Origin of the sequence: Paenibacillus sp. FSL R5-192 (assembly GCF_000517845.1) — a bacterium.
Lineage (GTDB): Bacteria > Bacillota > Bacilli > Paenibacillales > Paenibacillaceae > Paenibacillus > Paenibacillus amylolyticus.
Window position 1 is genome coordinate 57,672 of record NZ_ASPR01000015.1, and the last position, 57,671, is coordinate 115,342.

Annotated in this window: 51 protein-coding genes (2 of these 51 cut by a window edge); 33 read left to right on the forward strand and 18 right to left on the reverse strand. The window is 42.5% G+C overall.

Annotated features, from left to right (window positions below; translation table 11 throughout):
- Positions 1 to 1,061: the 3' portion of a thiol reductant ABC exporter subunit CydD gene (gene cydD, locus C161_RS15195; protein ID WP_036671185.1), read on the forward strand. It extends 763 nt beyond the left edge of the window; 1,061 of the gene's 1,824 nt are visible here — the last part of the coding sequence; its start codon lies off the left edge, out of view; its stop codon occupies positions 1,059 to 1,061.
- Positions 1,058 to 2,785, forward strand: coding sequence for a thiol reductant ABC exporter subunit CydC (gene cydC, locus C161_RS15200; RefSeq protein ID WP_036671186.1), 1,728 nt, complete (start codon positions 1,058 to 1,060; stop codon positions 2,783 to 2,785). The genes cydD and cydC overlap by 4 nt, the downstream gene beginning before the upstream one ends.
- Before the next feature lie 144 nt (positions 2,786 to 2,929).
- On the opposite strand, the gene C161_RS15205 is transcribed toward cydC, so the two are convergent.
- Positions 2,930 to 3,205 carry a hypothetical protein gene (locus C161_RS15205; RefSeq protein WP_036671188.1) on the reverse strand — a complete coding sequence of 92 codons (276 nt, stop codon included), beginning with the start codon at positions 3,203 to 3,205 and terminating at the stop codon, positions 2,930 to 2,932.
- Positions 3,206 to 3,392: 187 nt separating this feature from the next.
- On the opposite strand from C161_RS15205, the gene C161_RS15210 reads away from it, so the two are divergent.
- Together C161_RS15210 and C161_RS15215 are read left to right on the forward strand one after the other, a co-directional pair.
- Entirely contained in the window at positions 3,393 to 5,009 is a 1,617-nt protein-coding gene (locus C161_RS15210) for a helix-turn-helix domain-containing protein (RefSeq protein WP_036671189.1), read from the forward strand.
- Positions 5,010 to 5,037: 28 nt separating this feature from the next.
- On the forward strand, positions 5,038 to 6,783 hold the full coding sequence (locus tag C161_RS15215) for a cache domain-containing sensor histidine kinase (protein ID WP_036671190.1): 1,746 nt from the start codon (positions 5,038 to 5,040) through the stop codon (positions 6,781 to 6,783).
- A 104-nt stretch (positions 6,784 to 6,887) separates the two neighbouring features.
- Here the strand turns inward: C161_RS15215 and C161_RS15220 are convergent, their stop codons facing one another.
- The 4 genes from C161_RS15220 to C161_RS15235 all read right to left on the reverse strand — a co-directional run bounded on the left by C161_RS15220 (position 6,888) and on the right by C161_RS15235 (position 11,579).
- Complete coding sequence (locus tag C161_RS15220; RefSeq protein WP_036671192.1) at positions 6,888 to 7,778, reverse strand: carbohydrate ABC transporter permease; 891 nt, start codon at positions 7,776 to 7,778, stop codon at positions 6,888 to 6,890.
- Positions 7,779 to 7,796: 18 nt separating this feature from the next.
- The gene (locus tag C161_RS15225) at positions 7,797 to 8,687 is read right to left on the reverse strand and encodes an ABC transporter permease (RefSeq protein WP_036615758.1); all 891 of its coding nucleotides are present in this window, start codon (positions 8,685 to 8,687) and stop codon (positions 7,797 to 7,799) included.
- A gap of 90 nt (positions 8,688 to 8,777) precedes the next feature.
- A complete protein-coding gene (locus C161_RS15230; protein ID WP_036671195.1) occupies positions 8,778 to 10,382 on the reverse strand; it encodes an extracellular solute-binding protein in 1,605 nt (534 codons plus the stop codon).
- Positions 10,383 to 10,568: 186 nt separating this feature from the next.
- Positions 10,569 to 11,579, reverse strand: coding sequence for an alpha/beta fold hydrolase (locus C161_RS15235; RefSeq protein WP_036671197.1), 1,011 nt, complete (start codon positions 11,577 to 11,579; stop codon positions 10,569 to 10,571).
- A gap of 124 nt (positions 11,580 to 11,703) precedes the next feature.
- Between C161_RS15235 and C161_RS15240 the strand changes: the two genes are divergently transcribed.
- Together C161_RS15240 and C161_RS15245 are read left to right on the forward strand one after the other, a co-directional pair.
- Complete coding sequence (locus C161_RS15240) at positions 11,704 to 12,588, forward strand: LysR family transcriptional regulator (RefSeq protein ID WP_036671199.1); 885 nt, start codon at positions 11,704 to 11,706, stop codon at positions 12,586 to 12,588.
- Positions 12,589 to 12,699: 111 nt separating this feature from the next.
- Positions 12,700 to 13,164: an NUDIX domain-containing protein gene (locus tag C161_RS15245; protein WP_036671529.1), complete on the forward strand. Its 465-nt coding sequence runs from the start codon at positions 12,700 to 12,702 to the stop codon at positions 13,162 to 13,164.
- A gap of 162 nt (positions 13,165 to 13,326) precedes the next feature.
- Here the strand turns inward: C161_RS15245 and C161_RS15250 are convergent, their stop codons facing one another.
- Positions 13,327 to 13,674 (reverse strand): winged helix-turn-helix transcriptional regulator, encoded by a 348-nt coding sequence (locus tag C161_RS15250; RefSeq protein WP_036671201.1) that lies wholly within the window; start codon positions 13,672 to 13,674, stop codon positions 13,327 to 13,329.
- A gap of 134 nt (positions 13,675 to 13,808) precedes the next feature.
- On the opposite strand from C161_RS15250, the gene C161_RS15255 reads away from it, so the two are divergent.
- Both C161_RS15255 and C161_RS15260 read left to right on the forward strand, forming a co-directional pair.
- Positions 13,809 to 14,723 carry a DsbA family protein gene (locus tag C161_RS15255; RefSeq protein WP_036671202.1) on the forward strand — a complete coding sequence of 305 codons (915 nt, stop codon included), beginning with the start codon at positions 13,809 to 13,811 and terminating at the stop codon, positions 14,721 to 14,723.
- A gap of 117 nt (positions 14,724 to 14,840) precedes the next feature.
- Complete coding sequence (locus C161_RS15260) at positions 14,841 to 15,413, forward strand: hypothetical protein (protein ID WP_036671203.1); 573 nt, start codon at positions 14,841 to 14,843, stop codon at positions 15,411 to 15,413.
- A 631-nt stretch (positions 15,414 to 16,044) separates the two neighbouring features.
- Here C161_RS15260 and arfA read toward each other — a convergent pair.
- Positions 16,045 to 17,538, reverse strand: a complete 1,494-nt coding sequence (gene arfA / locus C161_RS15265; RefSeq protein ID WP_036671530.1) for an arabinosylfuranosidase ArfA — start codon at positions 17,536 to 17,538, stop codon at positions 16,045 to 16,047.
- Positions 17,539 to 17,762: 224 nt separating this feature from the next.
- On the opposite strand from arfA, the gene C161_RS15270 reads away from it, so the two are divergent.
- Complete coding sequence (locus C161_RS15270; RefSeq protein WP_036671204.1) at positions 17,763 to 18,680, forward strand: ArsR/SmtB family transcription factor; 918 nt, start codon at positions 17,763 to 17,765, stop codon at positions 18,678 to 18,680.
- Between the two features lie 131 nt (positions 18,681 to 18,811).
- On the forward strand, positions 18,812 to 19,936 hold the full coding sequence (locus C161_RS15275) for a phosphotransferase enzyme family protein (protein WP_235193824.1): 1,125 nt from the start codon (positions 18,812 to 18,814) through the stop codon (positions 19,934 to 19,936).
- 98 nt (positions 19,937 to 20,034) lie between these two features.
- Here the strand turns inward: C161_RS15275 and C161_RS15280 are convergent, their stop codons facing one another.
- Positions 20,035 to 20,886 (reverse strand): AraC family transcriptional regulator, encoded by an 852-nt coding sequence (locus tag C161_RS15280; RefSeq protein ID WP_036671205.1) that lies wholly within the window; start codon positions 20,884 to 20,886, stop codon positions 20,035 to 20,037.
- Positions 20,887 to 21,062: 176 nt separating this feature from the next.
- Here C161_RS15280 and C161_RS15285 point away from each other — a divergent pair, with 176 nt between their 5' ends.
- Positions 21,063 to 22,469, forward strand: coding sequence for a family 4 glycosyl hydrolase (locus tag C161_RS15285; protein ID WP_036671209.1), 1,407 nt, complete (start codon positions 21,063 to 21,065; stop codon positions 22,467 to 22,469).
- Between the two features lie 88 nt (positions 22,470 to 22,557).
- Here C161_RS15285 and C161_RS15290 read toward each other — a convergent pair whose 3' ends face one another.
- On the reverse strand, positions 22,558 to 23,445 hold the full coding sequence (locus tag C161_RS15290) for a LysR family transcriptional regulator (RefSeq protein ID WP_036671211.1): 888 nt from the start codon (positions 23,443 to 23,445) through the stop codon (positions 22,558 to 22,560).
- Between the two features lie 346 nt (positions 23,446 to 23,791).
- Between C161_RS15290 and C161_RS15295 the strand changes: the two genes are divergently transcribed.
- The 3 genes from C161_RS15295 (at position 23,792) to C161_RS15305 (ending at position 26,429) form a co-directional block, all read left to right on the forward strand.
- Positions 23,792 to 24,538, forward strand: coding sequence for an acetoacetate decarboxylase (locus C161_RS15295; protein ID WP_083677352.1), 747 nt, complete (start codon positions 23,792 to 23,794; stop codon positions 24,536 to 24,538).
- A 14-nt stretch (positions 24,539 to 24,552) separates the two neighbouring features.
- On the forward strand, positions 24,553 to 25,584 hold the full coding sequence (locus C161_RS15300; RefSeq protein WP_036671215.1) for a ketopantoate reductase family protein: 1,032 nt from the start codon (positions 24,553 to 24,555) through the stop codon (positions 25,582 to 25,584).
- 194 nt (positions 25,585 to 25,778) lie between these two features.
- Positions 25,779 to 26,429, forward strand: coding sequence for a hypothetical protein (locus C161_RS15305; protein WP_036671218.1), 651 nt, complete (start codon positions 25,779 to 25,781; stop codon positions 26,427 to 26,429).
- 42 nt (positions 26,430 to 26,471) lie between these two features.
- Here C161_RS15305 and C161_RS15310 read toward each other — a convergent pair whose 3' ends face one another.
- Complete coding sequence (locus C161_RS15310; protein WP_051449760.1) at positions 26,472 to 28,190, reverse strand: AraC family transcriptional regulator; 1,719 nt, start codon at positions 28,188 to 28,190, stop codon at positions 26,472 to 26,474.
- Between the two features lie 173 nt (positions 28,191 to 28,363).
- Entirely contained in the window at positions 28,364 to 29,317 is a 954-nt protein-coding gene (locus C161_RS15315; protein ID WP_327196795.1) for an ABC transporter substrate-binding protein, read from the reverse strand.
- Between the two features lie 429 nt (positions 29,318 to 29,746).
- Between C161_RS15315 and codB the strand changes: the two genes are divergently transcribed.
- Positions 29,747 to 31,024 (forward strand): cytosine permease, encoded by a 1,278-nt coding sequence (codB, locus tag C161_RS15320; RefSeq protein WP_036671222.1) that lies wholly within the window; start codon positions 29,747 to 29,749, stop codon positions 31,022 to 31,024.
- Positions 30,993 to 32,261: a cytosine deaminase gene (locus C161_RS15325; protein ID WP_036671224.1), complete on the forward strand. Its 1,269-nt coding sequence runs from the start codon at positions 30,993 to 30,995 to the stop codon at positions 32,259 to 32,261. Before codB ends, C161_RS15325 begins: the two co-directional genes overlap by 32 nt.
- 83 nt (positions 32,262 to 32,344) lie before the next feature.
- Here the strand turns inward: C161_RS15325 and C161_RS15330 are convergent, their stop codons facing one another.
- Positions 32,345 to 33,469, reverse strand: coding sequence for a GerAB/ArcD/ProY family transporter (locus tag C161_RS15330; RefSeq protein WP_036671226.1), 1,125 nt, complete (start codon positions 33,467 to 33,469; stop codon positions 32,345 to 32,347).
- Positions 33,470 to 33,599: 130 nt separating this feature from the next.
- Here C161_RS15330 and C161_RS15335 point away from each other — a divergent pair, with 130 nt between their 5' ends.
- From C161_RS15335 to C161_RS33485, 3 genes are all read left to right on the forward strand, one after another.
- Positions 33,600 to 34,562, forward strand: a complete 963-nt coding sequence (locus tag C161_RS15335) for a helix-turn-helix transcriptional regulator (RefSeq protein WP_036671227.1) — start codon at positions 33,600 to 33,602, stop codon at positions 34,560 to 34,562.
- Between the two features lie 85 nt (positions 34,563 to 34,647).
- Positions 34,648 to 35,175 (forward strand): VOC family protein, encoded by a 528-nt coding sequence (locus C161_RS15340; RefSeq protein WP_036671230.1) that lies wholly within the window; start codon positions 34,648 to 34,650, stop codon positions 35,173 to 35,175.
- Positions 35,176 to 35,380: 205 nt separating this feature from the next.
- A complete protein-coding gene (locus C161_RS33485; protein ID WP_425435239.1) occupies positions 35,381 to 35,548 on the forward strand; it encodes a hypothetical protein in 168 nt (55 codons plus the stop codon).
- Here the strand turns inward: C161_RS33485 and C161_RS31560 are convergent.
- A complete protein-coding gene (locus C161_RS31560; RefSeq protein ID WP_051449761.1) occupies positions 35,486 to 36,169 on the reverse strand; it encodes a GNAT family N-acetyltransferase in 684 nt (227 codons plus the stop codon). The genes C161_RS33485 and C161_RS31560 overlap by 63 nt on opposite strands.
- Positions 36,170 to 36,342: 173 nt before the next feature.
- On the opposite strand from C161_RS31560, the gene C161_RS15350 reads away from it, so the two are divergent.
- The 4 genes from C161_RS15350 to C161_RS33320 all read left to right on the forward strand — a co-directional run bounded on the left by C161_RS15350 (position 36,343) and on the right by C161_RS33320 (position 40,805).
- On the forward strand, positions 36,343 to 37,650 hold the full coding sequence (locus tag C161_RS15350; RefSeq protein ID WP_036671232.1) for an AraC family transcriptional regulator: 1,308 nt from the start codon (positions 36,343 to 36,345) through the stop codon (positions 37,648 to 37,650).
- A gap of 146 nt (positions 37,651 to 37,796) precedes the next feature.
- Complete coding sequence (gene map, locus C161_RS15355; protein ID WP_036671233.1) at positions 37,797 to 38,537, forward strand: type I methionyl aminopeptidase; 741 nt, start codon at positions 37,797 to 37,799, stop codon at positions 38,535 to 38,537.
- A gap of 170 nt (positions 38,538 to 38,707) precedes the next feature.
- The gene (locus tag C161_RS15360) at positions 38,708 to 39,946 is read left to right on the forward strand and encodes a DUF418 domain-containing protein (RefSeq protein WP_036671234.1); all 1,239 of its coding nucleotides are present in this window, start codon (positions 38,708 to 38,710) and stop codon (positions 39,944 to 39,946) included.
- 733 nt (positions 39,947 to 40,679) lie between these two features.
- Positions 40,680 to 40,805, forward strand: a complete 126-nt coding sequence (locus tag C161_RS33320; RefSeq protein ID WP_268745227.1) for a hypothetical protein — start codon at positions 40,680 to 40,682, stop codon at positions 40,803 to 40,805.
- Positions 40,806 to 40,922: 117 nt separating this feature from the next.
- Here the strand turns inward: C161_RS33320 and C161_RS15370 are convergent, their stop codons facing one another.
- Positions 40,923 to 41,780 (reverse strand): LysR family transcriptional regulator, encoded by an 858-nt coding sequence (locus C161_RS15370; RefSeq protein WP_036671235.1) that lies wholly within the window; start codon positions 41,778 to 41,780, stop codon positions 40,923 to 40,925.
- A gap of 129 nt (positions 41,781 to 41,909) precedes the next feature.
- On the opposite strand from C161_RS15370, the gene C161_RS15375 reads away from it, so the two are divergent.
- The 3 genes from C161_RS15375 to C161_RS15385 all read left to right on the forward strand — a co-directional run bounded on the left by C161_RS15375 (position 41,910) and on the right by C161_RS15385 (position 45,358).
- The gene (locus C161_RS15375) at positions 41,910 to 43,016 is read left to right on the forward strand and encodes an NADH:flavin oxidoreductase (protein WP_036671241.1); all 1,107 of its coding nucleotides are present in this window, start codon (positions 41,910 to 41,912) and stop codon (positions 43,014 to 43,016) included.
- 432 nt (positions 43,017 to 43,448) lie between these two features.
- On the forward strand, positions 43,449 to 44,336 hold the full coding sequence (locus C161_RS15380; protein WP_036671243.1) for an arginase family protein: 888 nt from the start codon (positions 43,449 to 43,451) through the stop codon (positions 44,334 to 44,336).
- A 170-nt stretch (positions 44,337 to 44,506) separates the two neighbouring features.
- Positions 44,507 to 45,358: an arginase family protein gene (locus C161_RS15385; protein ID WP_036671534.1), complete on the forward strand. Its 852-nt coding sequence runs from the start codon at positions 44,507 to 44,509 to the stop codon at positions 45,356 to 45,358.
- Positions 45,359 to 45,744: 386 nt separating this feature from the next.
- Here the strand turns inward: C161_RS15385 and C161_RS15390 are convergent, their stop codons facing one another.
- Positions 45,745 to 47,628: a beta-glucoside-specific PTS transporter subunit IIABC gene (locus C161_RS15390; protein ID WP_036671244.1), complete on the reverse strand. Its 1,884-nt coding sequence runs from the start codon at positions 47,626 to 47,628 to the stop codon at positions 45,745 to 45,747.
- Between the two features lie 227 nt (positions 47,629 to 47,855).
- The gene (gene licT, locus C161_RS15395; RefSeq protein ID WP_036671246.1) at positions 47,856 to 48,698 is read right to left on the reverse strand and encodes a BglG family transcription antiterminator LicT; all 843 of its coding nucleotides are present in this window, start codon (positions 48,696 to 48,698) and stop codon (positions 47,856 to 47,858) included.
- A gap of 272 nt (positions 48,699 to 48,970) precedes the next feature.
- On the opposite strand from licT, the gene C161_RS15400 reads away from it, so the two are divergent.
- Complete coding sequence (locus C161_RS15400; RefSeq protein WP_036671251.1) at positions 48,971 to 50,293, forward strand: 6-phospho-beta-glucosidase; 1,323 nt, start codon at positions 48,971 to 48,973, stop codon at positions 50,291 to 50,293.
- Between the two features lie 150 nt (positions 50,294 to 50,443).
- Here the strand turns inward: C161_RS15400 and C161_RS15405 are convergent, their stop codons facing one another.
- Positions 50,444 to 51,409 carry a LacI family DNA-binding transcriptional regulator gene (locus C161_RS15405; protein ID WP_036671252.1) on the reverse strand — a complete coding sequence of 322 codons (966 nt, stop codon included), beginning with the start codon at positions 51,407 to 51,409 and terminating at the stop codon, positions 50,444 to 50,446.
- 216 nt (positions 51,410 to 51,625) lie between these two features.
- Here C161_RS15405 and C161_RS15410 point away from each other — a divergent pair, with 216 nt between their 5' ends.
- The 6 genes from C161_RS15410 to C161_RS15440 all read left to right on the forward strand — a co-directional run bounded on the left by C161_RS15410 (position 51,626) and on the right by C161_RS15440 (position 57,065).
- Positions 51,626 to 52,018, forward strand: a complete 393-nt coding sequence (locus tag C161_RS15410; protein ID WP_047843023.1) for an ArsR/SmtB family transcription factor — start codon at positions 51,626 to 51,628, stop codon at positions 52,016 to 52,018.
- Positions 52,015 to 52,881, forward strand: coding sequence for an aldo/keto reductase (locus tag C161_RS15415; protein WP_036671256.1), 867 nt, complete (start codon positions 52,015 to 52,017; stop codon positions 52,879 to 52,881). Before C161_RS15410 ends, C161_RS15415 begins: the two co-directional genes overlap by 4 nt.
- A gap of 830 nt (positions 52,882 to 53,711) precedes the next feature.
- Complete coding sequence (gene dnaN, locus C161_RS15425; RefSeq protein WP_268745228.1) at positions 53,712 to 54,845, forward strand: DNA polymerase III subunit beta; 1,134 nt, start codon at positions 53,712 to 53,714, stop codon at positions 54,843 to 54,845.
- Positions 54,846 to 54,951: 106 nt separating this feature from the next.
- Positions 54,952 to 55,806, forward strand: a complete 855-nt coding sequence (locus tag C161_RS15430; RefSeq protein ID WP_036671261.1) for an AraC family transcriptional regulator — start codon at positions 54,952 to 54,954, stop codon at positions 55,804 to 55,806.
- A 334-nt stretch (positions 55,807 to 56,140) separates the two neighbouring features.
- Entirely contained in the window at positions 56,141 to 56,569 is a 429-nt protein-coding gene (gene fabZ, locus C161_RS15435; protein WP_036671263.1) for a 3-hydroxyacyl-ACP dehydratase FabZ, read from the forward strand.
- A 49-nt stretch (positions 56,570 to 56,618) separates the two neighbouring features.
- Positions 56,619 to 57,065 carry a GNAT family N-acetyltransferase gene (locus tag C161_RS15440; protein ID WP_036671265.1) on the forward strand — a complete coding sequence of 149 codons (447 nt, stop codon included), beginning with the start codon at positions 56,619 to 56,621 and terminating at the stop codon, positions 57,063 to 57,065.
- Positions 57,066 to 57,168: 103 nt separating this feature from the next.
- Here C161_RS15440 and C161_RS15445 read toward each other — a convergent pair whose 3' ends face one another.
- Positions 57,169 to 57,671, reverse strand: partial view of a response regulator transcription factor gene (locus C161_RS15445; protein ID WP_036671267.1) — the 3' portion only. It continues 847 nt past the right edge of the window; 503 of the gene's 1,350 nt are visible here — the last part of the coding sequence; its start codon lies beyond the right edge, outside the window — the gene reads right to left on this strand; the stop codon is at positions 57,169 to 57,171.

The following is a 57,671-nucleotide window of genomic DNA, read 5'->3' on the forward strand; positions in this document are numbered from 1 at the left end:
TGTTAAGCATTGGTATTGTCGCGCTTGAACTGGCTATTCAATTACTGGTTTTCAAATCGATGAGCTTCCACACAGCCTTTCTTGTGTTGTTACTCGTCCCTGAGTTTTACAGTCTGTTGAAGAATACGGGAACGGCTTTTCACAGTGGGCGAACCAGTATGGGGGCCATTCGTAAGGTGGAACAAATGCTTGAGGAAACAAGTATCAAGAGCACACAAACGGAGCGGGAAGAAGGATCGGATCAAAGCCAATTAACCGATGTCGATGCAATTACAAAGACGGAAGAGCTTCGTACAGCTCGTGCCGAGTTGATAACAATGCCACCAACCATTGAACTGAATGATGTCCGATTCCAGTACACACCTGATTCCTTTGGACTTGAGACAGGACAGATCTCAATTGGACCAGGAGAACAGATTGCTATTGTAGGCAAAAGTGGCTCAGGTAAAACCACGCTGATTCATCTCATTGCCGGTTTACTGAAACCAGATTCGGGAGCGGTTCTGGTTAACGGAAGCCAGCTTTCGCAACATGATGAGGCTGCATGGTTCGAGCGTGTTAGCTACATTACACAGCATCCGTATATTTTTGCAGGTACATTTGCCGAAAATATTGCGATTGGGGCGGGTCGGAACGTCTCCAGAGCTGACATTGAGCAGGCGGCAGAGGAAGCAGGACTTGCTGGCGTTGTTGCACAATTGGAACAGGGCTTAGATACCTTTGTTGGTGAAGGTGGCCGGGGGTTATCTGGTGGGGAAAAGCAAAGACTTGCCTTGGCACGTGCTTTTCTGAAGCGACCAGCTGTTATTTTGTTCGATGAACCCACCGTTGGTCTGGATCTACACACCGAGCGGGTATTGCAACAATCCATTGCGGCATTAGCCAAAACGGCAACGATGATTACGGTGGCACACCGTTTATATACAATTCAACATGCAGACAACATTTTGTTTATGGACAATGGGGTGTTGGTGGATTCAGGACATCATAAAGCGCTTCTGGCGCGCCTGCCTCAATATGCGGAGATGGTGGATGTACAACGGAAAGGAGGGTTAGCATGAATGAGCTGACGATTCTGTCAAAAGCGATGATTCAGGAGCGCAAGGATATCTTGCTTTCGATATTGGGCGGATTTATCGCCGGCATAGCAGGTGTAGCTCTCTTTTCCGCTAGTGGTTATATGATATCGCAAACGGTATTTGCTCCACCTCTGTACACCTTAATTGTACTTACTTCCATGGTCAAACTACTTGGTTTCCTTCGAGCGGCAAGTCGCTACGGGGAACGCTTGTATTCGCACAGGGCAACATTCTCCATGCTGAGCCGTTTGCGGACGTCCTTTTTTGCCAAACTGATCCCGGTAACGCCAGGTATATTGAACAAAAACCGAAGCGGGGATCTGCTTGCGCGGATCGTGGGTGATGTGGAAAGTTTGCAAAATTACTTTTTGCGGGTCGCGTATCCACCCATCATGGTCGTTATGGTGTTTTTGGCTACCATGCTGTTCACTTCGGCCTTTTCGATCTGGATTGCGTGTTTGTTAGTACTAGGTATGCTGATTACGGCATTTGTTGTACCAGGTATTGTCTTGTTAGGTCAGCGAAAAATAAACGGACGTGTCCGCCAGCAACGGGCCTTGCTGTCCACGGAAGTGACCGAAGTGTTGTATGGTTTCAGGGATTTGAAAGTATACGGCCAATTGGAACAGCGTGAGCAACAGCTTCAGCAGGCTTCCGCTGCATTGGCAACGGAGCAGAAACAAGCCGCTTCGCACCTGTTGCGCGGGCAGTCCATGCACGTTTTTGTGACGTATCTCGTTACATGGGGAGTGCTAGCACTCAGCGCTTTCTTAATTGTGAATGGAGCATTTGCCGGTGTATTTCTCGCCATGCTGATCCTGGCCACGCAGACCGTGTTCGAAGAAGCTGCCGCAATGGCTATATTGCCTCTATATAAGCAGGACAGCGAACACGCCGCTCAGCGACTGGCGGAAACGGTGCCAACCTCCGATGTACAACCTGTACAGCCAAGCGGTGAAGTTTCAGCCGATCAGGCGGTTTCGATTGACCTATCCGGTGTTAACTTCCAATATGAAGGGGAATGGAGACCGGCGCTGAGGGAGCTATCTCTGCAACTTGCAGCAGGCTCCAAAACAGCGATTGTCGGGCCGAGCGGGTCAGGCAAGTCAACGATTATCGATCTGTTACTCAAGCTCCGTACACCAACGTCTGGCGATATCCGGTTAGACGATGTTTCGGTAAAGGAATTAAATGAAGAGAGCATTTGGAAAAACGCGAATGTTGTGTTGCAGCAAAGTCATTTCTTCCGGGGAACCGTTAGGGATAATCTACTGCTGAATGGAGAAGAACATTCGGATGAACAACTGTCGGCTGTGCTGGATAAAGTCCAACTGCCTAATAAGTTGTTGACCGACATGGTGTATGAAAAAGGGGAGAACCTGTCGGATGGTGAGAAGCAGCGGCTGGCTCTTGCACGGGCCATGCTGCGCAAAGGACGGTTATGGCTTCTGGACGAACCGACGTCTTCACTGGATTACGTCACAGAACAACGTGTATTGCAGCATCTTCTTGCACAAGCATCCGAAGATACATTTCTCCTGATCTGCCATCGGCTGACGGGATTGGAAGAGATGGATCGGATTGTGGTCATGGACCAAGGCAAGATTGTGGAATCAGGTTCTTTCTCCGAGCTGATGGAGCAAAAAGGCTATTTTTATGAAATGAAACAAATTGAACGACAAATGGTTGGAGACGCCGGGGCGTGAAAGGAATTTCAGTCTACTCAAGGTGTCGATAGTACTTTCATAAAAGACTAAAGAACGTTACTGATGTTATCATCAATTAGTCGTTCTTTAGTCTTTTTGTCTATCTATTGAGAAGACTCGTTAAGCAGCGATGTTAATTTACCTTTACATAACAACAGATGATTCAGCCGTTTTATTTTTCTTCGCAAGCGGTTTTTTCCTTAGTGTCCTATCATACAGATACGGTTTTCCGTGATATTCCCGTGCATGCTTTTGTTTCTGCTTTTTATGTATATCAACCTTGATCTCCAGATTGGCAACGTTGTTCTGGAATTCAGTAGCAATTCGTTTGCACCATTTCAATCCACTTTCTTCAGATGCACTGAAATGAACACGTAATAGATATCCGTTCACCGTTAATTCAAACTTGTATAAATTCATGATATGTATCCTTTCCAGGCGGGCATGTTATGTTACACCAAATACAATAATCTGATTATAACAGGAACGTATGTTCTGTAAAAGTGTTATTTATGATACCCGCAATTCAATAAGGTTCGCTAGACATCTTTGCAACAGTTCGTTTAATGGTAAAATATCTAAAAATGGTTCATGTTGGGGGATACGCATGTATAAACTGATGATCGTAGATGATGAATTGCTCATGCGGGTTGGAATTCGTTCCATGCTGAATTGGGAAGAGTATAATTTCTATGTTGTTGGAGAGGCGGGAAATGGAAAAGAGGCATTAAGCCTTGCGCTTGAAGTGATGCCTGATCTAATTATTACAGATATTAAGATGCCGATTATGGATGGGCTACAGCTTATACAAGAGGCCTCCTGCGTACTGAAAACATGTAAGTATGTCATCCTGAGTAATTTTGACGAATTTCATTATGTGAAAGAGGCGCTAAAACTTGGCGCTTCAGATTACTTGATTAAAAGTGAGATCACCGAATCCTCCCTTATTGACCTCCTGAGCACGGTTGGACAGAAACTGCAAAGTGAACATTTTCACCCAAGCAACACACCCTCTATAACACAGGACTATTCCAAGAGTCTAAGATATCTAAAGGATAGTTTCTTCCAAGATATTGTAAGCGGATTCATTAGTGAGGAGGATATCGTCACCAAAGCGGAAGAACTGCATTTTCGTATACGTTCGGACCAGTTGGTTGTCATGAAGTTCATCGTGAACTATTACGAGGATGCAAAGCGGAAATATGTTGAGAAGGGGGAAAAGCTGCTCCGATTTTCGATTCTTAATATTATGGAAGAGATCATTCCATCGAAGTGGGAGAAAGAGATTTTTGTTGAAAGTTCCTCTGAATATTGGGTGATCGTCAACGTACTTCCTGAGAGCCAATCTGTACACGCCGACTTGAATAAACTTTGTAATAAATTGCTGTCTTCGATCAAGGATTTTATGAATCTATCGCTCACGGCTGGGGTAAGTAGAATGACTTCCGGTTTCCTTCACATCAGGACGGCCTGCCAAGAGGCAGAAACGGCTCTACAACAGAGTTTCTTCACAGGAAGCAACCAGGTGTTGTATTACGATGATATGGTTCAATCCCCAGATCGACATGAAGTTAAGGGGGCTTTAAGCTCACAACAAGAACGAGATTTGTTGAAGTTATGGGTAAGCAAAGACAACAAAAAGGCGGAAGAGTTCCTTGAAGGAATCCGATCCAATCTGGAACAGCTACGAGCGGATGAGAATAGCATTCGCAAGCAATATATCATGGTAATGGAAACGATACATTCCCATCTATCCCGAGCTACGGAAAGAGGTGCACCTTCTTTAACAGAGAAATCGCCCTACGAAATCGTTCTAAAGGGGGAGTATTGGGAGGATATCCACCAAGATATGCTTGCTCATATTGCGTATTACTTCCAAACCGATTCCCAAATCAAACAGGAAAGCACGTACACCGATCTCGCCACTGAATTGATCGACAAGTATTATGCGGAAGATATCTCACTGCAAAGTATCGCTAGCCAAATCAGTGTGAATCCGTCGTATCTCAGCCGTGTGTTCAAACAGGAACGAGGAGAGAACTTTATTACGTACTTGACCCGAGTTCGAATTGAACATGCCAAGGCGTATCTATTGAGCAGAGGAATGAGAGTGTATGAAATCGCAGAAAAGGTGGGTTACCATAATTACACGTACTTCAGTAAAATTTTCAAAAAATCGGTAGGGGTCACTCCTGAGGAATATCGAGAATTACAGCAGGGATGAATGTAATCGGTGAATAGAGGTGCAGCATATGAAGCATGTTCGGCCCTTCCGAATCAAGTACAAAATTATGGTGATCTGTATGACGGTCATTATCCTTCCGGTATTGGTGATGACAATCAATTCGTATTACTCCTCCGAGCGGTTGTTGACACAGAACTATACAACGTTGCTAAACGATCTGGCCAAACAGACGAATATCCGCATTGACGAGTTCCTCAAGGAGATTGAGAAAATTTCGCTGCTCGCCAGCAATGGGCTTAGTGACAATCTGTCTGCGACCCATGAAGGGAGTTTTCCGATCCAGGATTTCCTGCGAGAGGGTGATGAACAACATGAGATTGCCGCATACAATATTCTGATGAATTACATCATGATGAAAGATCGCGTATTCTCCATCTACCTCTACAATATGAACGGGGGGCAAGACCTTTTTGTCAGTCCACATCAACCCATTGATCCAAACTTCAAAGTAGCAAATGAATTGTGGTTTAAAAAGTTCATGCATGATAATGATCGAACCATTACCCTCACAACACGAATCGACGAGCAATTGGAGAATAAAATACTGGCAGTGTCACACGCTCGCAAAATTCATGATGTGACTAGTGGAAAACTGCTTGGCGTGATTGTTGTCAGCATTGATATCAAATTCATCGAAATCGTCAATCGCAACTTGCAGGAGGGACTGCGCTCCAGATTCATGATCGTTGATGAGGATGACAAGATCGTATATAACGTGAACGAACGATTAATCGGGACACTGTTTCGAGATAACGTTCGTCCGCCTGAATCACTAAATGTCGTGGTGACCAGTCCCCTTAGTCAGCAAAAATGGACAACTTACTTATATATGCCTTTGGATGAGTTGACTGCTGATGGCAAAATATTGGGCCGTAATCTGGTGACGCTTGCCATAGTCATTGTTCTTTTTGCTGCCGTCATATCCATCTTTTTATCTCACGTGATCACAACTCCCATTAAAAAACTGCTACGGAATATTGCTCTAGTCGAGAAAGGTCAGTTTGAACAAGTTGAACCTATTGGTTCCAGAGATGAGATTGGACATTTATCCATTCGATTCAACAGAATGTCGCATGAATTGAAGCGGTTGGTCGAACGGATGCAGCAGGAAGAAATAGAGAAAGCCAAGGCCGAAATGCGTGCGCTCCATGATCAGATCAAGCCTCATTTTCTGTATAACACCCTTGGGTCGGTTAAATGGATTGCCTCGATGCAGCAGGCAGACAAAATCGTGGAAATGACCGATGCACTAATCTCGATGCTTCGCTATGCAACAAAATCTGATGGAACCCTCGTAACCATTCGTGAGGAACTTGATAATATAACGAATTACGTAACGATCCAGAATGTCAGGTATTACGATTGTATTCAGATGAGATATGAGGTTGAGGATAGACTGCTGGATTATCGCATGCCCAAAATGATCCTGCAGCCGATTGTGGAGAATGCGATTTTTCATGGTCTGGCTGAACTGGAAGAAGACGGAATCATCACCATTCGGATTCAATCACAGCTGGACGAAGTTGTGATCGAGGTCTGCGATAATGGTGTGGGTATGGATCATCATACGATGCAGAATCTATTGGAAGAAAAGTCCGGTGCAAGTAAGGGAACGAATGGGATTGGATTGCATAATGTGCAGCGGCGGATTCAACTTCATTTTGGTAAACCTTATGGAATTCAGGTGGAGAGTAAAATAGGTGAAGGTACCATTTTCTCCATTCTGCTGCCTGCCATCATAGAAGCCAAATAGTCATTCATGTTTCCACTTAAGCATCATAATGCGGTACAGCGATCATAAAAAATAAGTTTAGATATAAACAAAGGGCTCGCAGTATGAACTGCAAGCCCTTTTGTTCACCCTTTGACGCTACCTAGCACCAAACCTTTGGTGAAATATTTCTGTAAAAACGGATACACGAGTAAAATCGGAATGGCACCCAAGAACATCTGAGCGGCGCGCCCCGTTCTGGCGTTCATCATGGACAACAGCTGCGTATAGTCTGACCCAGATTTCAGCATGATTTGCTCAAAGCTTTGCAGCAGGGTCTGGAGGTAACTTTGTAATGGATAATTGTCTGGATTGTTCATATAGATAATGCCATCGAACCACGAATTCCAGTGGGCAACGATACTGAACAAACCAACCGTAGCGAGAGCGGGCTTGAGAAGTGGGAGTAGAATACGAAGCAATACCTGTACAGGCCCAGCACCATCGATAATGGCTGATTCTTCAATCTCCTCGGGCAGCCCCCGAATGAAATTCATGAGGATAATCATACTGAATACGGGGAGGGCCCCAGGCAGGATCAGAGACCAGATGGAATCGATTAGTCCCATTTTGACAACCACGAGATAGGTTGGAATTAGTCCTCCGCTGAATAACATGGTTATTATGAAAAATCCCATATAGATATTACGCCCCATTAATTTTTGTTTGGATTTGGAGAGGGGATAAGCCGTGAGTACGATCAGAACCAGATTCACCACCGTTCCGATAACAGTTCGTTGAATGGCTACCCAGAGAGAGGAGAAAAATGATCCTCCAGTTAATGCAAATTCATAGGCTTTTGTCGTAAATTCCACAGGCCAGAACGTAACACTGCCCGCAGATACAGCTGCGCTGCTGCTGAATGAAACAGCCAGCAGGTTAATAAACGGCAGAATACATAGGAGAGAGATTAGAAGCAGTATGGTGTAGTTTAAGATAAGAAACACACGTCTGCTCATACTTTTATCATAGATCATAATGTGAGTTCCTCCTTCTTAGAAGATACGATAACCAGCCACTCTGTAAGCCAGGATGTACGATACAGCAACGAGGACACTGGAAATGATCGATTTGAATAACCCAACAGCGGTACCAATTGAATACTGTGCTTGTTGAATTCCTAAACGGTAGACATAGGTATCAATAATATCACCCGTCTGATAGACAACAGGGGAGTAGAGATTATAGATTTGGTCAAAGCCAGCATTGAGTACGTTTCCAAGTGAAAGTACGGTCATTAAAACAATGGTTGGCATGAGTAGAGGCAACGTAATGTAGATGGTTTGTTTCCACCGTTTCGCTCCGTCGATCACGGCGGCTTCGTAAAGTCCCGGATCAATACTGGTCAGGGCTGCCAAATAAACAACCGTGCCAAACCCGAAACCTTTCCATATGTCACTCACAATCATCGTCCAAGGAAAAATAGAAGGTGTGCCAAGAAAGGAGATCGGTGCAATCCCAAATACACTTAGAAATGTATTGATAATGCCGTCGGAGCTAAGGATATCCAGCATGATACCAGCCATAATGACCCAAGAGAGGAAGTTCGGAATGTAGACAAGGGTTTGAAATGTACGTTTGATTCCACTATGCAGTACCTCGTTAAGCAGTAATGCAAAAATTACGGGTACGATTATACCACCGATAATCTTAAAGACAGACATGTACAATGTATTCCAGATCGTTCTTACAAAGTTCGGCTGATTAAATATGTGGGTGAAATTATCCCATCCTACCCATGGCGAGTTAAAGCCAAGGCCCGGATTGTACTTCTGAAACGCAATAATAAGTCCGTAGAAAGGGATGTAACAAAAGATGAAGACCAAGACCAGGCTTGGAATCAACATGAGATGGTAAGGACTCTGCTGCTTCCATTTTCTCAACATACATATTCCTCCGTTCCTTGTACGCCAAATGTAATCGCTATCAAATAAAGGGGAGAGATAACCCTCGTCCCCTCTTTGTGACAAACGAAATTATTTCTTCCCGTAGGCTTCATTAACTGCCTGAGTTGCGTCATCGCCCCCGGCTGCAAGCCAATTCTGGACAATAACATCGAAATAATCGATACTTTCGCTACCCATAATGATCTTGGTGAAACCTTCGGTCAGGATATCATCCAAGGTTGTTCCGTAGCTTGAAAGTATTTCTGGCGTAACACCCCATAAGGCCGTCTTTGTATAGTTCTCGCTGTCCAGTACTTTCTTGGCAAGACCATACGCATTCTTTGGAGCCCCTTGTTGCAAATAATCACCAACTGCTCCTGGGGTTGCATTCTCCATGAATTCCACACTGTTGTTATATTTTTGCCACATACCCGAAGTTGTGAGTCCACTGGTATCCTTGGATTGAAGGGCAGCGGAGACCGCCTCAAATTGCTCGTAATCGGAATTCGGATTAAGTACACGGAACGCTCCAACAACATGGGCAATATCGTTGTCCAGCAAGGCGGATAACGTTTCTGTGGATTCCTTGCCATTGCCTTCATCCACAATATAAGCGTAGTCGTTCAAAATTTTGATCACTTCTTCAGGGCTCTTAAATCCCTTTTTCATAACGATATAATTGTTGTTAGCGAAAAAGATGGATTGTTTGGCTTCTTTCCCATCAACGGTAGGGATGATATAAGGGTAGAAGATGGCGTCCTTACCCAGATTGGATACCGTATCGACACCCGGATTATAACCCCACCATTGGTAATAAGGCTGCATTCCCACTTTGCCGGCTACGATATCCGCGTTCATCGCATTAAAGTCTTTGATTGCAAATTCCGGATCAATGATGCCTCGCTTGTACCATTCTGACCACTCAGCCAGCGCATTTTTCATCTCAGGCTGCACGGAGCCGTACACGAGTTTTCCAGTGCTATCCTCCATCCACATATCCGGATGCGCATTCCATGCAATGGCCAGCAGGTTGAGGTAATCCAACGATTGGTCTACCGCTATACCATAACCACCGTGTTTTTCCATAAATTTTAGTGCGATATTTTTGATGTCTTCCACAGATTTTGGATCTTGGACTCCCAATTCTTCTTTCCAGTCGTTCCGAATCCAGATGAAGTCTGGTTGTTCAATTAATCCCCAGTGCATCTGTGGTATCCCGTATAGCTTACCGTCTTTCTTTCCAGATTCGTAACTGTCTGCATCTGCTTCCATGTAACCTTTGAGACGATCTGAAGCGTGTTGATCAAATACCTCGGTAAGGTCCATGACCATATCTGCTTCGACTAACTGTCTCAGTTGTGATGGATTAACTCTGAATACGTCAGGAAGATCGTTCGATGCGATAGCCAAATTGAGTTTTGTATCGTACTCATCGCTAACCCAGTCTGTTTTGACGTTGATATTAAACTTCTCTTTGTATCGCTTAATCCATACATTGTTGGTGATATCGTCGCCCTTTGGATATTTTGCAGAAGAGTATTCTGATGTTACGGTATGAATGGTTGTTGTTCCAGCCTCGTTGGAATCCGTGTCCGTTGTTGAACCTTTATCAGCACCGCTTCCATTGCTACAGGCTGCGAGTAATAAGGTTGACATGCACACAGACAAGACTAAGGCTTTCGTTTTCTTGTTCATTTCTTTTCCCCCTTATCAGTCATATTTCAATAACGCTTACTTGAAAATATTCTAAACGAGAAAGGGGGAACGTGATATAAAGGTTATTGACGAGAACTGGTATCTTTTTTTACTTTTGAGTTGTAGCGGAGAAAAGAATAATGAGCTTTGTGCACTTTTTTTACTTTGTGCTCCTTCTTTTTTTACTCATGTCTCCAAAAATTGCTTTAGATGACGATCGATAACGAGTGAATCCTCTTCGTTTGCTCCGATTCCAAAGCAGTGTCCCCACTTGGACTCTACAGGTTGATACACCGCGTTTGGCATATGCTGAGCATCATACGAACTGTCTTCTGGCGTGAAAAACAAGTCACTTGATCCTGGCATAACGAGTGCAGGAGCAGTGATCTTGCTTAACGCCTGTTCGAAGTTGCCGTCATCGACGGGATTAGCGCTAATGTCTCCATAGATTCCTGTACGCAACATGGTAATCAAGTCGTTAGCATCGAAGGGAAGAAATACTTGATCCCAGTAATCTTCTACATAAGATTTCAAGGAGTCGTAACCCTCAGATTGGTACAATTTCTCCAAATAGTACGCCTGCGAGAACCCCCATGGAGCATAAGCTCTTCCCATCGCTGCGAGACCGGCAACCGGAGGGCGCTCATATCTACCATTTTTATAATTCGAATCTGCCTGTAACGCCGCGATCATTGCTTCGAATACCAACTGTGTATGGGGTCTGCTCTTTGCCGTTCCGCCAAAGGGAGCAATACGCTCGACCATCTCAGGATAACTGGTTCCCCATTGATAAACCTGCATGGCTCCCAGCGACCAACCCACAACAAGTTTAATTTTGGAGATACCGAATTTTTGAGTGATGAGTTGATGTTGGGCACGCACATTGTCATACATGGAGATGAGAGGGAAGTTGTCCTTATCATATGGGGCAGGGGTATTACTTGGAGAGGATGATAACCCGTTACCTAACATATTGGGCACAACGATAAAATAACGACTGGGGTCCAGTGCTTTGTCCGTTCCAATTAACCATTCATTATCTGTGTGAATTCCAGCAAACCATGTTGGGACAACAATAACATTGTCCTTTGCCACGTTTAAGTTTCCATAGGTCTTGTAAGCGATAAAGGCTTGAGGGAGCTGTTGTCCCGATTGAAGTAATGTATCTCCAAGGTTATATGTTTCATAATCGTTCATAGATTGATTCTCCTTATAAAATAGTAATAACTTGATTTCACTCTACAATACGTCTATTATCAATTCAACGAAACGTTATCGAACATATCATTCATTTATTTTGAACTTAGGAGGTGCCTAACTCATGGAAATACGCCAGCTAAAAACCTTTTGGACACTTGCATCGACCTGCAGCTTTAGTCAAACTGCTGAATTATTGAGCTATGTACCGTCTACCATAACCATGCAAATCAAATCGCTGGAAGAAGAGCTCGGGGTGAAATTGCTGGATCGATTAGGCAAAAAGGTCGTGTTAACGGATGCTGGCCAACAGTTTCTGCCGTACGCCACTAAGATTTTAAACGATGTAGAGGAAGCAAAGTGCATATCCAGTCAGCACGGAGAATTGGCGGGAACGGTTGTGATCGGAGCAGACGAAGTGCTGTGTGCATATCTTCTTCCAGCCTTGTTCAAACGCTTTCGAGCGGACTATCCTGGTGTGCGGTTATTGTTCCGCCCCTTGTCTGGGCAAGAGCTCAAATCGAGTCTGAGAGAAGGGCATGCCGATGTCGTTTTTGTATTGGATGAGCCTATGAATTCCAAAGACCTTCAGTCGGAGTTTTTAAAGGATGAGACCTTTCAAATGGTGGTTTCTCCCGATCATATGTTAGCATCGCGTTCCGCGTTGGTCATTGATGACTTCCACAAACAGCATTTTTTGCTGACCGAAAAGAACTGTTCGTATCGCACTTATTTTGACCAATCCATAACGAAGAAAGGTGCAGATGCTCTGACAGAGCTGGAGTTTCATAGTGTAGAAGCCATTAAACAATGTGTTGTGGCTGGTCTAGGGATCGCTTTATTACCTGAAATGGCTTTGAAGAAAGAGTTGAGCGATGGGGAAGTGGTTGCTCTGCCGTGGGATTTATCAGATATATCCTTTTCTGCGCAAATGCTCTGGCATCGGGAAAAATGGATCTCTCCGTCTATGGCTGCTTTCATGGAGGTCGCCAAGAGTGAGTTGATTTGATTGTTCAGAATTTGTTTAGATGTATGTGTTAAAATACTCTTCATGGAGATCGTGAGGTTAAATGGAATCAACCTTCAACAACATGATACAGATATATATGGGGGATTAGCAATGGAGAGAAAGATTAGAAATTCTGCAAAAGCATTAATCATTAAAGACGGGAGAATGCTTGCAATGAAGCAGGATGATAATGATGAAGTCATCTACATTCTGCCTGGTGGGAGCCAGAATGCAGGTGAAACCCTGACGGATGCTGTGAAGCGTGAAGTTGCGGAAGAAATCGGAATAGATGTAGAACCGTTATCACTGGAATTTGTCATTGAAGGGGTATACGGTGAAGCTCTTCATCGTGTAGATTTTGTTTTTTTATGCGAGTACATAGGTTTGATAGACCAAGATAGTTCTATTCTGCCAAGTGACGAAAACCAAGCGGAATATGAATGGCTCGAAATTAAAGATATATACGAACTACCTTTATTTCCTTCAAAATTACGAAAGCAGATCATTAGATTGGTTGAGGGAGAAAAAACGGTTATGTATTTAGGAAATGAGGAAGATGACGACCTGAATAGTTAGATGTGTACACGTCGTAAACAAGCGGCCGTCTTGTATTTATAAAGGAAAGGCTATTTCAAAGGACATGATGGTCCAGTGAAATAGTCTTTTTGCCGTTGAACAAAGTGTACAGAGCGATTCAAAAATGAACATCTATGATAAGGGGTTAAATTAGGCCAGGTGTTATGGTTCTTGTTGCTTCACGCCTGCTGTCATATTTTTCTGACCCCATATTACCATGGATTCAATTAAGGGAACCAATTCCTTGCCTGATTCTGTGAGCGAATACTCCACTCTCGGTGGCACCTCGTTATATTGCTCCCGATGCACGATGCCGGAATGAATCAAATCTTTCAAACAGTTCGTTAACATCGTTCCGGTAATGCCAGGCAGTCTTCTTTTTAATTCATTGTAACGTATACAGTCATTTTCACTGAGGATTGCCAGGATCGGAAGATTCCACTTGCCTCCAATGACCTGAAATGCATAAGTCGCTGGACATAACTGATCAAAATTAAACTCGTATTTCACTTGATACCCTCCAATAGTATACTTTTTGATACTGAGTCAGAAAAAGAATCGTACTTGTTCAGAAGATTGTAGACATTATAATCAAACTAACACAAGAAAATCAATTCATAAGACAATATAAAGGCGGGATAAACGTGAGTAACGAATCAATGATGTGTGATCTGGAAACAGGCGTATGTGGTGTGAATGAGGAAGAGGGGATGCAAGAAATCAATCTGAATCACGTTGAGAAAAGGATCACTCTTTATTACGCAACAGATCCGATCTGTTCTCACTGCTGGGCGCTTGAGCCTGTGCTTCATCGGTTTGTTGAGGAATACGGCCATTATTTTACGCTGCAAATCAAAATGGGTGGGCTACTGGCTAACTGGAATGGTTTCTCGGATGGCGCTAACGGGATTCAGAAACCTTCGGACGTTGCAACGCATTGGAAGGAAGTGGGTGAGCATTCACGCATGCCCATCGACGGTTCCTTATGGCACGATAATCCAATACTTTCTTCCTATCCGCCATCTCGCGTATTTAAGGTCATTCAGAGTACACACCCTGGGAAAGAGGAGGACTTCTTAAGACGTGCGCGTGAAGCCGTGTTTGTATTTAATCGAAATATTGGAGAAGATGATGTGCTGATGGATATCGTCAATCAACTGGGCTTGAATGGTAAAGAAGTGGTTGAGGCGGCTGCAGAGCAATCTGCACAAGAGTTATTAGAGGAAGACTTTGAGAGTGTAGCTAGTTTGGGAGTTAGAGGTTTCCCATCCATTATCATTGTGAATGAAGAGAACCAGGGTATGAAAATTGTCGGAGTGCGTTCTCTTGAAACATATGTGCAAGCACTTCAGCAGGTGCTTGGTGGTGATCTGAAACCCAAACAGATAAACTCGTTGGAGCGGAAAATCAATGAGGGACACCTTCTTTTTTCTAAAGAAATTGAGGTCTTGTACAGTATCGAAAAGAGTGATATTGAATCTTATGTGAAATCTGAATTGGCAGAGCACACATATCGTATGGGTCATATCTTGAATGAGAGGTATATCGAGCATATCTGAGACAGGAGCCATGTAAGAATCTTCCTGCTTTCGGCACACGGATGTGTTATTCGCACAGGCAAGTCGTCCACCCATTGCGTAGACTGAAGTAGATCAAGTCAAGTGGAGGTGAATTCCATGGCTAAAACCAATGAAATACACGTCCGGGTGAAACGGCTCAAGGATCGCCCAGTCTGCGTGACTCTTCATAATGGCGAGACGTACGTCGGGTACATCTCTGGCGTTAACAGCGAAGGCGTAGTGCTTACCGGGGGCGGAAAGCTTACTCAGGCCGCAATCACAGCACCCTCATATGAAGGCAGTGCTCGCAAAACCAAACCTAAAGCAGGGGCTACGAGAAAAACAGCATCCTCTCGAAACCGTAAACGGGTGAACAGCACACGTAAGTCGCAAGTACGATCCCGGTCGATGTCTCGCTCAACGTTTAGGCAAGCCCAGGTATCATCTTTCATGCCTATGCTAGGCTCACTGTTAGGTGGCTTTGGCGGTGCCGGCTCAATTGGAGGTATGTTAGGCGGGGGTATGCGGTTGTTTGGCATGATCCAGCGGTTTACACCTGTGGTCAAAATGGGGTATGGCATGATTAAGCAGATTCAGCCATTTATGGGGGCAGTTCAAGGGCTGATGACTCCAGCAAGTCAAGCAGCTCAGGCTGAAACCGAAGGTGAAGAGGAAGCACAACAAGGATAATACTTGAAATGAAAATCGTGAAATAGAACATAACCTTCTTTTCATTTGGGAAGGAAGTATTGCTAGTGTGTTGGGTGATTTGATCTCTTTCTGATCTGTTCTGTTCTGTTCCTTATCTTCTTCTCTGTTCTGTTTCAGCTTCTTCGCTAGATGCTTAACTGCAAGCTGCTCTCCGTACGGCAAACGGAGGGTGGCTTATTTGCTTATGCTGTATATGAAGTTCGAACCAGCTCAATATAGCATGCTTGCTCAGTGCTAACGAACCTCAGAAACCGTATTCGAGTCAATATCAAGCCATTAAAATTCTAACGAACATGACAAACCCTATTCGCTGCAAAATGTAAGATATAGTGTGAAAAAGGGGCTGATTCTGCAGCATAACTTCTCCTGTGTTCGTTAGAATTAAAATCCGCCCGAATCGGGTTAAATAAGACTCCCTGTATTCGTTAAATTCGTTCGTTGTGAGGAATAAAAACTGAGGTTTCAAATACGCGCCACACTTCTAACTTTGGAACTATGTAGTTGGGCCGTTTGCCATCATACAGCAAAAAGCACCGCGCGCAGGGAGCTGCACGCGGTGCGAAAAACAATGCTGATGTTGCAGAGTAGGAGAAAACTCTATCCGCTCTTATTAAGCCTGTTTGGTTTTGAGGCGAATCACGTTCCATGATGCTTTGTTCAAGACTGCTTGCACTTTACCCTGATCAACCGTTGTATATCCGCCGTTGTGAGGAACAACGTTACGTGGGTTTTCTTTGGTATTGGTGGCTTTCAAGTCGTTGTTCTCCAATACGATATGCTCCACAAATGTGGTTTCTCCGAAGGAACGCAGATCCACATTCAGTTCCAACTTCTCATCCAGATGTCTGTTCACCGCAAAGATTGTGATCGTGCCGTTTTCTTCATCATGCACACTGATCGCTTCGAGATAAGGCACATCTGTAAAGTCTTTGGAATCATATTTAGGTGAAGAGGTGATGGATCGCAACACCGTACCACGACCGAAGTTGGATGCATGCATGAACGGGAAATACGTCGTCTGGAACCAGATTGCTCCGTTATTTTCCGTCATGATTGGTGCAATGGTGTTAATCAACTGAGCAAGGCAAGCCATTTTTACACGGTCGGCGTGCTTGAGTATGGTAATCAGATAACAGCCCACAGCTAGTGCATCTTCATGTGTATACACATCTTCAAACTCTGGAGGAGCAATCTGCCACCGTTCTTCCATACGGCTCGTGCCGATGGATTTCCAGACATTCCATTCATCCAGAGACAGCATTAATTTCTTTTTGCTGCGTTTCTTGGCTTGTACAAAATCACAGATTGAAGCAACACTATCAATAAATTGATCCAGATCCAGCGATGTCGCCAGGAAGTCATACGTGTTGTCTTTGTTGTTGTTGTAATACTGATGCAGGGACAAGTAGTCCACATTTTCATAGGTGAGATCCAGCACGGTTGCTTCCCAATCTGCAAATGTACTCATGTCACGGCTGGAACTGCCGCAAGCCACAAGCTCGATATCCGGGTCTACCCATTTCATCGCTTTAGCGGTCTCATTGGCAATACGCCCATATTCATATGCAGTCATTGCACCAATCTGCCAAGGGCCGTCCATTTCGTTGCCTAGACACCAGGTTTTGAATTTATGCGGGTCCTTGTAACCGTGAGAGATACGCAGATCACTCCAGTATGTGCCAGATGGGTGGTTGCAGTATTCGATCAGGTTTCTGGCCGCATCAATGCCGCGAGTACCCAGATTTACAGCCATCATCACTTCGGTTCCAACCAGTTTGGCCCAATCTGCAAATTCGTTTGTTCCTACCGCATTCGTTTCAATCGTCCACCATGCCAGTTCAAGTCTGCGTTTACGCTCCGCTACCGGACCAACGCCGTCCTCCCAATTGTAACCGGATACGAAATTGCCGCCCGGATAACGAACAATTGGCACATTCAGAGCTTTGATCGCTTCAATGGCATCCTGACGAAAACCTTGAGCATCTGCCGTGGGATGACCTGGATCATAAATTCCGCCGTATACGGCCCGTCCCAGATGTTCTATAAATGAACCATAGACACGCGGATCTACTTCAGCAATCTGAAAATCTTTATCGATAAGCATTTTGGATGTAAGCAATGGGAAAACCTCCATAGAATTAATTTTAGGTGTGTAAGAAACTTTATTTCAAGATGAGTTCGCATAAAAGCAAAATCAACTCATTGATTTGTTATCTAATGTGTATCATAATGCTATTATGTTGAGCAAGTTTATTTCGCAGGGTTCGCTAAATAACGAATTCTAAATCAATAATATATGGATTCTATAGAGATAGGGAAGTGAAGTTCATGATGCTTGGCACGGATGCCACATCCTTGATCATATATGAGGCGCTCGCCAGCGAGGCCCGTTTAAATATCGTTCGCTTATTATTGCAAAACAGGGAGATGCATATCAATGCGCTTGCCAAAGAGCTGTATCTTAGCAAAGCCATCGTTAGTACACATGTAAGCAAATTGCAGAAAGCGGGCATCGTAGGCAGCCGCATGAAGCGTGAGAACGGTGGAACGTATAAATACTGCTTTATTCTGCAAGAATTTATGACTATCAATCTCTCCCCTGAACCAGTTGATGCTCCTTATCATGAAGTCTCTATTCCGGTTGGTCAGTATACGGATTACGAAGCCTGGCCCACCTGTGGCATTGCAACAACAACGCAGATGATTGGGCAATATGATACCCCGGCCTGCTTCATGGACCCGGATCGGGTCAATGCAGGTATTCTTTGGTTGGCACGAGGTTTTCTGGAATATAAGATTCCCAATTATCTGAATACAGAACAGCATCTCCAGGAAATTGAAATTTCACTCGAACTCAGTTCGGAAGCACCCCAAGTTAATGAAAACTGGCCTTCCGATATCCGTTTTTCCCTTAATGGTCATCACCTTGGAACCTGGACAAGCCCAGGGGATTTCGGGGATCGGAAGGGCAAACATACACCGCTATGGTGGAAATTGGACGTCAACCAGTATGGTGTACTGAAGGTGCTGCGTATTAACGCAGAAGGGACGTTTATGGATAGCCAGCGCATCTCAGATGTGCGTATCCATGATCTGAAACTGGATTCATCCACCTACTGGACATTTGGATTAAGACCGGAAGAAGGGGTGCCCGGTCGAGGCGGACTTACGTTGTTCGGGAAAGGGTTTGGCAACTACGATCAGGACATTTTGATACGGTACTATTACGAAGCTGCTGAGTTATAAATTTGGCTAGTAAAATGTGGAATATTAGGATAAGATGTAACCATCTGAACAAAAAGGAGCGTTTTTAAATGTCTAACAAGGTGATTTTGCTTTAGGTTCACAGAAGGATATTTGCATTACAGAGATTCCTTTTGTGGACATTGCACTGCGGGAAACCGTCCAAACAATGTTTACTGGAGGAGATTATTATTAATTTTAACGAAGCTGTTAACATCAGCAATACACATGTACTGACGCTGGTACCCGAGTTGTTTCATCTGGAGGGTTACAATATTCAGCTTATTCCGCCTCATGAGGGTGGACGTAATGTCGTTTACACTTGCGAGCAAGAGGGGCGTGAATCGCTAATTCTACGGGTGTCTTTTTTGCCTGACAGAAAGCGGGAAGATTACATTGCCGAACTGGAGTATGTCCGGTATCTGTTTGAGCACGGTGCAAGTGTCTCGAATGTAGTTAGCTCGAAAAAGGGTCATCTGTTAGAAGAGATCACTTATAATGAGCATACGTTCTTTATCTGTATGTTTGTAAAAGCCAAGGGGAAGTTGCTGGTAGAAAACCATTATCAGTACCGTGAAGGGGTCCCACTTAGCGAATACTATTATAATAGCGGAAAAGTTCTGGGCAGGATGCATCAACTATCGAAAGGGTACACTCCCGTCCATCGCCGGCATCATTTGATTGACAATTACAGCGGTGAATATATCGATAATCTGGTACCTGAATCATTCCCTCTGCTTAAGGAGAAGATGGTTGAGCTCCTGAATACCTTACAAGGTTTGGATACAAACCAAGAGACATTCGGCATGATCCATTTTGATTATAATGACGGGAATTACTCGATCGATTTTGATACCGGTCAGATCACCGTGTATGATTTTGATAATTCATGCTTCGGTTGGTATATGTATGATCTGGCAGATCTATGGACACATGGCGTCGGCTGGATTCAAATTGAGCCGAATGCGGATAAACGCAAACAGTTCATGGATGACTATTTCCAAACCGCCCTCGCTGGATATACTTCCGAAACCAAGATCGAAGATTCGATGCTGGAGAAGCTGCCTTTATTTATTCAAGTCACTCTCTTGGAGAATATTCTAGGTCAATTTGAGGAAATGCAGCGTGCTGGCGAAGAACCGGAAGCTAACGAAGAACTGTTGTATCTCATTAAATGTCTGGAAGAGGATATACCGTATAAAGGATTTTTCCATGAGATGTATTCCACTGAAGCTCCTTTTGAGTATGAGGGACGCTGAAGGGACCTGTACGTAAACTAAACCCTGAATAACCAAGGATTCATCAAGTGGGGAGGCAGCCGGATCGACCGGTTGCCTCTTTGTTTGTCTGCGGTATGTTATTCAAATTTGGAAGGGGGCACGTTGTAGAATTTTTTGAATGCTTTGGAGAACGTAAAGGGATCGGGATAACCCAGAAATTCGGCAATTTGCTGGATCGTATATTTTTTCTCGTACAGATAGTCTCTGGCCCGGTTCATTTTGATCTGATTGATATACTGCCCCGGTGTAATACCGAGAATTTTTTTGAACAAAGAAATAAAATATTTCTCAGAGACGCCAGCAATATCTGCAAGTTCGTTAACTCGGATGGTACGATGCAGATTTGCATCCACGTATGGGAAGACATTCTGCAGAACTTCCAGACTTCCTTCGATCTTCCTCGGTTTTCGGTCTTTCAGAAACTCACCGTGATACAGCCCTTGCCTATGTAATTCCAAAATTTTGGCGATGACGAGAAGCAGAGAGGCTTTCAAGTAAAGTGGACTGGCAGAAGCGCCGCTACTCTGCTTGAATCTTCGATAGGACGAGGTGAAGAGTGTTGATTCCTCTTGAATCAGATTGCCAGGTACGATGCCCGGGAGCTGAAACTCGCCGAGAATTCGCTTTTGCTCAGCAATGCTGAAATCAAAGTGCATGTATACGAATCGGCACAACTCTCCGGTCGTGGAAGCCGTGTAGGGCATATCCGGATAAAAAAACACGACGTCACCCGGGTTCGCCATATGCTCGATTCCATCGATGGTAATTAGCACGGAGCCAGCTGTAATGAACCACAGATCATAATCGGAATGAGACTTGCGCTCCGTCCAATTGCTGTCATGCGTTTGTTCCAAATAAGAGCTCATGCGAAGTGTGACATACTCCGAAAGTTCATCGATTATACTCATATTTACAGTTCCTGTATGCATCTAATCCAACCGAATCCTCTCCACTTTATGACATCCTTCATTTTTCACTATCATAACAAAGGATTTATCTCTTGTTAACTATCGTACGATATGACATGTTTTGAAAACTATCACACATTCCGATTCCAGCTCACTCACCTATAATGAACTTATATCGTTAAGAGGAGGGGTTATTGATGAATGCTACAAGTACTCAGCATCCAAAGGTAGTTGTTATTGGGGCGGGCAGCCTGTTTTTTGGTCGGCAGTCCATCTGGCAGATGGTACACTCCCCATATTTGAATCAGGGAACGCTGGCTTTGGTGGATACGGACGAGGAACGGCTTTCGAAAATGGTAAAACTAGCGGAAATGGTCGCCAAGGAGAACAATGTATCCCTAAAGATTGAGGGTTCAGTGGACCGAAGACAGGTGCTGACGGGAGCCGACTTCGTTGTGCTCAGCTTTGCGGAAGAATCAGTGAAATATCGGGGCATCGACTGCCAGGTTTCTCTAAAGTATGGGATTCGCATGTGTTCCGGCGATACGATTGGCCCTGGTGGAATCTTTCGCGCGATGCGGGAACTGCCGGTTATTATGGAATGTGCCAAGGACATTGAGGAGTTATGTCCGGATGCTTGGGTGATCAATTATATTAACCCGTCTACCGTGCACGGCATTGCTTTACATCGATATGCACCGAAGCTTAAATCGTTTGCGCTGTGCGATAGTCATCATATGCCGCGTAAAAAAGCCTATTATGCCGTAAGAGCTGGAATCATTGGAGACAATAGCCAGTTCACTGAAGAGATCAACCAAAAATTCGATTTTCGTATCGCAGGTGTTAATCATTTCACTTGGCTGCTCAAAGCCGAGTATGAAGGAAAAAATGTGATGCCCACAATTGCAGAAGCCATGCGCAAGCTGGCAGGTGATGAGAATAACGGCGGTGATCGCGGCGCAAAAGCTCTGTATAACGATGCGATTACCTATGAACTATATGATATTTTCGGAATCATTCCTACTTGTACGGCGCATACGAAGGAATACGTTCGGTATTGGCAGGGTCTTGGCAAAACTGCGGACACCATTCCGCCATTATCGATCTGGGAGACAGAGGACAGATATCAGCGTCACGACGAAATGTGGCGTCAGGTGGATGACTTTCTTGCAGGGAACATCCCAATTGCCGATTACATGAGTACCTTCGGACCAGATCATGCTACCGACATCATCGAAAATATGGTGGGGAACTTGGGCAAAAAGTTCTTCATCAATACGCTCAATCAAGGTGCGGTAACCAATATGAATAACGATTCGTTCCTGGAACTACTATGCGATGTAGATATGGATGGGGCGAAACCACTCCATGTAGGCGAGATGCCGCGTGGGATAAGAGGGATGCAAGAACTTGTACTGGATACGCATGAGCTTACGGTTGAAGCTGTTCTGGAACAGAGCTACGAGAAGCTGAGAAGGGCGATGCTCACCGACCCGCTCGTGAGTTCCATCAGTGACGCGGACAAGATCATTCATGAATTGTTGGAACTGGAGCGTAAGATGATTCCGGACGTTTGGTATAAGGACAGACTGCAGTATAGCTAAGAATAGATAACGATCAAAGACCACATCGGTTCCTTCCAAGGGACTAACGTGGTCTTTGTTTTTATCGTTTGTCATGTATCAAGAAATCCTACTCCACTTTAAACAATCCAGCATGGTCTTCATAGTACGAAGTAATAAAATCACGAAATTCTCCAACAGCAGGAGATAACCGTTTTTGTTTGACCCAGGATAGGCTAATGGGATATATAGCTGAATCATCAGCAATTTTTACATAACGTAACCCCAGTGCTCTACATACGGAGATCGGAAGTAATGCAACACCCTGATTAAGCCTGATAATTTCAAGCAGGGTATGAGAATCGACCTCAAATGCATGATTGGGCAGGAAACCTGCTTTTTCACAGAGCATGGTGGTAAATCGGCTGTACTCCTTATTATCTGCAAGGGAAATAAAGGGCTCATTTGCAACAACATTTAATGAAATGCTTGTCTCTCCTCCGTATTGATGATTTGTTGGCACAACTAGAACAATATCCTCTTCAACAAGGACAACACTCTCAATCTGCGCATCCTGAATCGGATGCCCGGTAATGCCCAGATGCATGTCACCTTTCTTCAAACCTGTAATAATTTCACTGCGTGTCCCAATACCCTGATGAAGCTTGGTTTCGGGAGAACCGTTGATATAGTCACTAATGAGGCCTGTGAGGAACCGAGTATTCGTAATTGAGATCCTGATTGTATTGGATATTTGCTGTTCCTCCGCTTTAATCTCCATCTCTGCATTTTCAATTTCAATAAAAATCCGGTTCACATGTTTCAATAGAATTTCACCTGAGGAATTCAATTGAATATTTCGTCCTCTCCTATGAAATAGGGGGGTACCCAGTTCATCCTCAAGTCTTTTAATCGTTAAGCTTAGGGAAGGTTGAGCAATATTCAATTGGGCAGCTGCCTTGGAGATATGTTCAGTATAGGCAACGGTCTGAAAGTATTTGAGCTGAAGCAATTCCATTTATCTGCACTCCTTATTTATTCTGATAAATATATATAGTACTTATTATGTATTATATTAAATTTAAATATTGATGTAGAATTTTTTTATGAGATACAGATCAAATTTTAAATAACAAAAACCTGACTATATAAGTTGAACTAATCATTTACACAATAACGGAGAGGACAGAAAAAACCTGAAAAAGCGAAGCGTTCGCCTTTATCACCGGATTTTCCCCTTTAGAAGGGGAATCGAAAAATCTGGGGATAACAGCGATTGGAAGGTTGTTCTGTCATCGTAGTGTCAGTGTAAATAATCTTTAATTCAACTTATATAGAACCAAAACATAAGGTAGGTGTCTTTGATGAAAATCGATGTGAATAACATAGCTAAAAATCTGAATACACCCCTAACGGCTCCGGCATACCCGATGCCACCGTACAAATTCGTGAATCGTGAATATTTGAATATTATTTACCGAACCGATGAAAAAGCGCTGCGGGCAGCCGTACCGGAACCTCTGGAAATTACTGAACCTTTGGTTAAATTCGAAGTGATGTGGATGCCAGATGTTTCTGGACTGGGTGCTTATACAGAAGCTGGACAAGTTATCCCTGTGCAATTCAATGGGGAGGAAGGCGATTATGTGCATTCGATGTACGTAGACAATTTCCCCGCGATTGCGAGTGGTCGAGAGCTCACCGCCTATCCGAAAAAGCTGGGTGCGCCCAAGCTGTATACCGATTCAGATACACTTGTTGGCACACTTGATTATGGAACGCTGCGTGTAGCCACGGCAACGATGGGATATAAACATGTGGAGATGGATAAAGAGTTCGCCAAACGTGAAATATGCCGACCTAATTTTATGATTAAGATGGCTACCGACTATACCGGGAATTTAAGAATATGTGATCTGATCCGTACTCAAATTACGGACATCGAAGTGAAGGAAGCTTGGACAGGACCTGCCCGACTTCAACTGTTCGAACATGCGTTGGCACCTCTTGCAGATCTGCCTGTGTTGGAAGTGGTGTCCGCTTCTCATATCCTTACCAACCTAACCTTAAACGCTGCACAACCTGTATATAACTACCTGGAAGAAAAATAAGGAGGAAAAATAAAATGAGAATTGCAATTGTAGGAGCAGGATCTTTGGGAACCATCGTAGGTGCATACCTTGCGGATGGCGGACTTGACGTTGAGTTAATTGATGCATATCAAGAACATGTAGATGCTTTAAATCAGACGGGTGCTAAAGTGACGGGTACCACAGAGTTTCAGGCAAAAGTAAAAGCAATTACTCCTGATCAGAAATCAGGACAGTATGACCTTGTTTTACTTTTAACCAAACAACTCTACAACGATTCCATTCTTCAGGAATTACTTCCATTCTTGAAAGAAGAAAGTATGGTGTGTTCGTTGCAGAACGGGATTCCGGAAGAAAAAGTGGCGTCCATTGTGGGTGAAAAACGTGTCATTGCTGGCTCCGTTGAATTCGGCGCTACGTTCATTGAACCAGGTGTATCAAGTCTGACTACCGAGTACACTCAATTTAAGCAGTATGCTTTTCAGATTGGCGAATTAAATGGTGAAATTACCGAACGAATTCAACGCGTAAAATCGGTGTTGGATCTTGTGGGTGGAACACATATTTCCGATAACCTGGTTGGAACCAAATGGTCCAAATTGCTGATCAACAATGCCTTCAGTGGTTTGTCGGCTGCATTGAATGGTGAATATGGGGACATTATTGATCATGAAGCCGGCATTGTGAGTGCAGCTCATATTGCGGACGAGACGATTAAAGTTGCTCGCGCCAATGGGGTTACCTTGGTTAAAATGAATGGATTCGACATCTCTTCACTCGAAGTGAACAGCAAAGAAGATATTTCTGAACGGGTGAAAACATTACGTTACGTGATGGAGCCCTCCAGATTGCTCAAAGCAAGCATGCTTCAAGATCTGGAGAAGAACCGCAAAACGGAAATTGATTACATTAACGGAGTTGTTTCAAGCAGGGCAGAAGGTACGGGAATTGCGACACCTTATAATGATTTAGTTGTAAAACTGGTCAAATCTGCTGAAGAAACTCAAACCGTTCCTGATTTTGACACGAACATAAAAGCTTTTGAAGAACTATTAAGTGCACAATAATAAATTCAATTATTTCAACTGAAAGTCGCTAATATAGCGGCTTTTTTGTTGTATCAGTAAATCTAATCAGGCTTGATTTTGCTACAGATAGAATATTCTTCGTGATTTTTTTTCCTAAGATTATACAAAAAGGGGAATTAAATTTGATATAATATAGACTTGCTGGTCATTTTTCTATTCGAAGGAGATACATAATGAGGTACTCTTGGTGGGAATTCACGTTTTATTTTGCTGTATTGATGTTTGTCTTGTTTATGCAAATAAACGAATATCCTCTATTTCTGATTGTGGGGGTTGTAGTCGTTACCATTCTTATCGCATTTATTAAGCATGTTTTTTATCCTTTAGTATTTGATAAGCGTATAGATCGTTTAGAGTCCTTTTTATCCAAGCAGCAAAATACACCTGGGACATACATTATTTATGTTTTTGCGAACAGACTTGATGATGAGGCAGAACTTGTTATGGAGCAGATTATGCAGAAATATAAGCGAAGAACGACACAAGCACAGTTCAAGGCAGCTTACGGGTTATATCGTAAGGATATGTTTGCCATTCGGCAAGCTGTACCTCATATCGGCTTATCGGACTACCGTACATATTACGAAACCATTCTACTCTTGGAAGACGGGAAAAGTGAAGATGCGCGGGAAAGACTTCAATCCATTAAAAAACAATGGATGAGATCAACACTGCTCGCGGGTCTTGAACTCAAAGCAGAAAACCGCGATACCGCTATTCAGCACGCGCATGAAGCACTTAACTCTTCCAGAGGTGTTAATCGTTATGTTTTATATAAGGAATACGAAAGAGTATTACCAGAGGTTGTTGGACACATATCGTAAGATGGTGAAAATGTTTTGAAAAAATAAACCGTGAAGCACGGTTTATTTTTTTTCATTTACTGGCACAAGGGCCAGTCCATCCTTAGCAAAAATAGAGGGTAGAATCGTCAATAGCCTCTCACGGGTAAGGGGATCATCGTAGTTCCAGCCAGCTTCTACTATATGTACTTTACTGGGTGCCAACATGCTAACCAAACTTTGGAGTGGAGAAGGGGTGTTTACATTCATCTCCTCCTGGGGAACCATCACAAAGTTTCGCTCTCCAGCGTATTGCGTGATTTTATTGTGATCAATTTGTATCCAAGGTCTGCCATCAACGATCAGTTGATTTACGGATACAGTGGGTCGAAAGCCAAGTGATTCATACACGGTAGCGGCAAATCCCGTCTGTCCCATAACATATATGTTCTTGCCCAGCACCAGATAGACAGTTGCTCGCTCTCCTGCAATATAATCATCCGCCAATTGTCGCCGTATCCTCCTGACACTTTCCTCATAGCGGTCGATCCACTGTTCAGCCGTTCTGCTCCGACCGAAAAGATCCGCAATATAACGAAGACGCTCAAAAGTGCTGGTTGATTCGCGATAGACGATGGTAGGGGCAATGGCGTCCAGTCGAGGTAACTGCTGCTCACTATAGTTGCCTAGCAGGATAAGATCAGGCTTCAGTAGGGAGACTTGTTCTGGTGCGCCTTGCAGTCCAATGTCCGGGATCTGATGCAGTTTGTTTCGATATATGACTTGTGATTTCATTGTAGTTATACCCGCGCCGACTGGACGGATACCGATAGCAAGCAACTCACCAAGGGTATTGGTGCCTGTGGCTACGATACGCAAAACCGCATCAGGAAGAGAAATCTGCCTTCCGAGGGAATCGGTGATCGTTCTTTGCCTGGTACGCCTTAGTATATTGGCGTATTCCCGTGGAGGGTGTCCTGTGAGCTGATGAAAGCGCCGACTGAAATAATACTCATCTTTAAAACCGACTTGTCGGGATATTTCACGTAAGGTCTCGGTAGAACTAGACAGTAGCCTTTTAGCATGCTCGACCCTAAGAGCTGTCAGGTAGTCCGTCGGCTTCTTACCAGTCATCACCTTAAACAATTTGCTATATTGCCATCGAACCATGCCGGCCATTTCCGCCAAAAGCTCTACGGTAAGATCTTCGTTGTAGTGCTGCTCCATATAGCTGACTGTACGCTGTACCGCTTGATCATTTTGCACTGGCGGAGCAGCGCTTTCTAGCTGAGCCATCAGGCTAAGTATCAGTTGCAGCCAGGCCTGAGTAACTGCTGATTTTGAATGATGCGTAGGCGTAAATTTCTTCTCCTGCAACCGATTTTGCTTGTTGGATTGCAAAGGCAGCGGAGAAATCCAGTCTTCACTTGCCAACGCAAGTTTTATAGTAGAAAGAGACAACCTGTAAGGAAAGCCCAGAATAAGAGGAGGGCAAGCCGGAAGCAGAGTCAACTGATCCACTTGAAAAGCAAGAAAGGTCAACCGGGCTACATGCGCTTGCTCTTTTATCGTTTGGAGAATGTAGGATTGCTGAGTAGGGAGCAGAATACAACTGCCTTGGCTCAGATCTTGGGGAATATTGTTCGTTAACAGCCGAATTCCATGATCCAAAGCAATAAGCAGTGTGTATTCATTGGCAGCCTTGCTCTTGGTTGATGGATTATGATGATTGGTTTCCTGCAGTGGTGTGAGCTGAAGCAGATCATGCTGCTGCAGTTGGATGTATAGGGAAGCCATTTGCATTCTGGAGCACTCCGATCTAGTGATAATAATTCTCAATTACTAGTTTACCACATTTTACACGTTAGAGAATGTTTCGTTGCAGACCCTATTACACGCAGTATAAATTTACAAAATCAAAAAATCCTCCATAGCCCAAAGGGTTGGAGGATTTTGACGCCATCATCAATGCGCTATTATTGATTCATCCATTTCGGTAATTCATCAAGTAATTGCTCCAGTGCCAGCAGGTTGTCGGTATTCCATTCGGCTGAAGCTGTATAGACGTGTCCTTGCTGAACGGCAGGCAACGTTTTCCACAAGGTGCTCTGTAACAAGCGTTCAGATTCAGCTCGGCTTTCGTCATTATCGAGCGTTAGGACAAAGAGATGATCACCTGCATAGTCCGGCATTAGTTCTTCCGAAAGTTGGATAAATGTTTGGTCCTTGTCGATAATGTTTTGCTGAATTGCTGGTGGAATTGAAAATCCGTGCTCTTGATACAAGACTACACCCAAGGAGCGATTACCCATCACATAGAGCTGTTTACCCAACTGCAAGAAGATGGTCGCTGTCTCGCCCTCTGCCACATTCAGCTTGTCCCACATCGCTTCCGCTTTTGTATCAAATCTGCTGATCCATTGCTCTGCCTCATCCTGTTTGCCAAAAATGTTGCCAAGCTCACGTACGCGTTCAGTAAATGGCAACGCCGAGTTGAACGGAATGGTAGGCGCAATCTTCGAAAAAGCAGCGTTCCGGTCAGCATCTTGGTTATAACCATTCAAAATCAAATCAGGCTGCAAGGCCGTAATTGCCTCCAAATCACCAGGGTTCCCGACATCCTCAATACCTTCCAATCGGTCTACAATGTAGCTTTCGGAAGCATGAATCAGATTGGCTCCAACGACGGGAATATCCATGGCCAGAAGATCTCCAAGTGTTGAACCCAGATAGATCACTCGTTGTGGTTGAGTGGGTATTTCAATCACTTCGTCTGTTTGGGTTGTATAGCTTTTTGTCGTTTGTTCGTTGGTCTTCACAGCTTCTTGTGAGGAGGCGCTTTCCGAACGGCTGCATGCTGCAAGGATGGATAGAAGAAGGAAGCATGCTCCCCATATGAATAGGTGTTTCTTAATTGTACTGTTCATCATTGTTTCCCCCTGAGTTCTCTTTTTCTAATTGATAACCATTATCAATTACAACGTAATTATAGGTGCCTTTTCAGCGGCTTACAATGAAAAAAACGCAGTGAATTTATTTGTACAAATGTCAATGCGTGCATCTAGCTGTATAAGGAATTAATAACCTTTGGATAATAATGACATTGACAACTGCAGGTTTTTCCAAAATAATAGTATGTAATTGAATACTGGTACCTTTAATTCAGTCCAGAGAGGCTGGCAAGGGCAGCGGATTTCATAATCACGCGAGAATCAGGGCTTATCCCGTCATGGGATGCTCTGTGTCTTCGCGCGGATTATGATGCAAAAAGAGGCTACTTGTCAGTGTATAACTTGACGAGTAGCCTCTTTTTTCTGCTTTTTTTGGTATCAGATACACTTTACGTTGGGGGTATTCTGATGAGCAAACAAGATCAAGAGTTTTCATGGCAAGCTGTGCCGAAATCACAAAGAAACCACTTTTGGAAGACGTTATCCGTCATGCTCGGTTTCACATTTTTCTCAGCAAGCATGCTGGCAGGAGGCACGTTGGGAGTAAGCTTGACGTTCATGGAGTTCATTGGCATCGTGCTTGCGGGTAATCTGGTGCTCGGTATCTACACAGGGGCACTGGCACATATCGCTGCCAAAACGGGCCTGTCGACACATTTGCTCGCTAAATATGCGTTCGGTGCGAAAGGGTCGTATCTGCCTTCATTCCTGCTAGGCTTCACACAAGTCGGATGGTTCGGAGTAGGCGTAGCCATGTTCGCGATTCCAGTCGCCAAAGCCATGGATTGGAACGTGTACCTGCTAATTATCGTGTTCGGACTTGCCATGACGGCATCAGCCATCTTTGGCATGAAGTCACTCGTCATTCTCGGATATATCGCGGTTCCTGCGATTGCCATTCTCGGTGGTTACTCCATGTTCAAAGGTGCAGGTTCGCTGGGTGGTCTGCAAGGGTTGCTTGATTACATGCCGACTCAATCGCTTACCGCGGCGGCAGCATTAACGATCTGTATCGGATCATTCATAAGCGGCGGAACGCTGACACCCGATTTTGCCCGGTTTTCCCGGACATCGAAACAGGCAGTTACCGCAACAGTGATTGCATTCTTCCTGGGTAACTCACTCATGTTTCTGTTTGGTGCAGTTGGTGCAATGGCATATAACTTGGCCGATATCTCGGAGGTCATGTTCCTGCAAGGATTGATCATCCCGGCAATCATCGTTCTAGGCTTGAATATCTGGACAACCAACGATAATGCACTGTACGCTTCGGGTCTTGGTTTTGCGAACATCACCAAAATCTCAAAGAAATTCTTCGTCGTCGTAAACGGTATCGTGGGTACCGTATTCGCCATGTGGATGTACAACAACTTCGTCAGTTTTCTGAACGTACTGGGCGCGGCGGTACCATCGATCGGGGCTATTATTATCGCAGATTACTTCATTGTGAAACGTAGAAACTATAAGCCATTTGCCGACATGTCATTCAAAAATGTAAACTGGGTAGCGATGGTGGCTTGGGCCATCGGCGTGGCATTTGCCCAACTGGCTCCTGGCGTAACACCATTGAACGCACTGCTTGGTACAGCAGTGGCCTATATCGTCTTGATGCTGATTGTTCCTGCGAAAGAATCTAAAGAAATGGGGAAAATAAATGATTATACAGAACGCAAAATTGCGGGGTAAAGAAGGACTATGGAATATCGTTGTGAAAGACGGAAAGTTTGAACGAATTACACAATCGCTGGAAGTGACCGAGAATGAAGAGATCCTGGATGTCAACGGATCGCTTGTGCTGCCACCGTTTATTGAGCCGCATATTCATCTCGATACAACGCTCACCGCAGGCGAGCCGGAATGGAATCTAAGCGGAACGCTGTTCGAAGGCATCCAACGCTGGTCAGAGCGCAAGGCTTTCTTAACACATGAGGATGTTAAAACACGTTCCAAAACGGCACTCAAGTGGCAATTGGCACAGGGTATCCAGCATGTACGGACTCATGTGGACGTTACCGATCCAAGCTTGATCGCAGTTAAAGCGATGCTTGAAGTCAAAGAAGAAATGGCTCCATATATGGACATTCAGCTTGTTGCTTTCCCACAAGAAGGCATTCACTCTTATCCAAACGGGGCAGAATTGCTGGAAGAGTCACTGAAAATGGGCGTTGACGTGGTCGGCGGCATTCCACACTTCGAATTCACACGGGAATACGGCGTTGATTCAATGAAAGTTGCCTTTGATCTGGCCGAAAAATACGACCGTCTGATCGACATCCATTGTGATGAAATCGATGACGAGCAATCCCGTTTTGTTGAAGTCGTTGCCAAGGAAGCTTACGAACGTGGACTGGGTTCACGCACAACGGCAAGCCACACAACAGCGATGGGGTCATATAATGACGCCTATACGTACAAATTGTTCCGTTTGCTGAAGATGGCCGATTTGAACTTTGTCTCCAATCCGCTGGTTAACATTCACCTGCAAGGACGCTTCGACACGTATCCAAAAAGAAGAGGGCTGACGCGTGTCAAAGAGTTGCAGGAAGCAGGTCTGAATGTGTGCTTTGGTCATGATGACATCTTTGATCCTTGGTATCCGCTCGGTACAGGCAACATGCTGCAAGTACTGCACATGGGGATTCATGCTTCGCAGTTGCTTGGTTACGACCAGATCGTGAATTCGATCGACCTCATTACGAAAAACAGCGCAAGAACGTTACACATTGAGGATGTATACGGTATTGAAGAAGGTAAACCTGCTAACTTCATCGTACTTGAAGCAGAGAACGAATATGAGGCTGTTCGCAAACAAGCCGGCGTACTTTATTCCTACAGAGGTGGCCGTAAAATTGCGGAATCGAAGCCGCGGGACACATCCATCATTTTTGAAGGCGGTGCAGAAAAGGTTACTTTTAATAAATAATGAAGAAAATATACTCCCATTAAAGTCGCTATTTTAGCGGCTTTTTCTTTTTTTACTGTCTACATACAATAAGAACCAAACATTCAGCTTGTCTTAAGTGCTTCACTAGAAGCCTGCTTCCCGCCTTTTTTACGAACAAAACTAATGATTAGCAGTAGCAGTGGTAACAAGCCAAATAAAAAAATGGACATATTGCCAAGAAAATCACCCAAAGCTAACGTTTCCTCCAGGTTTTTAGGCAAGTAAGCAATTACATACAAGACTGGCAACATGGCGAATTGTATGCTCGTAATATTTTTGAGACGAAACAAATCTCGGATCCCGATTGCCGCAAAATAGTGTTTAAAAGCATAGGTTGCAAAGATCTGCATCAGCCAAAACACAATGAACAGTGATTCATATCGCTCAAAAAGAAACCCCTCAATTTCAAAACTTCGAACCATGTCGAACGTTGGCCACATTCGTGTTTGAATTCCTGGCAAAGATAAGTTTCCTACAACGGTAACAATCGTGACCAAATAGATGATCGTACAACTAAGTATGCTGTATATAGCAGCTTTATTGCTTGCTTTCACGTCTACCATGTAAGCTGTGATGATGAGTAAAACTTCATATCCAGAATAGGAGAGACACGAAGGTTTAAGACCTTTCAACACAGGCATGAATCCATCGCCCAGGAGTGGTCTGAGGTTATTAATTTCAAACATCTTGCTGCTTAAAAGGAAAACCAGGGCTAACAACACAAGCGTAACGGGCAACACGATTGAAAAGACCCGGATGATGACCTTAAGACCACCCGTTAACATATAAATACCAATCCACAAACTGACCATAATGGTGACCCAAGTAGGCGTGCGCTCAAGGATGTACATACTTGTAATTTCGGCCATGACTCTAACTTCGAATGAACAAAGAACAACAAAATACACGATAATTAAAAGTCCCAATAGATAAGCAATCCACTGACCTGTGATTTCGGGTATAAATTCGAATACCGTTTTACCGGGGAATCTACGACACAAGGTTACAAGGAGGATGCTGATTGTGGTTACAATTAATCCTGATAAAATGACAGAAATCCATACATCTGGTGTCCCTACTGCTTTACTAATTGTGCGAGGGAGTGTTAGAATTCCAGCTCCGAGTATTGAATTGATAACTACAATAATGACCTCGGAGGTATTAATATTAGTTGTGGATTTCTTCATTGGCCTTCGCTCCAAACCGGAGAATATATTTCTAGGTAGTATCGCCCAACGAAGTTGTTTTATGTAAAATATGCTGTACTGATATAATGTAGAGATATCCAATAATGAACTGAAGATGAGGATGCAGGTTATGCCAAAGAACGATAATATGTTAGCCATTCTATGGATGCTGAATTCAGGCACCAAAGTAACTGCAAAACAGATGTCCGAAAAGTTAGAAATCAATATAAGAACCGTATATCGATATATTGATGCATTATGTGCCAGTGGAGTACCGATCATTTCCGATACAGGTCACAACGGCGGGTATAGCTTGCTGAATCAGCATATCAAAGCACCTCTGTTATTTGATATCGATGAAAAAAAGGCACTTCTCCAAGCTGCTGTGTTTGCAAAAGAAGCTGGATATCCTTTGAGTGAGGCATTGGACAATGCAACATCCAAATTGAAAATGTATACAAATCAGGATCAGGAAAACACACTTCGCCGTCATTTAGCCGGGTTTAACGTTATCAATCGCATGGGAGATCCATCCGTTCAGCCGATCTTGGCGGAATTGGAGCAAGCCGTGGCTAATGATTGCTCTGTCGAAATTGATTATCGCAGAAGCCGTGAAGAACAACCCAAGAATAGAATAATAGACCCGTATGGAATGGTTTACTGGAATAATAAATGGTATACCATTGCGTTTTGCCACTTGAGAAATGAATTCCGCAGTTTTCGGGCAGATCGTATTCTGCGAATCAAGCTTACTCCGCTCCGCTTTAAGCGTTCGGAAGCCTTTTCAGCCCGTGAATTTTTTCTGCAAAATTTATTACCTGATGTAGGGGGCAAAGAGGGGTTAATCTCCTTGGTTATCAAAGGCCGATCAGAGGCATTGGATGACTTGGGGCTGCACTGGTTTATGGGACATTATCTGAAAGAGCGGACTTCTAATCAAGCCATCTTTTTATTTGATGAAAAATCAATTGATACATACGTCCCCTATTTTCTCCTATCCTATGGGAAGTCCATTCAAGTCATCGAACCACAGCGTTTGAAGGACAGACTTGTTGCTGTTGTATCCGAGTTAATGGAATACTATCAACTTTAACAACTTCACTGACACTAGATGTCAGTGAAGTTGTTTTATAATGTTGACAATCTCGGATTACTGAAAAGGAAGGCGGAGTAAACATATGAGTGAACAGACAAAACACAAGGCAGTATCAGGAAAATATACTAACAAGGGTACACCTAACGGCGTTACATCGATTACCCCATTTATAACAGTGAAAGACCCTTCTGAAGCAATAGAGTTCTACAAAGTTGTTTTCAATGCAAGGGTGAAAGATATCACTGAGCATCCAGATGGAAATCGTAATAAGATTATTGTTCATGCCGAATTAGATTTTGGAAATGGTTTTTTACAGCTGGGGGCTGCAAACCCGGCATATCAATTGGCTTTGCCCCCAGATCAAGATCATGCATGTTATTCTTTAGGGATTTATGTCATTAATGTGGATGAAACCATTGCAACCGCCGTATCCAGAGGGGCGAAAGTAAGAGAAGAGATTATTAACTTTGCGTCTGGTGATCGATTCGGAAGTATACTAGACCCTTTTGGCGTACGCTGGTCTATTCTTACCCGGATTGAAGATTTATCGGAAGAAGAAAGTAGTCGAAGAGTCACTGAATGGGCCAAAAGCATCTCCATGAACAGCTAGTTCAGAGCGCATCCTAAACATGGATGCGCTCGTTTTCTACTGTCCTAATCCTATTCGTCTGTATCGTTCGAAGTATCCTCATTAAGCTTCTTATAATCCATTCCCATGTTTCCATCACACTAATGAAAGGAGGGAACATGTTTAAGCTAAGGAAAACACGGAAGATGTTAAAGTTGTTATTGTTAAAGTTAACTTGGATGACAAAGTGGAAATCCCGTCACGTTTTCAGATTATGAGCATTTCTGCAACCATTTTATTCAAAGATGGTAAGCGTGTTGAGCAAGAAATCGGTATGTTGTCATCAGAGCGTTTAAAAGAAATGGTTGCTGCTATTAACGTGGACACAAGATCCGCTTGGCCTCCTTTGTTCTGATTTGATTGATGAATGGGTGCTCGATAAGCATTTTTGCATAAATATCACTTTTTTGAAGCCTACCTTGGCAGTAAACGGGCCCGATTTCAGTTCTTTTTTAAGCATATAACCGAACCGCTCATATAATTTTTGTGCTGAAGGATTCGTATCGACGACCTCTAGATTGATTATAGTAATTTGCTTATTTCTTGCGACTTGCTCCAACTTAATTAATAGCAATTTACCTATGCCATGACCACGTGCTTCTTCAGATACGGCAATAGGGTCAATATGCAATACATGTTCGTGATACAAATGAAATTTCAAATAAAACGCATAAAATAAAAATCGCCAAGTCGCTACCACTGGGGAGTACACGTTCCGAAAAGCTGCATAATTGGCAGGTGTGAACGCTTTTTTTCCTAAATTGTAACCGAGAAATCCAACTACTTCTTCATTTCTTAATGCGTAAATGCCCTGTTCAAATTGAATAGACTGAGCTAATAGTTCTACTGCTTGTTTTTTCGTTTTTGCATAAAACCAACGATGTGTTACTTTCAATGGAAAAGCTTCGTAAAATAAATGAGCAACTTGTTCTTGTTGTTGTGCATTAAGTTGCTGTGTGATTTGAATTTGGTTCATTCATATCTCCCCAATCCTTCATTTAAGATTTTGTTGATGTTCTATCATTTATTTTCCTAAAATGCAGAAGCGTGGACAATTCACATTTCTTTGAGTTGTGGGTTCATTTCTTAGATTTCCTTTGTATGTTGCTTGCGACTCGTTGGATTGGAGTGGAAGGAGGAGATCACAAGATGAGTGGTAGGGGTTATTTCACCGACAGTTCTCCCATGAATGTACAGTTTCTAAAGTTCAAAGATGAACCGTTCCGATGGCATAATTCCATTGAAGTGGTGATTATATTGGAAGGTAGCATTCATGTTGCCATTGCAGATGAGCAAAGGACATTAGGTGCTGGTACAATAGAAATTTTCAATATCAATCAAGTTCACCGTCTATGGCAGACCGATGAAAACAATGTCGTCCTCCAAATAAATATCGATGCTGCATTTGCAAAGGAATATTACCCTGATTTATCCTATGTCTGGTTTGCGCATGAATTTAGCCCTGGAGCATATCTAGGTTTAGAACGAGCAGAAGGAATCATTGAGGCCATATGCATGTTAATAACTCCAATTGTAACTAAGAGTGAGATGCCATTTTTAACGTTAAAGAATACATTCGAACAGTTATTGGACCTGCTTATTATGAATTTTGATGCGAAAAGAATGTTCGAAGGGAACCCAACCAAGCTGCAACGAATAGGAAGAATATATGATTACTTATTCAATAATAGGGGGTTTATTAACAAGGCATCTTTGAATGATATCGCCAAGCACACAGAGGAATATTTGAATTTGGATTATTTATCATCACAATTCAAGTTATTAATAGGAGATACGCTGCAAAACTTGCTTCATTACTTGCGCATTGAGCACGCAATCAAACAATTATTGACGACAGATCGAAGTCTGGTAGAAATATCAATTGAGAGTGGTTTTTCTTCATCTAGATATTTTTATCAACGATTTAATAAGATTTTCCCTGAAGGACCGAAAGCATTTCGTGAACAACATAAAAAGAAACAGGAGATGAATGATCACTGTAGGCAAATCATCGATCCAGCATTAGTTTTTGCAAGACATCGTAGATTATTTGAAATTCCTGAGACGGTAAACAGCGAACTAAATAAATGGATTCACATCGATATATTTGGACATGATGAACAAAATTCAACTTCTCCATATTTGATCAAGCTATCTGAATTAGTAAAAGGTGATTCACATGCGTATCTTAAGAAGATCCTTCAGGAAAATAACGTAAGCCCCAACAACATTTTTCGATTTGAAGAAACGTTGGATAATGCAAACCGTGACGATTTTCAAGTTTTGACATGGCTGCTCAACCAATTCAGGGAAAACGATATCTTGCCTGTATTTATCGTCAGGACTAGTAGTAACGCTATTCTAGAACAGATAACCACCATACAAGGACTACTTCAAAACTATACGCTCACTTATGGCGCAGAATATATGAAGGGATGGAGAATTGAACTTCAATAATACGAAGGTACAAGAGAATAACCACACTCATAATGTTGATAAAAAAGTTGCGAAGCTTTGCTGCTTTGGATATGATTATCTAATGTGCAATCAAAGATAACACTTATGTAATCAATTAATGATAAAAGATAGTGAGGTAAGAAAAAATGATCGCAAGAACAGAAGAAGATTTTAATGGCTTGAAGGAAATTGGCAAAATTGTAGCTTCTATTCGAGATGAATTGGTTCAAAGAACCATCCCAGGCATAACGACTAAAGAACTTGATGATTTGGCAGGAGAGCTTTTTGAGAAAGCTGGCGCAGTTTCTGCTCCAAAAAGTGAATATAATTTCCCGGGATTTACTTGTATTAGTGTTAATGAAGAAGTGGCACATGGTATTCCGGGAGATCGGGTTATTCAAGAAGGGGACCTCGTCAATATTGATGTGTCGGGCTCCAAGAACAGTTATTTTGCAGATACGGGACTCTCGTTTGTCGTAGGCGAAGGTGAAGAAGTGTTAACGAAAATATGCGACGTTGTTAAACTGGCATTTGAAGCAGGTCTTAAAAAGGCAAAACCAGGCTCCAAAAAAAGCGGAATCGGGAAAGCCGTATTCCAAACTGCTAGACAGCATGAATTAACGGTTATCAAAAACCTTACAGGACATGGTGTTGGACGTGGAATACACGAAGCACCTGACCACATCTATAATTATAATGATCCATCGGATGATGAATTGTTAAAAGAAGGTATGGTTATCGCATTCGAGCCATTTATTTCAACTTCAGAAGAAGAAGTAGTCCAAACTGGAGATGGCTGGACCTTTGTTACTAAAAACAGCTATGTAGCTCAAATAGAACATACCATTATTCTTACTAAAAATGGTCCGATTATTGTCACTCTTTAAGGTGTTCAAACTGAAAGTCGCTAAATTTAGCGACTTTTTTTGTTTTTGTTTTATTGGTACGTCAAAGTAAATCAAAATATAAACGTTCGCTTATTAATTTATGTTGAAATTATGGAAGGATTTAACGTATATTTAGATCTGATCTTTATGTTATAGACAGAGGTGATTGATTGAGCACATCAAAAAAGCGCGTTCAAGTCATTGATGGACTGCGTGGATTCAGTTTGGTCGGCATTGTGCTGGCGAATATGCTGGCTTTCCAATATGGAATGTATGGCCAGAGCAAACCCCAACTGTTCGGGATTGGCGGGGCAGATCAGGCTTTCCTCTCATTCCTGCTGATCACTGTGGTGGGAAGTTTTATGCCGATTTTTGCATTTATGTTTGGCTTTGGAATGGTTAAGCTCTCGGAAAGCCTAAAATCACGAGATTTACGACCAAAGTGTCATCTGGCACGCCGTTTTCTACTACTGTTTGGAATCGGATTACTGCACATCATCTATCTGTGGGAAGGGGATATCCTTACATTTTATGGTGTACTCGGTTTCTTCTTGCTCATGTTCCTTAATCGGAAACCCAGAACGCTGCTCATATGGGCGGTACTGCTACTCGTGGGAGCGGGCATACTTGGTCTCCCGGCATCTAATCCGATGAACCCGCTGGCGATTGAGTCCATTCATATGGAGAACTACATCATTCAAAGTCAGGATGTATACGGCAACGGCACATACGCGGAAATCAGGAATTTCAGTAATAACGGCGATCCATTCGGCGGGGATTTGGAGCTGTCATTTGCCCTGATAGCCCTGATGTTAGCACCACTCATGACGGTGCCGATGTTCCTGCTCGGCATGCACGCTGCCAGAATAGGCACGTTTAGCGATCCCCAAACGATGCGAGCTATGTATCTTCGCCGGGCATCATTATTGATTCCGGTAGGTTTGATACTCAAAGCATACGGTGTATTGGCACCACAATTGGGTGCGGAAGGTTGGCTCGGAATCGGAATCGGGGGGACGCTTGGAGGAGCGATGCTTGCACTCGGATACATATACGCATTCGCGCTGTTGTATGCTGGAAACCGCCGTTTCAGCCTGATGGGCAGGTTCGAGGCGGTCGGCCGTCTCTCGTTGACGAATTATCTGATGCAGAGCGTAATCTGTACAACAATTTTCTATGGATATGGCCTGGGACTGTTTGGAAGTGCTGGCGTGTTTATCGGAGCAATTATTGCGCTTGCTGTCTACGTTATTCAATTGTGGCTCAGTCCGCTATATCTTAAGAAATTTAGCAATGGTCCTGTCGAGTACTTGCTACGGATTTGGACATATCTGTCCTGGAAAGGGCAGCCAAGAAAGAAGAAAAGATCAAATTTAACTACGAATGAAAACGCGCCTGGTGTCCAGTAAGCATAAAGTGTTATCGTGAAACGCAAAAAGAAGCTCGTTCCACCAAAAGAAAGGGCTTCTTTTTGCCGTAACGATCATCTTCCTAATGTTTCCTGTTATAATTAGTAATTATTTATAGATTCAACATATCAACCCTAATACATAAGCTAACTAATATAGTGCGGGCAGTGGTAAGGTAATGCGAAATGAAAGATGAAGCATATACATTCAACTGTTTCCACTCAAGCTTGAAAGGATCATTATTGTGCTAAAAATAATTAATTTTCTTCTTTTCTTGCTGATCATTTGGGTAGTCATCTTTTATCCTTTTCGTTTTGCTTGGTTTGAAGGTTTGAAACAGATTCCTGCAGATCTTCATGGTGTTTATTTACTTTTCTTGTTCTTTGGATATCTGATCTGTTCATCGGCTATGGGACTTATGGTAGGCAAGATGTTTTTTAAACGAAAAGAACAGTGATTACGGGTAAGTATGGAGGTTGGAGAATTATGAAGTTACATACTAAAAGACTTTCTCAAGAAATAGAAGATCTGCACTCAGGGAAATATTTTTCATAGAATACTTTCTGGAGATTAGGTATTCATATAAAAGTCGCTAAAGCAGCGGCTTTTTTTTTGTTTATTCATGTAATTGCCTATCTAAAAGATTGAGGGGAAAGAACTTATTTCAATGATCGATTAGATAATTTTTGCTTTGAATAGGCCTCCACTCGCATCAACCAGTGGGGTGGAAGCAATGAAGGAATTTGCTACATTACAGCCTTACGCCTGTCCTGCCCAGATTATTGACTTGGGTAGTGACTCAGCGAATCTGGAAAAGATTATGGATGCGAGACCTGATGTCCAAGAATGTGAAAGATGAAACACTTATTTTTAGTAGATATCCCAAGATTTTTTGAGTAAGGAGTTTCTATTATGCACATAATAATAAGCCAGCTATTATATTTAATAGCTGACTTTCTTTTTATTCAAAAGTGAGCTATTCCCAATTAGCTGCGTGTTTTTGAATTAGATTAATCATCTGTTTCATTGCAGGTGAAATCCACTTATCTTTGTGATATGCCAAATATGTGGATATTGTAGGGCGGTCAGACCCAACTTCTTCGCCTTGAAATTTTTTGGATTTTAATTCTTCTTTGACAGAAAAGTAAGGAACCATCGAAATGCCTAGTCCGTTTTTCACACATTGCTTAATCGCTTCGATACTTTGGAACTCTATACTGTTCATAACATCGACTTTTTTATAATTGATGTAATCCTTGAATACAGATTTGTAACTGCAGCTACGTTCCGTATATAACACAGTTCCTTTTACATGGTTTTTCTCATGAGGGGGACTAATAAGGACCATTTTTTCTCTCACCAAACGTTCGCAGTGTAGTTCGGGAGCCCCCCATCCCTCTTTTTCTAAGGCAACAAGAAGGTCAATCTCACCATTTTGAACAGCTTGAGAGACATCTTGGTAGTCAAGTGATTTGAGCGAAAGGTTAACTTGCGGATATTTCTCACCATACTCAACCAATAAAGAAGGGATGCGACAGATCATTAAGGATTCCGAAATACCTAGTGTCAAATTTCCCGAGGGCTCATCATTTGAAGTAAGTGCTTGTGTATACAACTCAATAATTTTATGAGCATACGGCAGAAATTGATGTCCGTATTGTGTGAGCACAACTTGTTTACCTAAGCGATCAAAAATAGGCTTACCGAACTCTTCCTCCAATTCTTTAATATGTGTCGTGACAGAAGATTGAGCATAACCGAGATGTTCAGCTGCTTTCTTAAATCCTCCTTTTTCAACAATAGTTTTTAATGTAATCAAATGGCGGAGTTCCATAGATACCCTCCTAAAGTGAGTTCATTTTTAATGAACTAAAGATTCAATAACATCAATTTTACTGTTCATTTCATTCATTTTATAATGTTCATATTCTGAAAGATATATAAACATAATTGTTAAAGGTGGATGGTTAAATTGGTACAAAAAAATAAATTGTTTGAACCTGTCAACGTTGGTTATAACTTTCTAAAAAATCGTGTAGGAGTAGCTCCAATGACTCGTACGAGTGCTACTCCGGAAGGTCTTGCCACGGAGCAGATGGCTGAATATTATGCGTCTTTTGCTCGTGGAGGTTTTGGATTTGTCATTACAGAAGGAACATACACAGATCAATTGTACAGTCAATGTTACTTTAACCAACCTGGCTTGATAAATGAAGAACAAGCTATTGCTTGGAAAAAAGTCGTGGATACTGTACATGAAGCGGATGCTGCAATTATAGTTCAGCTTGAGCATGCAGGAGCACTTTCTCAAGGAAATCGCTTCAGTTCCCATAACCTAGCTCCTTCAGAAGTGCAACCTAAAGGAGATCCTTTGGCGTTCTATGGTGGAGTTGATAAATTTCCTACTCCGATAGCTGCAACAAAGCAAGATATCGAACAAGTGATTCAGGGATTTGTGGAATCAGCAATCCGGGCAAAAGCAGTAGGGTTTGATGGTGTTGAAATTCATGGAGCCAATGGTTACTTGCTTGATCAATTCTTGACCGACTACACTAATGAACGATCAGATGAGTATGGCGGTTCGACCGAAAATCGGGTACGGCTTTTAATTGAAGTTTCATCTGCAGTCCGTAAAGCCGTTGGACCGAATTTTACAGTAGGTATTCGAATTTCTCAAGCCAAAGTCAATGACTATATCCATAAATGGGGTGGAGGTGAAGCAGATGCTAAAGTCATTTTCGGTGGATTAGGGCAAACCGGGCTTGATTACATTCATGTGACTGAATATAAGGCATGGAAGCCTGCTTTCGAAGAGAATGGGCCTTCATTGGTACAACTAGCTAAAAGATTTTCAGGTAAAATTGTCATTGCCAACGGTCAACTTGAAGATCCATTAAAAGCATCTGAAATCATCACTGATGATAAGGCTGATCTCGTGACATTAGGAAAGGGAGCTCTAGCTAACCACGATTGGGTTACTAAAGTTAAAGAAGGTAAGCTACTAGCTGAGATGAGAGAGGATAAGATACTGCGACCAGATGCAACGATCAAAAATTTTGAAATCCTTTAATGGGAACAGACAAAAGTAATTTATTCAATTATTTCAAACTGAGGATGTCATACTATCTGTGTAGAGCTCTCAATCAGTGGTATGCATTCTCGACTCCAAATAAATGGCTTTCAGAACTTATTGAGCAATAATAGTATTGCCATAGGTCGTTTTAAACAGATGACCTGTGGCAATTAAGGTAGAAAATAGACATTCAATTAGTGGGTTGCAATTATATACTAATTAATATTGGAAAATATCCATTTCAAAGTGATTTTAACGTTCTTATTCAGATAACAACGAAAGATACCTGAACCTTTGATACCGTCTGTGGAATTCATCTATAAGTTACACACTATCTTTTTGGAAAGTACCTATCATAAAAGTGCGTACTATTCATAATATCTGACTCATGTATACTAAATTGTACCTCGATGTAAAGGAGAAAAGATCATGAAAAGCAAAGAAAATTCGACAACGTTGCGTATGTTAATGCCTCAATGGCAAGGGGGAGATAATCCTAATTACTCCTTTGGAGCTGAGCTTCTTGAATGGCTAGCTCCAGAGAATAACAAGCATATAACCGTTAAAGTACCTGTTTCAATGAGCGATGATACCCCCTTGGAAAAAGAGGAAGGTATTATAGGTGATATTGTGGGAAAAGAGCAATTATTAAATCAACTTGATGCGGCAAATCATTTAATCAAAGCATATCAACCAGACCGAATTGTCATGTTTGGAGGAGACTGTTTAGTCGAGCAAGCCCCATTCGCTTATTTAAACGAACGTTACAGTGGTGAGTTGGGATTACTTTGGATTGATGCGCATCCTGATATAACAACACCAAAAGAATACTACAATGGTCATACTTATGTATTGGGTAATCTATTAGGTGAGGGAGCTCCTGAATTCGCTGCTAAAGTAGATAAGCCTTTTCGTCCAGAGAACGTAATGATCGCGGGAATAGATCAACCGACTGGCCAAGAATCGGAACTAATTTCAAGATTATCAATTAAATCAGCGTCCAGTTCTCAATTAAAAGAAAGTAGCAAAACTGTGCTGGATTGGATCGAAACGAATAGGATTAAATATTTGGTGATTCATTTGGATCTGGATGTTCTTGACCCGAAAATTTTCAGATCATTGCTCTTTGCAAATCCGTTATCAGACTTAGAGATTGATTTTCCTATGGGCAAAATGCAACTTTTTGAGGTAGCAAAATTGATCAATGAAGTTAGTGATGTCACTGATGTAGTTGGTCTCGGGATAACCGAACATCTTCCATGGGATGCAATAAACTTAAAACAACTACTTCAGAAAATGCCTATCCTTAACGATTAAGATACTAATGCTTCAAAAGTATGCGCTTAATGAAAGGGACCATCGATATTAAGGAACAGAAGCACTTTCTTCATATAGTTAGTCTCCTTAGTAGCATTCATAAGAACTACATCTGTATTAGATAGGAGAACAAACAAGTGACTGATAATAAAACTGTTAAAACGTTACGCATGCTAATGCCCCAGTGGCAGGGAGGAAACAAACCAAGTTATATTCTTGGAGCTGAGCTCCTAGCATGGTTAGCTCCAGAAAACAATAATCATACGACAGTTAAAGTACCTGTATCCTATAGTGAAGATATGACTCTCCACACAGAGGAAGGTATTTTAGGAGGAATCGTAGGTAAGAACCAATTGTTGAATCAACTGGATGCAGCAACTCATTTAATTGAAGCTTATAAACCCGATCGAATTGTTATGTTTGGCGGGGATTGTTTGGTTGAACAAGCGCCATTCGCCTATTTAAATGAGCGTTATAATAGTGAAGTTGGACTATTATGGATCGATGCACATCCTGACGTGGCAACCCCAGAGGTGACGCCCAACGGGCATGCTCATATATTAGGAAATCTGTTAGGTGAGGGAGCGCCAGAATTTTCTCAAAAGGTTAAAAAGCCTTTCTTACCGAAGAACGTTATGTTAGCGGGACTTGTTCAAACAACTGAACATGAATCGGAACTTATTTCTAGGTTATCTATTAGTTCAGCAACTAGCGCCGAATTAAAGGATAATAATAAACCAATATTGGACTGGATTTCAGAAAATCAAATCAAATACGTAGTAATTCATTTGGATTTGGATGTACTTGATCCGAAGATTTTCAGGTCAGTGTCATTTGCTAAGCCGCTGTCTGACAAAATTCATACTCGTATGGGTACGATGCAACTTACAGAGCTGATAACTTTAATACAAGAAGTTAGCTTGTTAACTACGGTTGTTGGACTAGGTATCACAGAACATCTTCCATGGGATGCTATAAACTTAAAAAATTTACTTAAGGATATGCCAATTCTAAAAAACTAAAAGAGAGTTTTTGAAAATTGGTAGATGTACTGATGATTATATATACTTGAGCAATTTTAGCTAATCGCTCATATAGATTAGAAATGTAAAAATCACAACAAAACTGCTTCGTCTTCATGAAACAAGGCGTTTGGTATTATCTAGTTAAGCGTGGAGTCAGAGATGCCTACTGGTCCAAGAGTTTCATCCGACATCGTGATTGGCAAACCGAAAACTTCCATGGGAATTTACAATTGTAGCTGATAAATAAACGGAAAGTGCTATCCAGAGAAAAACCACTCCTTTGCCGGAGTGGCTTCTTTGGATCATACGGAATAAGTGAATTAGTAGACAGTTATATAACCCGAAAATAGTTCGATTACCGACAGGTAATCCATCTCCAATCGTTAGACTACCGCCGACATTAGATAATCGCCTTGCTTCACTTCCTGTTCGGTAGTTTTTAACACGTCCAAGTAGTTGGCAGAGTTGGTAACGATGACTGAGGTGGCAGTGATGTAACCCGCTGTCCGGATTTGCTCCGCGTCAAACTCTACAAGCAGTTGCCCGCAAGAAACCCGATCGCCCTCTTTAACTTTTTTCTCAAAAAATTGTCCTTTTAGCTTTACCGTATTCACTCCAATATGGATCAGAATCTCCATGCCACTGTCCGTGGTCAGACCGAGCGCATGACCGGTAGGGAATACGGTGGTTACGACACCATTGATTGGCGATACCAAAATTCCAACAGTGGGTTCAATGACAAGCCCTTGTCCCATGGCACCTGAAGAGAAGGCGGGATCAGGCAAATCTTCAAGTAGCTGAACACTGCCTTTCAGCGGACTCACAATGATTTCCTTGTTTAACCGAGATTCACTTGGCTCAATCGCTTGTTTTTCCTGTCCAGAAGTTTCAATCTGCGGCTCCTCAACAGTAGCCTCAAGATCCTTGAATCCAAGCAGCAACGTGAGTAGAAAAGCCAGGACAAAAGATACGGAAACACCGATCACAACCGAGGCGAACCCCGTTGTTACGTAAGTAGGAAAAGCGAGCAGGCTGGGAAGTGAGTAAGCGACTGCCCGACCACCCCCGACTCCGATAATTGCGCCCCCGATCGCTGCGGAAATACATGCGTAAATGAACGGTTTTTTCAATCGTAAAGTAACTCCGTAAATGCCTGGTTCCGTAATTCCGAAAATCGCAGTAATCGTAGCAGATCCGGAAAGGGTTTTAAGCTGTGAATTGCGGGTTTTCAGCATAACGGCGAGCAAAGCACCGGCTTGAGCCAGCACGGCTGCGGTCAACATCGGGCGCATTAAATCATAGCCTATTGTCGCCAGATTATTAAGTGTAATTGGAAGGAAAGCCCAGTGAAGTCCAAAGATAACAATGACCTGCCAGAAACCACCAGTGACTGCTCCTGCCAACATTGGGCTGAATTGCATGAGTGAGGTAAAACCGCTAGCTAACCCCTGACTAACACTGTTGCCGATCGGTCCAAAAGCAAGAATGGTAAGCGGGACGACAATTAGAAGCGACAGCATCGGCACAAGAATATTGCGGATAGACTGGTGAATAATCGAGTTGAACCATTTTTCTATATGAGATTGAACCCACACCGCCAGAAGGATTGGAAACACGGTGGAAGTGTACATCACAAGCACAATGGGGATGCCTAAGAAATCATAAGTTTGACCGCTATTAAACGCAGCGGAAATGGTCGGAAAGACCAGGGCTCCTGCAATAGCCAAGGATACGTTCATATTAGCTTTGAATTTCCTTGCGGCAGTAACTGCCAAAAATATGGGCAAAAAGGTGAATACACTGCTTGATGCCGCGTTTAAAATTAGATAAGTTCCTGAGGTGTCATCTAGCCAGCCGAGCGCCACAGACAAAACAACCAGACCTTTGAGTAATCCAGCTCCAGCTAGCGCACTGAGCAGCGGGGAAAAAACACTGGAAATAAGATCTACGGTTTTTCCGAATATTCCTGTTTTTTCTGCATTCTCTTTAGTATCCGTTTTGCTGCCGCCATCTTGAAGGTTGGTGTGCTCCATGATTCCTTCATAAACTTTGGACACGTTATTGCCGATGACGACTTGAAATTGACCGCCGCTTTTCACAACGGTGATGACTCCAGCTATATTTTTCAACGCCTGTTCATTCGCTTTTGTATGATCTTTCAGGGTGAATCTAAGCCTGGTTGCACAGTGATATACATCATTCACATTAGATTCACCGCCAACAAGTTCAATAACACGTATGGACAGTTCTTTGTCTTTATTACTCATAGCATATTGCCTCCTTCATGATGGGTAATTGATCTCAGGTTGTGAGCTGTTCGTTCCTGATGTGCCGGCTTACATCGTTTCACTTCCAAAAAGCAGCAAAACCTGAACTCGTGGCAAAATAAAAAGAAAAATCATTTTGCCATCAGTCCAGGTTTTGCCTGCTTTACCAGTCACAATCCTTTATCCTAATGTGTTGTATATGAAGTTTTAGCTTGAAAGAAATAGGGCTATAAAGTGCTTCGTTCAGTAAGCCGCTGGATATGAATGGTTAAGTAAACGAATTCATCTTTGTTTAAGGACTGTACATACGTTTTTTCTAAGTACTCGTTGATCTTGCAAGTGCAAGAAAAGGCTCTGACATAAGTCTTTTTCACCTGTTGATATAAAAAATCTTCGCCGCTTTGGTGAATCTCGTGGCGCAATAAGCGCATGGCGAAATATTGAAGGTGTGTTAAGAAACGCGAATAATTTAAGCTCGATTCATCAAGAACAGTGCCGTAATGGTACGTGACGATTTTCAAAATTTCGTTGACAATTTCAGTCATCTTTATCGTCAATTTCATTTCAGTGCCGTCAAGTCGGGCATTGACGACATGTAAGGCGATAAACCCAGCCTCATCTTCCCCGAGCGAAACTCCAATCATGTCGCTGATTAACTGCAGAGCATCCAATCCGATACTGAATTCCGTTTTATAGAAACGTTTAATTTCGAACAGCATGGCATTTTTAATCTCCATACCTTTGTTCTTACGTTGGATAGCAAAACTAATATGGTCGGTTAACGACAGATAAATATTGTCGCTGAGTTCAGTACCAAGGACATGGTTGGCGTGTTTTACGATTTCGTTCACAACTTCGAAATGAACGGCGGGTAATTCATGAATCAGTTCAGCCATTTTTACAGCAAAGGCATGCTCGGCTAAATGGAAGATTTTATCGATCTTGTGTTCATCGACCTCATCACCTGCACTCTTTTGGAAGGAGATGCCTTTACCCATAACGATGACTTCCTTCCCCTTTGTATTGCGGGTCAGCAGAAGGTTATTGTTTAATACTTTTTCAATAATCATGTGCATCGGCTCCTTGTTTTCTGCAATATGCATAAAAAAAACCTAAGATAGTTCAAACGCCGCCAATTGGTTAACGGCATTCAAACTTTCTTAGGTATTGCCCGAATCAACGGTCACAATCCTTATTTGAGGTAACTATAGCACAAGTAATAAAGCGGTTTCAAGTTACAAATTAATCCCATTTAATTCCACTAAAAAAGTTCTTGACATGTAATGCATTACACAAGATAGAGTCCAAATTGAGAACACAATAGAACAAGGAGGACTTCAAAATGAAAAAGGGATTAAAAATTGTGACGATTGGCGGCGGATCGAGTTACACCCCAGAATTGATCGAAGGTTTTATCAAACGGCATCATGAACTTCCAATACGTGAATTGTGGCTTGTGGATATCGAAGCAGGAAGAGAGAAACTTGAAATTGTAGGAGCCATGGCTAAACGGATGATAAAAGCGGCGGGAATCGACTGTGATATTCACTTGACGCTTAATCGAAGAGAAGCGTTGGCCGATGCCGATTTTGTCACCACCCAATTCCGGGTAGGTCTTTTGGATGCTCGCATTAAGGACGAAACGATTCCGATTAGCCATGGGATGATTGGTCAGGAAACCAACGGAGCAGGTGGGATGTTCAAAGCATTCCGTACCATTCCGGTTGTTCTTGGAATTGTTGAGGACATGAAGGAACTTTGCCCAGATGCTTGGTTAATCAATTTCACGAACCCTGCGGGAATGGTAACGGAAGCTGTGCTCCAATATGGTAAATGGGAGAAGGTCATTGGTTTGTGCAATGTTCCGATTATTTCCTCCAAGAATGAAGCTGCTGTTCTGGAAAAAAATGAAGATGAACTGTTCTTCAAATTTGCCGGTATTAATCACCTTCACTGGCACAAAATTTATGACCGAGATGGTAAAGAGCTAACTAAACAGGCCATCGAAAAGCTCTACGGTCCTGATGCCGAGCCAGAAAAAATGGTAGAAAATATAAAAAGCATGCGTTTCTTGTATGAGCAAATTCTCCAACTGGGTATGCTGCCTTGTCCTTATCACCGGTACTATTACATGACCGACAGCATGCTTGAAGAGGAAGTAGAAGCGGTCAATGGCGAAGGAACTCGCGGGCAGGTTGTGAAACGCCTGGAGGAAAGTTTGTTTGAACTTTATAAAGATCCTAACCTGAATTACAAGCCTAAGGAATTGGAAAAACGCGGAGGAGCTTATTACAGCGACGCAGCTTGTGAAGTTATTAATTCTGTATATAACAACAAGGGAACGCATATGGTAGTCAACACACAGAACCGCGGAGCAATTAGCGATCTACCATATAACAGTGCCATCGAAGTTACAAGTATCATTACAGCCCATGGTGCAGAGCCTGTTCACTTTGGCGCATTCCCGTCCGCACAAAAAGGGCTATTGCAGGTGATGAAGGCAATGGAGGAACTGACGATCGAAGCAGCGGTCACAGGAGATTATGCAACCGCTCTACAAGCATTCACACTTAATCCGCTCGTTACCAGCGGTGACATTGCTAAGGTAGTTTTAGATGAAATGTTGGAAGCGCATAAAGAACATCTTCCGCAATTTCACAAATAATTTATTTAGAGATTGAAGTCATTCAGGCCTGTCCCTCATATAGGGACAGGCCTGAATGTTGTTCGTTCATGAAGTTTAACGGGATGGAAGAGAAAAGAACTTATGATCTCAAATGGGCTCTTTTCTTCTTTTAAAAGGATGGATGTTGTTTTATGTAGATTTTCGTTCAATCAGTCTAAACTGAAGAGGATGAGGATTGGATGCCGAATTTTCCAGCATACTCATAATAATATTAAAGGCATTCTCTGCTTGTTTATCCACGGGGTAATGGATCGTAGTCAGATCCAGCAGGTGAGCGCTGTCTGTATTATCAAATCCCATGATTCCCACATCATCCGGAACCGAAAACCCCGAGCGTTGAATCTCCGTTAAAATACCTGCTGCTACCTCATCAGTCGAACAGGAAATGGCATCCGGCTTGTCCGTTTGTTCTATCCACCATCGCGCTATTTCCTCACCATCATGAATGGTGACTTTATTATGAAATTGCGGAAAGCCAGTGTTCTTCAACCCATGCTTCTGTACAAAATCCTCATAAGCTCTTATACGCTCCAAGGTATTCTGTCCTTTGGACGAATACACGTTCAAAATTTTACGATAACCTCTGGCATACAGATATTCGAGACCCAGCGTATAACCTTGATATTGGTCCATAAATACGGACGGTATGGTGTCGCTGGTAAGACGCTGCCATGTTACAATTGGCCCATATTTCGTATAGGATTCGATGATATCCCACTCAATCGTCCGTACCAGACAAAGAAGGGCATCCACCTGTTTACTGCGTAACATTTCAAGCGCTACAAGCTCCTTATCACGATCTCCGTCTGTCATAAAAAGCATAATGTTGAATCCGTATTTTTGGGATATCATGTGGAATGAACGGACAAGTGACATCAAAAGGGGATTGTAAGTAACACCCATAACACCGATGACTTTTGTCGCTCCATTTTTTAAGGACTTTGCATTTGAATTAGGGACATAATCCAATTGCTCAATGATGTTCAAGACTTTTTCTCTTGTTAAATCGCTTACATAAGGATGTCGATTAATTACCCTTGAAACGGTTGCTGTAGAAACGCCTGCAAGACGTGCAATCTCTTGAATATTTGCCATCTGATCCACCTCATCATTAAGGATAGCACGATTTTAATTGTTTACAAGGTAGAGGCCATCATCTCGATTTGTGATTAGGTAATCCTCTGGACATATATCCTTTGTCTTAAGACATGGGAAAAATAGGTTCTTGAATTTCTTTCCCGATGTACAGCCGAATCCGAGATTGTGATAGGCTGTATCTACAAAAGTATTACACATTCTAAATGGAAGGGGATGATTTACCTGGATCAGGAACTTGCGACCACGATTGCTATTGAATTTAAGAACAATCAGAAGGTGTTGAATGCGATCGGAGACGAGACCCGGCAAGCCATCCTCATAGCCTTGATTCAAGGGCCGCAAAAACCCGGCATGCGCGTAGGAGAGATCAGGATGAAAACTCATCTTTCCCGACCGACCGTATCACATCATCTGAAAATATTGAAAGAATCACAGATAATAAGTGTTCGTAAAGAAGGAACTCTCAACTATTACAGCCTTGACTCCGGTAGCAAGTTGAAATTGTTGAAAAACCTGGTGAACGAGATAGAAAAGTTGCTAACGCAATGTGAAGAACAAGCATCGGAACAACAATTAGAAAAAACGGGGAGGGGGAGTTGCGAATGAATCAGACAGTCGCAGCGGCAAACGGAGTGGACATTCCTCAACTCGGGTTCGGCCTATATAAGATCAAAGACGGGGGGAGCTTCGAGAGGACTGTCGAGGAGGCTATTCGAATGGGTTATCGCCATTTCGATACGGCCAAAATTTACGGTAATGAAGCGGCGCTAGGTCGGATCATCCAAAACAGCGGCATTCCCAGAGAGGAGTTCTTCATTACCTCCAAGGTATGGACGACAGACCTGGGGTACCGTGCGACGAAAAAGGCGTTCGAGAAGACTTGCCAGAAGCTGAATGTGACATATCTCGATATGTATTTGATTCATTTTGCCGGTCCTCAATACGTGAACGCCTGGAAGGCGATGGAAGAGTTATACGACGCAGGTAAAATCAAAGTTATAGGTGTAGCCAATTTCGAGATCCGGCATCTGGAGCATCTGAAGAAACATTCCCGGATTTCGCCGTTGGTAAATCAGATCGAGACCCATCCGGAATTTCCGCAACACGAATTGCATGATTATATGGTTCGGCATCGGATTCTGCATGAGGCTTGGGGACCGTTGGGGCAGGGAAGCAAAGAGCTGCTGGAGCATCCGAAGCTGGCGGAAATTGCCCTTTGCCACCAGAAATCGGTTGCGCAAGTCATTTTGCGCTGGCATTTGCAACGTGGAATTATTGTCATCCCCAAATCATCGAATCCTCAAAGGATAAAAGAGAACAATGAAATATTCGACTTTGAGTTGAGTGAGAAGGAAATGGAACAAATACGAGGGTTGGACACGGGTAAGAGATATTCCGTAAGTCCAAATGGCTACATGGTCAACCCGTTTTATATCAATTTGATGAAGTTATTTATTCGTTCTCATTGATGGATCATAATTCGATTTTGAACAACCGAATACTCAAATTTGGTGGTCGTTCCCCAAAAGCTTCTTTCTTCCCGAACATAAAGCAACACTTCGATTCCCGAAGTCCAGTTGAGTATATAAAAAAGGCGTCTATACGTAATTGTTTTATTGGGGCTGTCCTGTGAGTCATGAGCATGACCGGGTACAGCCCTTTGTCAGGGTTATATAGTTCTAACGGATCTAGCACACGCTATTTGCTCCCATTTGCATAGGTTTGAATTCTAACGAATCATAGAGATGTTGTTTCATCGAGTTGGTCCTTTTATATGATGTTTAGGCGGTTTACATTGGAATAAAGTTACTGAGGTTCGTTACATGCTGCATTCCTTAAGAGTCCGCCGCTTAGAGTGCGGTAGGTTCGTTAGCGCTTGAAGCGAAGGGGGAATCCTTTTTGAGGTAGTCCCATCTTTACATTTCATTCCTTGTTCTCAGTGTTCGATTTGAAAATATTGTAAATCTATATAGAGCTATGATAAGATGAGTATAGATCCATTTGAATGAGGTTACCTAAATCAAAATTCGGGAGTGTTATTATATTGAACAACAATAACATTAAAGTTGGTGTCTCTAATAAAGAAGGCCAGTTAGGTTTTGTCTTTTCGAGAGGTGGTCTGCGAGAAGGTTCCGGGAGAAAGAGTATAGGTGTGACTAAAAAAATATCTTTAACTCTAACAGAGGACATGTGGGGGAAAATCGAAAACCATTGCACAGAGTATAAACTTTCTCGTTCGGAGGCTATACGTAACATCATTGAGTCATTCTATACAAAATAATTTTTTTATTCGAGGTAGGTGAGGTCTTTGCTGGTAGAGATAACAAAAAATTCTCTTATGAATGCCATACAATATGTGATAAAGGCAGTAGCAGCAAATAGTTCAATACCTATTCTTCAAGGAATACATATTCAAGCAGGTGCAGATGGCGTTACTTTTACGGCAAGTAATACAAGTATGACGATACAGTCTATGATTGCTCAAGATGGTGTTTCTCTGACTGTAAAAAGAACAGGGGCTATTGTTATACCATCGCGTTATTTTCACGATATTATTCGTAAATTTAATGATGACAAAGTTATACTTGAAATTAAAGAGCCAATGATTCTTTCGATTGTATCCGGTCATTCTCAATTACGTTTATGCGGCATGGACCCTACAGAATTTCCTTCCATTGATGATGGAGAAGCGTTCCCTTCTACTAAACTACCCATTAATACTTCCTTACTTCGTTCGACCATTAAACAGCTAGCAATCGTAGCATCAACGTCCGAGACCAGCCCCATATTAACAGGAGTTTCTTTGGAATGCAGTAATGATTGTCTTAACTTAATTGCTACAGATGGAGTGCGGCTTGCATACCGCGCTTTGCATTTAGAAGATGCTACCCACAACAGTTTGAACGCTGTTATTCCAGCAAAAAATCTCTATGAATTATCGAAAATATTAAACAAAACAGATGACACAACTGAAATTGAAGTGAGTAATAATCGAGTTAAATTCGTGACAACTGGACTGAAAGTGGAGTCTGCTCTTATTGAAGGGACGTTCCCATCCATAAAGAATGTAATCCCTCAATCTTATTTGTGTGAAATCGCAGTTGATACAGCATGTTTGTTGAAAGCAGTTGAATGTGTAACTGTGATGGCTAGTGAACAAGTGATTAGATTAGTAGCTAATACAGACACATTAAAACTATTGTCCAAAACAGCCGATGTTGGAGATATTCAGAATGAAATTCCACTATTAGAGATGTGTGGGGAAGAATTTGTGGTATCACTAAATGGAAAGTTTTTTATCGATATACTTCGCTATATGGATTGCGCTAGCGTCCTATTAAGATACGCCGGGAAAACAAGTCCCATCGTCGTACTTCCAGATGATTCGCTCATGTCAACTCTGTTTTTGATTACTCCAGTGATGACCCGGTGAACCGTATCATAAATAACGGCAAGTTTTTTACTGACTTTTTCGTGCAGAAATTGCAAGGTATTCATTATTTATTTCCCATAAAATTACCTTGAAGGGAGGGAGTACGATGGATTGGTTGGTCAGGATGAATAGTGCCATGGAATATATCGAAACAAATTTAGCGGACACTATTTCATATGATGAAATAGCACATAGAGCCTGTTGCTCTACCTATCATTTTCAAAGAATGTTTCCATTTATTACTGGCGTAACGTTATCGGAATACATTCGACGTCGACGGTTGACATTGGCGGCATTCGAACTGCAGACAACAGGCTCAAAGGTTATTGATGTAGCTATGAAATATGGATATGATTCGCCGGAGGCGTTTGCACGCGCCTTTAAGAATCTTCATGGTATTATGCCTATATCCGCGCGTGATACAGGCGTTTCTCTAAAAGCCTATCCTCGAATGTCCTTTCATATTTCAATAAAAGGGGATGTCGAAATGAATTACCGTATTGAGCAAAGAGATTCTTTTGAGATGTTTGGAGTATATGGAATTATAAATGCAGACCAGAAAACAGCGTTCTCTGAAGTTCCTCTATTCCGTATAAAATGTGATGATGATGGCAGCGTTGATATGATGAACGACTTACTGGGACGTTTTGGTGACACCATGTTACACGCCGCCCTTTATGATCACACTAAAGAATCTTTCAAATACATGATCTGTTATCATGTACCTAAGGGGCTTGAGATTCCGGAGAGATTCACAAAACTTGCTATCCCAACATTAACGTGGGCGGTCTTCCCGGAGCCGCAGTGTGATATGCAAAAACTATGGGAACGAATCTATTCTGAGTGGTTTCCGACATCTGAATACGAACAGGTTGAGGGCCCTACTTTCGAAATGTATTATGGAATGGCACGGCATGGGAATGGTTCAGGAGAAATCTGGATACCAGTGAAGAAAAAATAACCCTCTTATGCGAGCGAATTGCAGGCGTTAACGAAGATGAAAACTGAACAAATTTAGATTAATAAAGGGTCATCCCGACAAAGGATGGTCCTTTAACTTGCCATTACAGACTGCGCGGTGAACCGTATCACAAATGATGGCGAAAAAATCGTTGTTGGTAAAGTGGGAGAGTGCCGGTGAGTGTGTGATTTAAAGAATTAACATAGCCTCTATAGTGGGGAGCCTTTACCTAGATGTAGGGACCTCTGGGAAAGGGATCTAGTTACTAGGTCACGAATATTAAATATGACCCAAAATTTGCTTGAGACACTTTGAGCTAAGGAGGAGGCAATCCATGTTTGATATTGAAAGAATAAAAGAGGTAATTCCTCATAGATATCCATTTCTTTTGGTTGATAAAATCTTGGAAATTGATGAGGGTAAGAAAGCTGTCGGAATTAAAAATGTGACAATCAATGAGCCTCATTTCATTGGTCATTTTCCCGTCCATCCGGTAATGCCTGGAGTCGCGATTGTTGAAGCGCTGGCACAGGTCGGTGGTATCGTTATGTCTAAAAGAGGGAGTAATAATCATGAAATAGGTTTATTGACTGGTATTGATAATTGTCGATTCAAACGGCAAGTAAAACCTGGAGACCAACTTCTACTTACATTCGAGGTAACTCGCATCAAGGGACAGATCGTCAAAGGGAAAGGTTTCGCCACAGTAAACAATGAACTGGTTTGTGAATCTGAAATCATGTTTGCATTCAGTTCAATTTAGGATTCAAGTTCACGGGCACGCCTACATTTTTTATCTTGAGGGAGTTAGTATGGAGATTAAAATTCGAGAAATTATATCAGATGATTATGCTGAAGTTGTTCTTTTATGGAATGATGTACTTGAAATTCGTAATGTTAATGATGCAAACTTCCGAGTGACTATGGAAGAGATGAATAAGGCCGGGAATTACAAAACATTTGTCGCATTGATAGAAAATAATGTGGTCGGTTTTGTAACTATTGTACAGGCATTATCCGTAGGAGTTCCAATTGGTTATCTACATATTCAAGCTCTTGCTGTTAAAAGGGATCTGCAACATAGAGGATTAGGTACAAAACTACTAAGACAGACTGAAAATTATGCTAAAGAACTGGGAATATCAAGTATTATTTTATGTAGCGGAATGAAGCGAACCAACGCTCATGCTTTCTATGAACATAACGGCTATGACAGAGATTCATATTGTTTTGATAAGATGATCGACCTAACCCATTAATTGCACCAAAAAGACCCAACTCACACTTTAAACTGAAGAGTGGAAGTTGGGCTTTTTCGGTACTGCATTGGATATATCATTTATGTAACATATTCAACCGAAGTCATTGATGGATCATATTTCTGCGGTACTGGTAGGGCGTAACTCCGTATTCCACTTTGAACAACTGGATAAAATATTGATTTTTTCGGTAACCAACCATCTGTGCTATATCGGCTACACGGAGTTTCGAATCTTGCAGCAGTTGAGAAGCCTTCTCCAACCTTTTCTTGGAAATGTAGTTTGACACATTTTCCCCCGTCTCCTGTTTAAACAGTTTGGAAAAGTAGACGGGATGGAGATGTGCAACTTTCCCCAGTTCATCCAGGCTAAGGCCATGTGACAGATGGTCTTCGATATACGTTTGTACTTTGTCAACGATGGTTTGAATGGACATCTGTTTGTTGTTTCTAATCCGACTGACCCGATCCATGAGAGTTGAGGATAGTTCATCAGGATACCGTAACTGGTGAAATATCCACTCCACGGTTTCAGAGGGATCGCGATCCTTATCCGTCAGATATACATATAGAATGGTCTCCATGAGAAATATTATTTTTTGCTTTT

Coding starts and splice junctions, on each gene's coding strand:
- cydC (WP_036671186.1), top strand. CDS start 1,058: ATGAATGAGCTGACGATTCTGTCAAAAGCGATGATTCAGGAGCGCAAG.
- C161_RS15205 (WP_036671188.1), bottom strand. CDS start 3,205: ATGAATTTATACAAGTTTGAATTAACGGTGAACGGATATCTATTACGT.
- C161_RS15210 (WP_036671189.1), top strand. CDS start 3,393: ATGTATAAACTGATGATCGTAGATGATGAATTGCTCATGCGGGTTGGA.
- C161_RS15215 (WP_036671190.1), top strand. CDS start 5,038: ATGAAGCATGTTCGGCCCTTCCGAATCAAGTACAAAATTATGGTGATC.
- C161_RS15220 (WP_036671192.1), bottom strand. CDS start 7,778: ATGATCTATGATAAAAGTATGAGCAGACGTGTGTTTCTTATCTTAAAC.
- C161_RS15225 (WP_036615758.1), bottom strand. CDS start 8,687: ATGTTGAGAAAATGGAAGCAGCAGAGTCCTTACCATCTCATGTTGATT.
- C161_RS15230 (WP_036671195.1), bottom strand. CDS start 10,382: ATGAACAAGAAAACGAAAGCCTTAGTCTTGTCTGTGTGCATGTCAACC.
- C161_RS15235 (WP_036671197.1), bottom strand. CDS start 11,579: ATGAACGATTATGAAACATATAACCTTGGAGATACATTACTTCAATCG.
- C161_RS15240 (WP_036671199.1), top strand. CDS start 11,704: ATGGAAATACGCCAGCTAAAAACCTTTTGGACACTTGCATCGACCTGC.
- C161_RS15245 (WP_036671529.1), top strand. CDS start 12,700: ATGGAGAGAAAGATTAGAAATTCTGCAAAAGCATTAATCATTAAAGAC.
- C161_RS15260 (WP_036671203.1), top strand. CDS start 14,841: ATGGCTAAAACCAATGAAATACACGTCCGGGTGAAACGGCTCAAGGAT.
- arfA (WP_036671530.1), bottom strand. CDS start 17,538: ATGCTTATCGATAAAGATTTTCAGATTGCTGAAGTAGATCCGCGTGTC.
- C161_RS15270 (WP_036671204.1), top strand. CDS start 17,763: ATGATGCTTGGCACGGATGCCACATCCTTGATCATATATGAGGCGCTC.
- C161_RS15280 (WP_036671205.1), bottom strand. CDS start 20,886: ATGCATACAGGAACTGTAAATATGAGTATAATCGATGAACTTTCGGAG.
- C161_RS15285 (WP_036671209.1), top strand. CDS start 21,063: ATGAATGCTACAAGTACTCAGCATCCAAAGGTAGTTGTTATTGGGGCG.
- C161_RS15290 (WP_036671211.1), bottom strand. CDS start 23,445: ATGGAATTGCTTCAGCTCAAATACTTTCAGACCGTTGCCTATACTGAA.
- C161_RS15295 (WP_083677352.1), top strand. CDS start 23,792: ATGAAAATCGATGTGAATAACATAGCTAAAAATCTGAATACACCCCTA.
- C161_RS15300 (WP_036671215.1), top strand. CDS start 24,553: ATGAGAATTGCAATTGTAGGAGCAGGATCTTTGGGAACCATCGTAGGT.
- C161_RS15305 (WP_036671218.1), top strand. CDS start 25,779: ATGAGGTACTCTTGGTGGGAATTCACGTTTTATTTTGCTGTATTGATG.
- C161_RS15310 (WP_051449760.1), bottom strand. CDS start 28,190: ATGCAAATGGCTTCCCTATACATCCAACTGCAGCAGCATGATCTGCTT.
- C161_RS15315 (WP_327196795.1), bottom strand. CDS start 29,317: ATGATGAACAGTACAATTAAGAAACACCTATTCATATGGGGAGCATGC.
- codB (WP_036671222.1), top strand. CDS start 29,747: ATGAGCAAACAAGATCAAGAGTTTTCATGGCAAGCTGTGCCGAAATCA.
- C161_RS15325 (WP_036671224.1), top strand. CDS start 30,993: ATGATTATACAGAACGCAAAATTGCGGGGTAAAGAAGGACTATGGAAT.
- C161_RS15330 (WP_036671226.1), bottom strand. CDS start 33,469: ATGAAGAAATCCACAACTAATATTAATACCTCCGAGGTCATTATTGTA.
- C161_RS15335 (WP_036671227.1), top strand. CDS start 33,600: ATGCCAAAGAACGATAATATGTTAGCCATTCTATGGATGCTGAATTCA.
- C161_RS15340 (WP_036671230.1), top strand. CDS start 34,648: ATGAGTGAACAGACAAAACACAAGGCAGTATCAGGAAAATATACTAAC.
- C161_RS31560 (WP_051449761.1), bottom strand. CDS start 36,169: ATGAACCAAATTCAAATCACACAGCAACTTAATGCACAACAACAAGAA.
- C161_RS15350 (WP_036671232.1), top strand. CDS start 36,343: ATGAGTGGTAGGGGTTATTTCACCGACAGTTCTCCCATGAATGTACAG.
- map (WP_036671233.1), top strand. CDS start 37,797: ATGATCGCAAGAACAGAAGAAGATTTTAATGGCTTGAAGGAAATTGGC.
- C161_RS33320 (WP_268745227.1), top strand. CDS start 40,680: ATGAAGGAATTTGCTACATTACAGCCTTACGCCTGTCCTGCCCAGATT.
- C161_RS15370 (WP_036671235.1), bottom strand. CDS start 41,780: ATGGAACTCCGCCATTTGATTACATTAAAAACTATTGTTGAAAAAGGA.
- C161_RS15375 (WP_036671241.1), top strand. CDS start 41,910: ATGGTTAAATTGGTACAAAAAAATAAATTGTTTGAACCTGTCAACGTT.
- C161_RS15380 (WP_036671243.1), top strand. CDS start 43,449: ATGAAAAGCAAAGAAAATTCGACAACGTTGCGTATGTTAATGCCTCAA.
- C161_RS15385 (WP_036671534.1), top strand. CDS start 44,507: ATGCTAATGCCCCAGTGGCAGGGAGGAAACAAACCAAGTTATATTCTT.
- C161_RS15390 (WP_036671244.1), bottom strand. CDS start 47,628: ATGAGTAATAAAGACAAAGAACTGTCCATACGTGTTATTGAACTTGTT.
- licT (WP_036671246.1), bottom strand. CDS start 48,698: ATGATTATTGAAAAAGTATTAAACAATAACCTTCTGCTGACCCGCAAT.
- C161_RS15400 (WP_036671251.1), top strand. CDS start 48,971: ATGAAAAAGGGATTAAAAATTGTGACGATTGGCGGCGGATCGAGTTAC.
- C161_RS15405 (WP_036671252.1), bottom strand. CDS start 51,409: ATGGCAAATATTCAAGAGATTGCACGTCTTGCAGGCGTTTCTACAGCA.
- C161_RS15410 (WP_047843023.1), top strand. CDS start 51,626: ATGATTTACCTGGATCAGGAACTTGCGACCACGATTGCTATTGAATTT.
- C161_RS15415 (WP_036671256.1), top strand. CDS start 52,015: ATGAATCAGACAGTCGCAGCGGCAAACGGAGTGGACATTCCTCAACTC.
- C161_RS15430 (WP_036671261.1), top strand. CDS start 54,952: ATGGATTGGTTGGTCAGGATGAATAGTGCCATGGAATATATCGAAACA.
- fabZ (WP_036671263.1), top strand. CDS start 56,141: ATGTTTGATATTGAAAGAATAAAAGAGGTAATTCCTCATAGATATCCA.
- C161_RS15440 (WP_036671265.1), top strand. CDS start 56,619: ATGGAGATTAAAATTCGAGAAATTATATCAGATGATTATGCTGAAGTT.